The 49,079-nt window shown below is 71.3% G+C and carries 46 protein-coding genes; 17 read left to right on the top strand and 29 right to left on the bottom strand.

Going from position 1 to position 49,079, the window contains the following annotated elements; genetic code table 11:
- Positions 1-132 precede the first annotated feature (132 nt).
- Complete coding sequence (locus tag AB0D31_RS27180) at positions 133-2,658, bottom strand: ATP-dependent Clp protease ATP-binding subunit (protein ID WP_362727895.1); 2,526 nt, start codon at positions 2,656-2,658, stop codon at positions 133-135.
- Positions 2,659-3,087: 429 nt separating this feature from the next.
- On the opposite strand from AB0D31_RS27180, the gene AB0D31_RS27185 reads away from it, so the two are divergent.
- The gene (locus tag AB0D31_RS27185) at positions 3,088-3,723 is read left to right on the top strand and encodes an SCO3374 family protein (RefSeq protein ID WP_362727897.1); all 636 of its coding nucleotides are present in this window, start codon (positions 3,088-3,090) and stop codon (positions 3,721-3,723) included.
- On the opposite strand, the gene AB0D31_RS27190 is transcribed toward AB0D31_RS27185, so the two are convergent.
- The 10 genes from AB0D31_RS27190 to AB0D31_RS27235 form a co-directional block, all read right to left on the bottom strand.
- Positions 3,702-4,043, bottom strand: coding sequence for an Lsr2 family protein (locus AB0D31_RS27190; protein ID WP_328311302.1), 342 nt, complete (start codon positions 4,041-4,043; stop codon positions 3,702-3,704). The two genes, AB0D31_RS27185 and AB0D31_RS27190, sit on opposite strands and share 22 nt — an antisense overlap.
- Before the next feature lie 153 nt (positions 4,044-4,196).
- Positions 4,197-4,727: an amino-acid N-acetyltransferase gene (locus AB0D31_RS27195; protein ID WP_362727899.1), complete on the bottom strand. Its 531-nt coding sequence runs from the start codon at positions 4,725-4,727 to the stop codon at positions 4,197-4,199.
- A 9-nt stretch (positions 4,728-4,736) separates the two neighbouring features.
- Entirely contained in the window at positions 4,737-5,267 is a 531-nt protein-coding gene (locus tag AB0D31_RS27200) for a BlaI/MecI/CopY family transcriptional regulator (protein WP_362727901.1), read from the bottom strand.
- 133 nt (positions 5,268-5,400) lie between these two features.
- On the bottom strand, positions 5,401-5,574 hold the full coding sequence (locus tag AB0D31_RS27205; RefSeq protein WP_362727903.1) for a hypothetical protein: 174 nt from the start codon (positions 5,572-5,574) through the stop codon (positions 5,401-5,403).
- Positions 5,575-5,765: 191 nt separating this feature from the next.
- Positions 5,766-6,368 (bottom strand): hypothetical protein, encoded by a 603-nt coding sequence (locus AB0D31_RS27210; protein ID WP_362727969.1) that lies wholly within the window; start codon positions 6,366-6,368, stop codon positions 5,766-5,768.
- A gap of 256 nt (positions 6,369-6,624) precedes the next feature.
- Entirely contained in the window at positions 6,625-7,431 is an 807-nt protein-coding gene (locus AB0D31_RS27215; protein WP_362727905.1) for a type III pantothenate kinase, read from the bottom strand.
- Positions 7,431-8,453, bottom strand: coding sequence for a carboxylating nicotinate-nucleotide diphosphorylase (gene nadC, locus AB0D31_RS27220; protein WP_362727907.1), 1,023 nt, complete (start codon positions 8,451-8,453; stop codon positions 7,431-7,433). The genes AB0D31_RS27215 and nadC overlap by 1 nt, the downstream gene beginning before the upstream one ends.
- A gap of 2 nt (positions 8,454-8,455) precedes the next feature.
- Positions 8,456-10,225 carry an L-aspartate oxidase gene (locus AB0D31_RS27225; RefSeq protein ID WP_362727909.1) on the bottom strand — a complete coding sequence of 590 codons (1,770 nt, stop codon included), beginning with the start codon at positions 10,223-10,225 and terminating at the stop codon, positions 8,456-8,458.
- The gene (panC, locus tag AB0D31_RS27230; RefSeq protein WP_362727911.1) at positions 10,222-11,346 is read right to left on the bottom strand and encodes a pantoate--beta-alanine ligase; all 1,125 of its coding nucleotides are present in this window, start codon (positions 11,344-11,346) and stop codon (positions 10,222-10,224) included. Before panC ends, AB0D31_RS27225 begins: the two co-directional genes overlap by 4 nt.
- Positions 11,343-12,266: a DUF2520 domain-containing protein gene (locus AB0D31_RS27235; protein ID WP_362727913.1), complete on the bottom strand. Its 924-nt coding sequence runs from the start codon at positions 12,264-12,266 to the stop codon at positions 11,343-11,345. Before AB0D31_RS27235 ends, panC begins: the two co-directional genes overlap by 4 nt.
- A 131-nt stretch (positions 12,267-12,397) precedes the next feature.
- On the opposite strand from AB0D31_RS27235, the gene AB0D31_RS27240 reads away from it, so the two are divergent.
- Complete coding sequence (locus AB0D31_RS27240) at positions 12,398-13,588, top strand: beta-eliminating lyase-related protein (RefSeq protein WP_362727915.1); 1,191 nt, start codon at positions 12,398-12,400, stop codon at positions 13,586-13,588.
- Positions 13,589-13,705: 117 nt separating this feature from the next.
- Here AB0D31_RS27240 and AB0D31_RS27245 read toward each other — a convergent pair whose 3' ends face one another.
- Positions 13,706-13,948, bottom strand: coding sequence for a hypothetical protein (locus AB0D31_RS27245; protein WP_362727917.1), 243 nt, complete (start codon positions 13,946-13,948; stop codon positions 13,706-13,708).
- A gap of 243 nt (positions 13,949-14,191) precedes the next feature.
- Here AB0D31_RS27245 and AB0D31_RS27250 point away from each other — a divergent pair, with 243 nt between their 5' ends.
- Positions 14,192-15,301, top strand: coding sequence for a DUF5937 family protein (locus AB0D31_RS27250; RefSeq protein WP_362727971.1), 1,110 nt, complete (start codon positions 14,192-14,194; stop codon positions 15,299-15,301).
- A gap of 85 nt (positions 15,302-15,386) precedes the next feature.
- On the opposite strand, the gene AB0D31_RS27255 is transcribed toward AB0D31_RS27250, so the two are convergent.
- From AB0D31_RS27255 to AB0D31_RS27265, 3 genes are all read right to left on the bottom strand, one after another.
- The gene (locus tag AB0D31_RS27255; protein WP_362727919.1) at positions 15,387-16,361 is read right to left on the bottom strand and encodes a zinc-binding dehydrogenase; all 975 of its coding nucleotides are present in this window, start codon (positions 16,359-16,361) and stop codon (positions 15,387-15,389) included.
- A 113-nt stretch (positions 16,362-16,474) separates the two neighbouring features.
- The gene (locus tag AB0D31_RS27260; protein ID WP_362727921.1) at positions 16,475-17,152 is read right to left on the bottom strand and encodes a response regulator transcription factor; all 678 of its coding nucleotides are present in this window, start codon (positions 17,150-17,152) and stop codon (positions 16,475-16,477) included.
- Between the two features lie 123 nt (positions 17,153-17,275).
- Entirely contained in the window at positions 17,276-18,484 is a 1,209-nt protein-coding gene (locus AB0D31_RS27265) for a sensor histidine kinase (protein WP_362727923.1), read from the bottom strand.
- Between the two features lie 96 nt (positions 18,485-18,580).
- Between AB0D31_RS27265 and AB0D31_RS27270 the strand changes: the two genes are divergently transcribed.
- Positions 18,581-19,582 carry an SAM-dependent methyltransferase gene (locus AB0D31_RS27270; protein WP_362727924.1) on the top strand — a complete coding sequence of 334 codons (1,002 nt, stop codon included), beginning with the start codon at positions 18,581-18,583 and terminating at the stop codon, positions 19,580-19,582.
- Positions 19,583-20,065: 483 nt separating this feature from the next.
- A complete protein-coding gene (locus AB0D31_RS27275; protein WP_362727926.1) occupies positions 20,066-21,208 on the top strand; it encodes an NADH-quinone oxidoreductase subunit D in 1,143 nt (380 codons plus the stop codon).
- A gap of 377 nt (positions 21,209-21,585) precedes the next feature.
- On the opposite strand, the gene AB0D31_RS27280 is transcribed toward AB0D31_RS27275, so the two are convergent.
- The 4 genes from AB0D31_RS27280 to AB0D31_RS27295 form a co-directional block, all read right to left on the bottom strand.
- Positions 21,586-22,674: a hypothetical protein gene (locus AB0D31_RS27280; protein WP_362727928.1), complete on the bottom strand. Its 1,089-nt coding sequence runs from the start codon at positions 22,672-22,674 to the stop codon at positions 21,586-21,588.
- 86 nt (positions 22,675-22,760) lie between these two features.
- The gene (locus AB0D31_RS27285; RefSeq protein WP_362727930.1) at positions 22,761-23,756 is read right to left on the bottom strand and encodes an ABC transporter substrate-binding protein; all 996 of its coding nucleotides are present in this window, start codon (positions 23,754-23,756) and stop codon (positions 22,761-22,763) included.
- A gap of 121 nt (positions 23,757-23,877) precedes the next feature.
- Positions 23,878-24,546 carry an ABC transporter permease gene (locus AB0D31_RS27290; RefSeq protein ID WP_362727932.1) on the bottom strand — a complete coding sequence of 223 codons (669 nt, stop codon included), beginning with the start codon at positions 24,544-24,546 and terminating at the stop codon, positions 23,878-23,880.
- A 3-nt stretch (positions 24,547-24,549) separates the two neighbouring features.
- On the bottom strand, positions 24,550-25,230 hold the full coding sequence (locus AB0D31_RS27295) for an ABC transporter permease (RefSeq protein WP_362727933.1): 681 nt from the start codon (positions 25,228-25,230) through the stop codon (positions 24,550-24,552).
- Between the two features lie 150 nt (positions 25,231-25,380).
- Here AB0D31_RS27295 and AB0D31_RS27300 point away from each other — a divergent pair, with 150 nt between their 5' ends.
- On the top strand, positions 25,381-26,535 hold the full coding sequence (locus AB0D31_RS27300) for a betaine/proline/choline family ABC transporter ATP-binding protein (protein ID WP_362727935.1): 1,155 nt from the start codon (positions 25,381-25,383) through the stop codon (positions 26,533-26,535).
- On the opposite strand, the gene AB0D31_RS27305 is transcribed toward AB0D31_RS27300, so the two are convergent.
- Positions 26,522-27,634 carry an alpha/beta hydrolase-fold protein gene (locus AB0D31_RS27305; RefSeq protein ID WP_362727937.1) on the bottom strand — a complete coding sequence of 371 codons (1,113 nt, stop codon included), beginning with the start codon at positions 27,632-27,634 and terminating at the stop codon, positions 26,522-26,524. The two genes, AB0D31_RS27300 and AB0D31_RS27305, sit on opposite strands and share 14 nt — an antisense overlap.
- A gap of 150 nt (positions 27,635-27,784) precedes the next feature.
- Here AB0D31_RS27305 and AB0D31_RS27310 point away from each other — a divergent pair, with 150 nt between their 5' ends.
- Entirely contained in the window at positions 27,785-29,626 is a 1,842-nt protein-coding gene (locus tag AB0D31_RS27310; RefSeq protein WP_362727939.1) for a phosphatidylglycerol lysyltransferase domain-containing protein, read from the top strand.
- Positions 29,627-29,761: 135 nt separating this feature from the next.
- Here AB0D31_RS27310 and AB0D31_RS27315 read toward each other — a convergent pair whose 3' ends face one another.
- Positions 29,762-31,243: an MFS transporter gene (locus tag AB0D31_RS27315; protein ID WP_362727941.1), complete on the bottom strand. Its 1,482-nt coding sequence runs from the start codon at positions 31,241-31,243 to the stop codon at positions 29,762-29,764.
- A 142-nt stretch (positions 31,244-31,385) separates the two neighbouring features.
- Between AB0D31_RS27315 and AB0D31_RS27320 the strand changes: the two genes are divergently transcribed.
- The 6 genes from AB0D31_RS27320 to AB0D31_RS27345 all read left to right on the top strand — a co-directional run bounded on the left by AB0D31_RS27320 (position 31,386) and on the right by AB0D31_RS27345 (position 35,003).
- Positions 31,386-31,841: a MarR family transcriptional regulator gene (locus tag AB0D31_RS27320; protein ID WP_362727943.1), complete on the top strand. Its 456-nt coding sequence runs from the start codon at positions 31,386-31,388 to the stop codon at positions 31,839-31,841.
- 16 nt (positions 31,842-31,857) lie between these two features.
- Entirely contained in the window at positions 31,858-32,730 is an 873-nt protein-coding gene (gene folP, locus AB0D31_RS27325; RefSeq protein WP_362727945.1) for a dihydropteroate synthase, read from the top strand.
- Positions 32,727-33,188 (top strand): nuclear transport factor 2 family protein, encoded by a 462-nt coding sequence (locus tag AB0D31_RS27330; RefSeq protein ID WP_362727947.1) that lies wholly within the window; start codon positions 32,727-32,729, stop codon positions 33,186-33,188. The genes folP and AB0D31_RS27330 overlap by 4 nt, the downstream gene beginning before the upstream one ends.
- A 238-nt stretch (positions 33,189-33,426) precedes the next feature.
- Positions 33,427-33,786 (top strand): dihydroneopterin aldolase, encoded by a 360-nt coding sequence (gene folB / locus AB0D31_RS27335; RefSeq protein ID WP_053731208.1) that lies wholly within the window; start codon positions 33,427-33,429, stop codon positions 33,784-33,786.
- Entirely contained in the window at positions 33,783-34,397 is a 615-nt protein-coding gene (folK, locus tag AB0D31_RS27340; protein WP_362727949.1) for a 2-amino-4-hydroxy-6-hydroxymethyldihydropteridine diphosphokinase, read from the top strand. Before folB ends, folK begins: the two co-directional genes overlap by 4 nt.
- Before the next feature lie 126 nt (positions 34,398-34,523).
- The gene (locus tag AB0D31_RS27345; RefSeq protein WP_362727973.1) at positions 34,524-35,003 is read left to right on the top strand and encodes a DUF3180 domain-containing protein; all 480 of its coding nucleotides are present in this window, start codon (positions 34,524-34,526) and stop codon (positions 35,001-35,003) included.
- 27 nt (positions 35,004-35,030) lie between these two features.
- Here the strand turns inward: AB0D31_RS27345 and AB0D31_RS27350 are convergent, their stop codons facing one another.
- The 7 genes from AB0D31_RS27350 to dacB form a co-directional block, all read right to left on the bottom strand.
- On the bottom strand, positions 35,031-36,029 hold the full coding sequence (locus tag AB0D31_RS27350; RefSeq protein WP_362727951.1) for an aldo/keto reductase: 999 nt from the start codon (positions 36,027-36,029) through the stop codon (positions 35,031-35,033).
- A gap of 90 nt (positions 36,030-36,119) precedes the next feature.
- Positions 36,120-36,725 (bottom strand): GTP cyclohydrolase I FolE, encoded by a 606-nt coding sequence (gene folE / locus AB0D31_RS27355; protein ID WP_362727953.1) that lies wholly within the window; start codon positions 36,723-36,725, stop codon positions 36,120-36,122.
- A 118-nt stretch (positions 36,726-36,843) separates the two neighbouring features.
- Complete coding sequence (gene ftsH / locus AB0D31_RS27360) at positions 36,844-38,871, bottom strand: ATP-dependent zinc metalloprotease FtsH (protein ID WP_362727955.1); 2,028 nt, start codon at positions 38,869-38,871, stop codon at positions 36,844-36,846.
- A gap of 212 nt (positions 38,872-39,083) precedes the next feature.
- On the bottom strand, positions 39,084-39,623 hold the full coding sequence (hpt, locus tag AB0D31_RS27365; RefSeq protein ID WP_120727895.1) for a hypoxanthine phosphoribosyltransferase: 540 nt from the start codon (positions 39,621-39,623) through the stop codon (positions 39,084-39,086).
- Positions 39,624-39,698: 75 nt separating this feature from the next.
- Positions 39,699-40,778: a tRNA lysidine(34) synthetase TilS gene (gene tilS, locus AB0D31_RS27370; protein WP_362727957.1), complete on the bottom strand. Its 1,080-nt coding sequence runs from the start codon at positions 40,776-40,778 to the stop codon at positions 39,699-39,701.
- 209 nt (positions 40,779-40,987) lie between these two features.
- Positions 40,988-42,127, bottom strand: coding sequence for a zinc-dependent metalloprotease (locus tag AB0D31_RS27375; protein ID WP_362727959.1), 1,140 nt, complete (start codon positions 42,125-42,127; stop codon positions 40,988-40,990).
- Positions 42,128-42,176: 49 nt separating this feature from the next.
- The gene (gene dacB, locus AB0D31_RS27380; RefSeq protein WP_362727961.1) at positions 42,177-43,643 is read right to left on the bottom strand and encodes a D-alanyl-D-alanine carboxypeptidase/D-alanyl-D-alanine-endopeptidase; all 1,467 of its coding nucleotides are present in this window, start codon (positions 43,641-43,643) and stop codon (positions 42,177-42,179) included.
- Positions 43,644-43,776: 133 nt separating this feature from the next.
- Here dacB and AB0D31_RS27385 point away from each other — a divergent pair, with 133 nt between their 5' ends.
- Together AB0D31_RS27385 and AB0D31_RS27390 are read left to right on the top strand one after the other, a co-directional pair.
- The gene (locus tag AB0D31_RS27385; protein WP_100577700.1) at positions 43,777-44,271 is read left to right on the top strand and encodes an inorganic diphosphatase; all 495 of its coding nucleotides are present in this window, start codon (positions 43,777-43,779) and stop codon (positions 44,269-44,271) included.
- 210 nt (positions 44,272-44,481) lie between these two features.
- Positions 44,482-46,131 carry a threonine/serine exporter family protein gene (locus AB0D31_RS27390; RefSeq protein WP_362727963.1) on the top strand — a complete coding sequence of 550 codons (1,650 nt, stop codon included), beginning with the start codon at positions 44,482-44,484 and terminating at the stop codon, positions 46,129-46,131.
- A gap of 65 nt (positions 46,132-46,196) precedes the next feature.
- Here the strand turns inward: AB0D31_RS27390 and AB0D31_RS27395 are convergent, their stop codons facing one another.
- On the bottom strand, positions 46,197-46,892 hold the full coding sequence (locus AB0D31_RS27395) for a VTT domain-containing protein (protein WP_362727965.1): 696 nt from the start codon (positions 46,890-46,892) through the stop codon (positions 46,197-46,199).
- Positions 46,893-47,045: 153 nt separating this feature from the next.
- Here AB0D31_RS27395 and AB0D31_RS27400 point away from each other — a divergent pair, with 153 nt between their 5' ends.
- Together AB0D31_RS27400 and AB0D31_RS27405 are read left to right on the top strand one after the other, a co-directional pair.
- The gene (locus tag AB0D31_RS27400; RefSeq protein WP_267058746.1) at positions 47,046-47,411 is read left to right on the top strand and encodes a YbjQ family protein; all 366 of its coding nucleotides are present in this window, start codon (positions 47,046-47,048) and stop codon (positions 47,409-47,411) included.
- Positions 47,412-47,478: 67 nt separating this feature from the next.
- Positions 47,479-48,918, top strand: coding sequence for a glutamate decarboxylase (locus AB0D31_RS27405; RefSeq protein ID WP_362727967.1), 1,440 nt, complete (start codon positions 47,479-47,481; stop codon positions 48,916-48,918).
- The last annotated feature ends 161 nt before the right edge of the window (positions 48,919-49,079 follow it).

Raw genomic sequence — 49,079 nt, forward strand, 5'->3', positions numbered from 1 at the left:
GACCGGTCACGGTGCGCGCGGTGAAGCGGTCGCAGCCGATCGGGTCGGCGACCTTGACCTGGTAGCCGTAGGAGTTGGGCGCGGGCACGTCGAGGCCGGGCCGGCCCCTTCAGGCGAGACCTCCGAAGAGGGCTACGCCTCCTTGCTCAGGTTCGGGCCGCCGCCGGCGGCCGCGTCCTCGATCGGGGGGACGTCGGGCAGCGCCGACTTCTCCTCGCCGCGGAAGGTGAACTTCTTCGCCTCACCCTCGCCCTCGGTGCCGATGACCACGATGTGACCGGGGCGCAGCTCACCGAAGAGGATCTTCTCGGAGAGGATGTCCTCGATCTCCCGCTGGATCGTCCGGCGCAGCGGCCGGGCGCCCATGATCGGGTCGTAGCCCTTCTTGGCGAGCAGCGACTTGGCCTCGGCATTGAGCTCGATGCCCATGTCGCGGTCCTTGAGGCGCTCATCCACCTTGGCGACCATGAGGTCGACGATCTGGATGATGTCTTCCTCGGTCAGCTGGTGGAAGACGACCGTGTCGTCGACACGGTTGAGGAACTCGGGGCGGAAGTGCTGCTTCAGCTCCTCGTTGACCTTCGCCTTCATGCGGTCGTAGTTGGTCTTGACATCGCCCTGGGCGGCGAAGCCCAGGTTGAAGCCCTTGGAGATGTCCCGGGTCCCGAGGTTGGTCGTCATGATGATGACCGTGTTCTTGAAGTCCACGACCCGGCCCTGGGAGTCGGTCAGCCGACCGTCTTCCAGAATCTGGAGCAGGGAATTGAAGATATCGGGGTGGGCCTTCTCGACCTCGTCGAACAGGACGACGGAGAACGGCTTGCGGCGCACCTTCTCGGTGAGCTGGCCGCCCTCTTCGTAACCCACGTAACCGGGGGGCGAACCGAAGAGACGGGAAACCGTGTGCTTCTCGCTGAACTCCGACATGTCGAGGGCGATCAGCGCGTCCTCGTCACCGAAGAGGAATTCCGCCAGCGTCTTCGACAGCTCGGTCTTACCGACACCGGACGGGCCGGCGAAGATGAACGAACCACCGGGACGCTTCGGGTCCTTCAGACCGGCACGCGTACGACGGATGGCCTGCGAGAGCGCCTTGATGGCGTCCTTCTGGCCGATGACGCGCTTGTGCAGCTCGTCTTCCATGCGGAGCAGCCGCGAGGACTCCTCCTCGGTGAGCTTGAAGACCGGGATGCCCGTGGCCGTGGCCAGCACCTCGGCGATCAGCTCGCCGTCGACCTCGGCGACGACGTCCATGTCGCCGGCCTTCCACTCCTTCTCGCGCTTGGCCTTCGCGGCGAGCAGCTGCTTCTCCTTGTCGCGGAGAGAGGCCGCCTTCTCGAAGTCCTGGGAGTCGATGGCCGACTCCTTGTCGCGGCGCACGCCCGCGATCTTCTCGTCGAACTCGCGGAGGTCCGGCGGCGCGGTCATCCGGCGGATGCGCATCCGGGAGCCGGCCTCGTCGATCAGGTCGATCGCCTTGTCCGGCAGGAAGCGGTCCGAGATGTACCGGTCGGCCAGCGTCGCGGCCTGGACGAGGGCCTCGTCCGTGATCGAGACGCGGTGGTGGGCCTCGTAGCGGTCGCGCAGACCCTTGAGGATCTCGATGGTGTGCGGCAGCGACGGCTCGGCGACCTGGATGGGCTGGAAGCGGCGCTCAAGAGCGGCGTCCTTCTCCAGGTGCTTGCGGTACTCATCCAGCGTGGTGGCACCGATGGTCTGGAGCTCACCGCGGGCCAGCATGGGCTTCAGGATGCTCGCCGCGTCGATCGCGCCCTCGGCGGCGCCCGCACCCACCAGGGTGTGGAGCTCGTCGATGAACAGGATGATGTCGCCGCGGGTGCGGATCTCCTTGAGGACCTTCTTCAGGCGCTCCTCGAAGTCACCGCGGTAGCGGGAGCCGGCGACCAGGGCGCCGAGGTCCAGCGTGTAGAGGTGCTTGTCCTTGAGCGTCTCGGGCACCTCGCCCTTGACGATCGCCTGGGCCAGGCCCTCGACGACGGCCGTCTTGCCGACGCCGGGCTCGCCGATGAGGACCGGGTTGTTCTTGGTACGGCGCGACAGGACCTGCATGACGCGCTCGATCTCCTTCTCGCGCCCGATGACCGGGTCGAGCTTGGATTCGCGAGCGGCCTGCGTCAGGTTGCGGCCGAACTGGTCGAGCACCAGGGACGTGGAGGGGGTGCCCTCCGCAGGGCCGCCGGCAGTGGCGGCTTCCTTGCCCTGGTAGCCGGAGAGCAGCTGGATGACCTGCTGCCGCACCCGGTTGAGATCGGCGCCCAGCTTCACGAGGACCTGGGCGGCGACGCCCTCGCCCTCGCGGATCAGGCCGAGCAGGATGTGCTCGGTGCCGATGTAGTTGTGGCCGAGCTGGAGGGCCTCGCGGAGCGACAGCTCCAGGACCTTCTTGGCGCGAGGGGTGAAGGGAATGTGCCCGGACGGGGCCTGCTGGCCCTGACCGATGATCTCCTCCACCTGCTGGCGGACCGCCTCGAGCGAAATCCCGAGGCTCTCCAGGGCCTTAGCGGCGACACCCTCACCCTCGTGGATCAGGCCCAGGAGGATGTGCTCGGTGCCGATGTAGTTGTGGTTGAGCATCCGGGCTTCTTCCTGAGCCAGGACGACAACCCGCCGCGCGCGGTCGGTGAACCTCTCGAACATCGTTAATCGCTCCTCAGAGCGGTCGGGCAGTAAGGGGGCGGTCCCCTCCCTGTCCTTCCGCATGCTAGTCCCGCAGGGCGGGACAGCTCATTCCAACTGCCGACACCCGTTCATGCCTCCCGGCCCGAACAGCCGACAACTGCTCCAACCCGATGGTGCGAGACGATGTTCCCGCAGGCCAGACAGATAGCCCTGTCTCCAGTACGCCGATGGCGAACGTGAGACCGCCTGACGAGCGTGTCGCCCCTCCCCACTAGGAATGTCTTACCCGCCCGGACCGACACTCCATGCGAAAGACCCCGGTTCCGTAAGCTACGGGCGAACAGCCTTGCGCCTGCCCGACCCCCCGAGCGCCTCGGATTCCGCGACGGAACGCATTGGTACGGGAACCCAGCGTAACTTGGCGCCGTTTCACCAGTTGCTCCGGGCATGGCCTTCACCGTGCCGGCACCCCGCGCTCCCCTGGATGGCCCGCTCGCGCACTGGTACGAGCGCGAGCTCGGCTGGGCCGTTTCGGCCGGGCCCCCCGTCCATCTGCTCACGGGGCTCCGCTTCGACGTCCTCGAACTCCCGGCGACCGCCGGGTTCGCCCTCCTGGCGCGGTACGAGAACACCGGCCCGGTCGCCCTGATGGGACACCGGATGCGGCTGCTCGTCGCCGCCGGAAGCGCGGACGAGCTGCCGGGGCTGCTCGACTGGCTCGAATGGGGCGGGGTCGGCCTCGACCTGACGGCGATCGGCGCCGGGGGCCGGATCACCGCCCCCCTGCCGCCCGGCTGGGCCGGTTCGCGAGGGGCCGCCGTGTGGCTGCGGCCCCCCGAACCGGGGTGCGAGGTGGAGGCGGGGCTCCCCTCCTTCACCGGAATCACGCAGTGCGGTGGCGCCGGTGAGAGGGATGCTTGCGAGAGCCCGGGGAACGCCCTGCGGGGCGGCCGCGCCGCGGGTCTCAGCCTCGTGCGGCTGGTGGCCGCGGCGGCGACGGAATGCCACCGGGCGCGGTTGTTTCACGCTCAATCCCCAGGTGGTGCGGGGAACGCGGGAACTCAGCCGTTCTGCTTCTCGTAGGCCTCACGGATTTCGGCCGGGACGCGTCCGCGGTCGTTCACGTTGTAACCCTGCTCCTTGGCCCACTTGCGGATCTCCGCCGTGTTCTGGTTGCCGGTGCCGAGCAGTGCGCCACGCGCCTTGCCACGACCGCCCGCCGCACGGCCACCGGTACGCCGGCCGCTCTTGAGGTAGGGCTCAAGGAGGCCACGGAGCTTGTCCGCGTTGGCGGTGGTGAGGTCGATCTCGAAGCTCTTGCCGTCAAGAGCGAACGTCACGGTCTCGTCAGCCTCGCCACCGTCGAGGTCATCGACAAGAAGGACCTGAACCTTCTGTGCCACCGGATTTCCTTTCATCGAAATTGCAGTACGCGGAAAGGAAACCGCTTTTGACTGGAAAACACAAACCCCCAGGAGAGGTTCAGGATCCTTGCTCCGCGGGAAACGTGCGCGATTCGGACATAGGGTTCCGACAGCTTCCCGCCGCTTCCCCGATCACAGGTGCAGAAGCATCCGGGTGTTGCCCAAGGTGTTCGGCTTCACTCGTTCGAGACCGAGGAACTCCGCGACGCCCTCGTCATAGGAGCGCAGCAGCTCGCTGTAGACATCTGTGTCGACGGTATCGACGGGAGTCTCCTCGATCTCCGTGAAGCCGTGCTTCGCGAAGAAGGCGACTTCGAAGGTGAGGCAGAAAACCCGGCGCACTCCGAGCCAACGGGCGGTCTGGAGCAGCTTGCCGAGCACCAGATGCCCGATGCCCGAGCCCTGGAACTGGGGATCCACCGCGAGAGTACGCACCTCGGCGAGGTCTTCCCACATGACATGCAGCGCGCCGCAGCCCACCACCCGTGCGTCCGAGTCCCGTTCGGCCACCCAGAACTCCTGGATGGACTCGTAAAGGGTGACGGTCGCTTTGTCGAGCAGGATCCCGTCGTCGACGTATGCGTCGAGAAGACCCCGCACGGCCCGTACATCGCCGGTCCTGGCGCGGCGGACGGTGACCGCATTAGCGGCGGGATAAGACATGCCTGGACGCTATCGCCCCGCGCCGGCCCCGGGCACATCGCCCTCTTCGGATCCCTGTTCGGGTTCGGCTTCGCGGGTCTGTTCGGCTTCGCCGGCGTCTTCGGGTTCACGGTCCCGTTCGGGTTCACGGTCCCGTTCGGGTTCACGGTCCCGTTCGGGTTCACGGTCCCGTTCGGGTTCCGGCTCCTGCACCATGCGTACGGCATCGCGCAGTGCTTCGCGCTCCTCGGGGGACATCATGCCGAAGAAGGCGACGAGAGCGGCCGCCCGGTTGTCGCTCTGGGACCAGGCTTCGTTCATCAGGGCGGCGGCGTAGGCGGCGCGCGTCGAGACCGACGTATATCGATAGGCCCGCCCGTCGACTTCCCTGCGCACCCAGCCCTTCTGATGGAGATTGTCCATTACGGTCATGACCGTGGTGTACGCGATCGACCGTTCCTGCTGAAGGTCTTCGAGGACTTCCCGGACGGTCACCGGACGGTTCCACTGCCAGACCCGGGTCATCACGGCGTCTTCCAGCTCTCCCAATTGACGGGGCACATCTGCACCATAGTGGGAGATGTCGCGAATGGCTGGTTATTTGCGATGCGGACGCAGCAAAAAGGGCGCACGAAGGGAAATACCCCGTGCACCCCTGCTGTCCGTGTGCCGTACCTGCCCGTCCTGACCGGAGTCAGGAGGCGGTGGGCTTCTGCTGTGCGGCCTCGGCGCGCGCGAGCGCGCTGTCCACCGCCGCGTCCTCCTTGCCCTTGTTGGGGCCGCCCTGGCTCTTCACGATCGTCACGACGAGCGCGGTGAAGAAGATGGCCATCACCACGGGGGGCAGAAGCGCGGAAACGTAGTCCATAGGGACAGAGTAGCGAGGGGCGCCCGGCGGGCCAGGGCCGGGTGGGGCGCGTGGGTGGGGCGCGGCGGCCGGTGCGGTGCATCGCAAAGCGGCGAAGCGCCCCGACAGCGGAGCCATCGGGACGCTTCGACAAAGCGGCGAGGTGCCGTGCCGGCCGTCGCGACCCCGGCCATGGCCCGCCGGGTGCCCCTCTAGCCCGCTCGTCGTTCCTCCGGCGGGGGCACGGGACGGCGGCGTGGCGGGAACGCCTCGGACGGCTTCGGTACGGGCCGCTCCGGCGCGGGATGTCCGGGAGCCGGGCGTGCCGGGGCGGCCGGGCGCGGCTCGGCGGACTTGTCCTTGCCGCCGCTCTCGTCCCGGTCGGCCGCGCTGCCGCCGACGAGGGTGAGGAGCCGGGTGCGCGGACCCGGCGTGGTGGCCGCGCGGCCGGCGAGACGGGCCCGCACCGAGCGTTCCGCGATCCGCCGGCAGCGCTCCAGGAGGGCGGCGCAGACCGGGTCGGAGCGCAGTGCGCGCAGGGCGGCCAGGTCGTCGGGCCCGGGCTCGTAGCCGGCCGCCAGGGCGTCCTGGAGCAGCTCGGTGTAGCCGGGCAGCGAGCCGGGGAGCGCGTCACGGTAGCGGACGAGGTCGGCGAGGAGGAAGGCGCGCAGCCGCTCCCCCTCGCGGACGGCCTCGTCCACGGAGTCGGCCAGGCGCAGGCAGTCCTTGACGTCGTCGTCCTGGGCGGCGCTGGGGTGGAGGGCGATGGCGAGGGCGCGTCGGAGCACACGCAGCTCGTCCGCACCGAACGCCATGCCACCGCGGGATCCGTAGGGCGTGGGCATGCGGCGACGATACGACCTAAAGGGACAAAATCCTCTTAACAGGCCGATGCCGGGCGCGTTGACAGGAGAGGTTCCCCGTCCGCGCCCGGCAGCGGCCCACATCCGCACCCGGCACCGGCACCGGCACCGGCACGCGTATACGCCCGGAGCGCCGGCCCGCGAAGGCCCGCCGGCTCAGGGCCCGCGAAGGCCCGCGCCCGGCACCGCCCCGCGAAAGGGCGCTCCCTCAGGAGCGCGCCACGTTGCGTTCGTACACGAGGCGGAGGCCGATCAGGGTCAGCCACGGCTCGTGCTCGTCGATCTCCTCGGCCTCGCCGAGCACCATCGGCGCGAGGCCGCCGGTGGCGATGACCGTGACGTCGTCGGGGTCGCCGTCGGGGCCGACCAGCTCGCGCTTCATGCGCCGTACGACCCCGTCGACCTGGCCGGCGAATCCGTACACGATGCCGGACTGCATGGCCTCGACGGTGTTCTTGCCGATCACCGCGCGCGGCCGAGCCACCTCGATCTTGCGGAGCTGGGCGCCCCGGATGCCGAGCGCGTCGACGGAGATCTCGATGCCGGGCGCGATGACGCCGCCGGTGTACTCGCCGCGCGCGGTGACCGCGTCGAACGTCGTGCCCGTGCCGAAGTCGACGACGATCGCCGGGCCGCCGTACAGCTCGACGGCGGCCACCGAGTTGACGATGCGGTCGGCGCCGACCTCCTTCGGGTTGTCGGTGAGGACCGGCACTCCCGTCTTGATGCCGGGCTCCACCAGGATCGCCGGGACGTCGCCGTAGTAGCGCCGGGTCACCTCGCGCAGCTCGTGCAGGACGGAGGGGACGGTCGCGCAGATCGCGATGCCCTCGATGCCGTCGCCGAGTTCGGCGCCCAGCATCGGGTGGGTGCCCATCAGGCCGTTGAGCAGGACCGCCAGCTCGTCCGCGGTGCGGCGGGCGTCGGTGGAGATCCGCCAGTGCTCGACGACCTCCTCGCCGTCGAACAGGCCGAGGACGGTGTGGGTGTTGCCGACGTCGATGGTGAGCAGCATCAGGCCCGGCCCTCTCCGGCCTCGCGCAGGTCCAGGCCGATGTCCAGGATCGGCGAGGAGTGGGTGAGGGCGCCCACCGCCAGATAGTCGACGCCCGTCTCGGCGTACGCGGCGGCGGTGGCCAGGGTGAGGCGGCCGGAGGACTCCAGCATCGCGCGGCCCGCGACCAGGGCGACGGCCTCGGCGGTCTGCTCGGGGGTGAAGTTGTCGAGCAGGATCAAGTCGGCGCCGGCGTCGAGGACTTCGGTGACCTGGGCCAGGGTGTCGACCTCGACCTCGATGGCGAGGTCCGGGAAGCGGTCGCGTACGGCCTTGAACGCCTCGGCCACACCGCCCGCCGCCACCACGTGGTTGTCCTTGACCAGCGCCGCGTCCGACAGCGACATGCGGTGGTTGACGCCGCCGCCGCAGCGCACCGCGTACTTCTCCAGGGCGCGCAGGCCCGGGGTGGTCTTGCGGGTGTCGCGGACCTTGGCGCCGGTGCCTTCGAGGGCGTCGGCCCAGGCGCGGGTGGCGGTCGCGATGCCGGAGAGGCGGCACAGCAGGTTGAGCGCGCTGCGCTCGCCGGTCAGCAGGTCGCGGGTGCGGGTGGTGACGCTGAGCAGCTTCTGGCCGGCCTCGACGCGGTCGCCGTCGGCGACGTGCCGCTCGACCTCGAACTCCTCGGTGCAGACGATCGACAGGATCGCCTCGGCGACGCGCAGTCCGGCGATCGTGCCGGCCTCGCGCGCGGTGAAGTCGCCGGTGGCGACGGCGTCCTGGGGGACGGTCGCGGCGGACGTCACGTCGACGCCGCCGTCCAGGTCCTCCTCGATGGCGAGGTGCGCGATGTCCTCGACCTGGACGGGGTCCAGGCCCGACTCGGCGAGCAGTGCGGCGAGCGCGGGGTCGAGCCCGCACTCGTACACCTCCTCGCCGCCGCAGCCGCAGTCGTCGCCGCAGCCGCCGCCCTGGGCGGGCGCACCGATCTGGATCAGGGGGACGTCCACCGGCTGGGGACGGAGTTCCTCGGGCGTGCTCACGGTTACGGCTCCAGGGGGGTGGCGGCGACGGTCGGGGGGAAGGTGGCGGTGCCGGTGGGACGGATGTCCAGGGACCGCTCGGGGGTGAGGCGGACGACGAGGTGGCGCTGCCAGGCCGCGTCGTCGCGGTCGGGCCGGTCCTCGCGCCAGTGGCAGCCGCGGGTCTCGGGGCGGGCGGCGGCCGCGGCGACCAGGACGCGGGCGACGAGCAGCAGGTTGGTGGTCTCCCACGCCTCGACGCCGGGCACGGCCGCCTTGCGCTCGTCCGCGCGGATCGCCTCCAGACGGCGTGCGGCCTCGGCGAGGCTGTCGGCGGAGCGCAGGACACCGGCGCCGTTGGTCATGATGCGCTGGATCTGGATGCGGGTGGCGGGGTCGAGCAGCGGCACGGGGCCTTCGAGCGCGGGGCGCTCGGCGTCAACAGCCGTACCCGGCACGGGAGTTGAGGAGGCATCCGCGGCCGGGCTCCCGATGGCCGGACTGCCCGTGGCCGGGCCGCCCACGATGTCCGCCGCGATGTTCTCCGCGAAGACCAGGCCTTCGAGCAGGGAGTTGGAGGCGAGCCGGTTGGCTCCGTGTACGCCGGTGCAGGCGACCTCACCGCAGGCGTAGAGGCCCGGCACCGTGGTGCGGCCGCGCAGGTCGGTGCGGATGCCGCCGGAGGCGTAGTGCGCGGCGGGGGCGACCGGAATGGGCTCGGTCACCGGGTCGATGCCGTGCGAGCGGCAGGCGGCCAGGATGGTGGGGAAGCGCTGCTCCCACATCGCGGCGCCGAAGTGCCGGGCGTCCAGGTACATGTGCTCGGCGCCCTGGGCCTGCATCTGGCGGGTGATGGCTTTGGCGACGATGTCGCGCGGGGCAAGCTCGGCCAGCTCGTGCTGCCCGAGCATGAAGCGGGTGCCGGCCGCGTCCACGAGGTGGGCGCCCTCGCCGCGTACGGCCTCCGAGACCAGTGGCTGCTGGCCCTCGGAGTCGGCGCCGAGGAAGAGCACGGTGGGGTGGAACTGGACGAATTCGATGTCGGAGATCTCGGCGCCGGCGCGCAGCGCGAGGGCCACGCCGTCGCCGGTGGACACCGACGGGTTGGTGGTCGCGGAGAACACCTGGCCCATGCCGCCGGTGGCGAGCACCACCGCGGGCGCGCGGACCGCGCCGACGCCGTCGTGCTGGCCCTCGCCCATGACGTGCAGGGTGATGCCGGCGGTGCGGCCGTCCGCGTCCTTGAGGAGGTCGAGGACGAGCGCGTTCTCGATGAAGCGCACCGCCTGGGTGCGGACCGCCTCGACGAGCGCGCGGGAGATCTCCGCGCCCGTCGCGTCGCCGCCCGCGTGCGCGATGCGGCGGCGGTGGTGGCCGCCCTCGCGGGTCAGCGAGATGGTGCCCGACGTGTCGGTGTCGAAGTGGGCGCCGGTGTCGATCAACCGCCGTACGGCGCCGGGGCCTTCGGTGACCAGGAGGCGTACCGCGTCTCCGTCGCACAGGCCCGCGCCGGCCACCAGGGTGTCGTCCAGGTGCTGCTCGGGGGTGTCGCCCTCGCCGAGCGCGGCCGCGATGCCGCCCTGGGCCCAGCGCGTGGACCCGTCGTCCAGGCGGGCCTTGGTGACGACGACGGTGGCGAGGCCTGCCGCGGTGCAGCGCAGTGCGGCGGTGAGGCCCGCGACGCCGGAGCCGACGATCACGACGTCCGCGTCGATGGCCCAGCCGGGGGCGGGGGCGTCCAGGCGTATGCCGGTGTCGGGCACCGCGGTGCCTGCCGTGCCGGTGCTTGTCATTCCGGTGCTCCGAACGTGAGCGGGATGTTGTCGATGAGGCGTGTGGTCCCGACGCGGGCGGCGACCGCGAGGATCGCCTCGCCGCCGAACCCCTCGGGTGCCTCCCGGAAGGTCGCGGGATCGACCAGGGCCACATAGTCGGCCACGACCGGGGGTTCGGCCTTGGCGGCCTCGTCGAGCACGCCCTGGGCCACGGCTTTGATCGAGGCGGGGGACGGCGCGGCGGCGGCGACCGCGTGGGCGTCGGCCGCGGCGCGGGCCTCGCCGATCGCGGTGAGCGCGCCGGCCCGGCCCAGGACCGCTCCCCCGGCGGCGGCGCGCGCGTGCAGGGCGTGTTCGGCGGCGAGCCGGTCGCGGGCTGCGAACAGGGCGCGCGAGAGCGCGAGGGCGGCGGTGCGCTCGGCCGGCGCGAGGTAGCGGTTGCGGCTGGACAGGGCGAGCCCGTCGTCCTCGCGGACCGTCGGCACACCGACGATCTCCACGGGGAAGTTCAGATCGCGCACCATGCGCCGGATCAGCGCCAGTTGCTGCGCGTCCTTCTGTCCGTACAGGGCGACGTCGGGCGCGGTCAGGTGGAGCAGCTTGGCGACGACGGTCAGCATGCCGTCGAAGTGGCCGGGGCGCGTGGCGCCTTCGAGGAGCTCGCCCATGGGGCCGGCGGTGATGCGCACCTGGGGCTCGCCGCCGGGGTAGACCTCGTCGGTGGCGGGCGCGAACACGGCGTCGGCGCCCTCCCGTTCGGCGATCGCGCGGTCCGCGTCGAGGGTGCGCGGGTAGCGGTCGAGGTCCTCACCCGCGCCGAACTGCAACGGGTTGACGAAGACCGTGACCACGACCTGCCCCTCGGGGCCGGCCAGCTCGCGCGCGGTACGGATCAGGGTGGCGTGGCCCTCGTGCAGGGCGCCCATGGTCATCACGACGGCGCGGCGGCCGCCGGTCCGGTCGAGCGCGGCGAGCTCAGCGGCCGTACGGACGAGGGTGGCCGGGGCGGGATGGTTCTGCGGGGTGGCCGGGGTTTGGGGGGTCGCCGGGGCCGGGCCGTTCTGCGGGGCGCCCGGAGCCCGATCGGCACCCGGGGCCCGATCGGCACCCGGAGCCTGAGCGGCGGTCTGTTCCGTCATCGGGACTCTCCTTCGGCGAGCACCCCGAGCAGGTCCTGGGCGAGCTCCGGCTTGAGCAGGCCGTGGGCGAGCGCCCGGTCGGCGGTCGTACGGGCCATCGCGAGGTAGCCGGCGACCGTGCCCGGCGCGTGCTTGCGCAACTCGGCGACGTGCGCGGCGACCGTACCCGCGTCGCCGCGCGCGACCGGCCCGGTCAGGGCGGCGTCGCCGGAGCGCAGGGCGTTGTCGAGGGCCGCGCCCAGCAGCGGGCCGAGCATGCGGTCGGGCGCGGCGACGCCGGCCTGGCTCAGCAGCTCCATCGACTGGGCGACCAGCGTGACCAGGTGGTTCGCGCCGAGCGCGAGCGCCGCGTGGTAGAGCGGGCGGGCCGCCTCCTCGATCCACTCGGGCTCGCCGCCCATCTCGATGACCAGCGCCTCGGCGGCCAGGCGCAGCTCCTCGGGTGCGGTCACGCCGAACGAGCAGCCCGCGAGGCGCTGTACGTCGACTGCCGTACCGGTGAACGTCATGGCCGGGTGCAGGGCGAGCGGCAGCGCGCCGGCCCGCCGCGCGGGGTCGAGGACTGCCGTGCCATACCGCCCCGAGGTGTGCACGAGGAGCTGGCCCGGCCGGATCGCGCCGGTCTCCGCGAGGCCCTCGACCAGGCCCGGCAGGGCGTCGTCGGGGACGGTGAGCAGGACCAGGTCGGCGCGCTCCAGGACCTGGGCGGGCGGGACCAGGGGCACATCGGGCAGGAGCGCCGCGGCCCGGCGCACGGACGCGTCGGAGACGCCGGAGACGGCGACGGGACGGTGACCGGCGAGCTGGAGCGCGGCGGCGAGCGCGGGTCCGACCCGGCCGGCGCCGACGACGCCCACGGCGAGGCGGGCGGGGCGGTCCGCCGGGCTGTTCTCGTGGCGGTGCTCAGATGATGCGTTCACGCGGTGGGGCCTTCCGTTCCAGTCCGCGAGGGGTACCGGACGCCAAACCAAAATCAAACGGCCCGCTCATGCTACGCCCCGGTCACGGAAACCCCTTTGGTTGTCCACAGGCTGTGGGCGATCATCGCGCCATGGCAGACACCGAGAGCGGTCCCGTGAACGAATCCGACCCGACCACCGCGAACGAGGCCCCCGAGCAGGGCAGGGAGCACCGTATCGCCGTCTTCCGCGGCGCGAAGCGCAGGCTGGCGGACCAGTCGGTCGACCGTACGCTCGGGGAGCGCCTCGCGGCGCTCGTGGCGGACGGCGGCGGGGCCTTCGACCTGGACGCGACCACCGACGTCTACGGCGACGGCGTGGTGGCCGAGCTGGAGCGACGCACCGCCGATGTGCTCGGCTTCCCGGCCGCCGCGTTCTTCCCGAGCGGCACGATGGCCCAGCAGGTCGCGCTGCGCTGCTGGGCGGCCCGTACCGGCGACCCCACCGTCGCCCTGCACCCGCTGGCCCACCCCGAGGTCCATGAGCGCGGCGCGTTCCACCAGCTCAGCGGGTTGCGCACGGTCCATCCGACCACGGAGCCGAGGCTGCCGTACGCGGATGAGGTACGCGACTTCGAGGAGCCCTTCGGCACCCTGATGCTGGAGCTCCCGCTGCGCGACGCGGGGTATGTCCTGCCGACCTGGGACGAGCTGGTCGACGTGGTGGACGCGGCCCGCGAACGGGACGCGGTGGTGCACTTCGACGGGGCAAGGCTCTGGGAGACCACCGCCCGCTTCGGCCGCCCCCTGTCGGAGATCGCGGGCCTCGCGGACAGCGTGTACGTGTCGTTCTACAAGTCGCTCGGCGGGCTCTCGGGCGCCGTACTCGCCGGCCCGGAGACGCTGATCACCGAGGCCCGCACCTGGCGCCACCGCTACGGCGGCCAGGTCTTCCAGCAGTTCCCCGCGGCGCTCGCGGGCCTGATCGGCCTGGACCGGGTGCTGCCCGAACTGCCGTCGTACGTGGCCCACGCCAAGACCGTGGCCCGGGCGCTCGCGGAAGGGTTCACCGAGGCGGGTGTGGCGTGGTTCCGGGTGCACCCCGAGGAGCCGCACACCCACGAGTTCCAGGTGTGGCTGCCGTACGACGCCGAGGTGCTCTCCGCCGCCGCGCTGCGCCAGGCCGAGGAGAGCGGGGTGTGCCTGTTCCGCCGCTGGTTCCCGAGCCCGTCGGGCCCGCCCGGGCTCGCGCACACGGAGGTTACGGTCGCCGCGCCCGGCCTGGCGTGGAGCGCCGACGACGTACGGGCCGCGGTGGCCGACTTCGTACGCCGGCTGCCGTAGCCGGGGGCCGGTGAGCGGAGGCCGGGGGCGGCTGCGGCCCGCAGACGGGGGCCGGGGGCGGCCTGCGGCCCGCAGACGGGGGCCGGGGGCGGGCGGACGGGACCGGGGCGGCGCGGGTCAGCGGCAGGCCGGCGGGTGGGGGTGGGGGTGGGGGTGGGGGTGCCGGGGGGCGATCAGGTGGGCCAGGGCCGCCCGCAGCCGGCCGGTGGCGAGGCGGCCGTCGAGGACCGCCTCGAAGCGGCGGTAGTCCCGCAGTTCTTTCAGGACCGCCACGTCGTGGGTGCCGGGGAGCGGCGGGGCGGGCGTGCCGAGCCGGGCCGCGCGGTAGTTGTCGATCATGTGCTGCTGCATCGCGTCCATGTCTCCACGGTGAGCCCGTCCGGGCCCCACGTCGCGTCGATTGACGAGCAACGTCAAACGGGGCCCGCCCGCCACGCGCGCCGAGCGCCGCGCCCGCGGCGACCGCCTCCGACGGAACGTGGCCGGCGCGCGACCGTCGGTGCTTGACCATGGCCGTGGCCGTCACGCGCCGCCATCGATTGACCATGGCCGTCAATCGTCGGCGGCACTGTCAGTGCCCCGGTGCACCATGGGGCCATGAGCGTGACCATCGACATCACGGGCCTCGCGCCCGAACGCATCGGCTTCGCGATCTCGCCGCTGGCCGAGCTGGGCCTGGCCCTGCACGCGCTCTCCGAGCCGGGGCACCACCCGGGCCTGCACGGCTGGGCGACCGCGACCGCGGCGCGCCTCAAGCCCGACCTCGCGGACCGGCTGCACGAGGCGGAGTTCCTGTGGCGGCACACCTTCTCCGATGTGTTCATGCCGTTCGCGGGCATACCGGGCCGGGCCGGCGAGACCGGCTCGACCCTGGCCGAGGACCTCGACCTGCTCGATCTGCTTCCCGACGAGCGGTTCGCCTCCGCCGCCCTGGAGATCACCTGCAATCTGTACGCGGTCAAGACACCGTCCCCGCTGCACGATCCGGCGATGCGGGCGCGGGCGCTGGAGATGGCGGCCAACCGCGGCCCGCGCCAAGTGGACTTCACGCGGCGCCTGTTGGAGGACCCGGCGTGCGTACGGGCCTGGCTGCGGCGTCTCCTGGAAGACTGCGACCAGGCGTTCTTCGCCGACACCTGGCAACGGGTCCGGGTCCAGCTGGCCGCCGACGCACGGCACAAGGCGGAGCTGCTGCGCCGCAAGGGGCTCGGTGAGGCCGTCAACGCGGTGTCGGCCGCCCTCAGCCTCGACGAGGGCGGTACGCGGATCGCTGTGGACAAGCTGTCCGAGGGCCACACCACCGCCACGGACCCCGAGCCAGGCGCGGGGCTCACCTTCGTGCCCACCTCGTTCGGCTGGCCGCATCTGACGGTGCTGCACGCGCCGGGCTGGCGTCCGGTGATCCAGTATCCGGTGCACGGGCCCGAACTGCCGTCGCCCGCCTCGGTCGAGCTGCTGAAGCTGCGGATGGAGGCCCTCGCCCACCCGATGCGGATGCGTCTGTGCCGCAACCTGGCCCGCTCCCCGTACACGACGGGCGAACTCGCCGAGCAGCACGGCATATCGGCGCCGGAGGTCTCCCGTCATCTGGCCGTCCTGAAGCGGGCGGGCCTGCTCACCACGCGGCGGCGCGGCCGCTATGTGCTGCACCAGCTGGACTTGACGGTGGTGGCCCGCCTGGGCAGCGACTTCCTGGAGGGGGTGCTGCGCTAGCGCTCCCGCCGGGGCAGCCACCGTCAACTCGCCCTCCAGGGTGCGGCCCACCGTGCGCAGCAGCGCACCTCCAGGTGACTCGCAGCTAGGCCACCTTCAGAAGGAGCTTGCCCGTCGAGGTGCGGCTCTCCATCAACCGGTGGGCGGAGGCGGCCTCTTCGAGGGCGAACTCGGCGGTGACCGGGAGTTCCACCTTCCCGCTGGTGGCGAGGGCGAGCGCCCGGTCCGCGATCGCGCGCAGGGCACCGGGATCGTCGGCCGCCAGGCCCAGGATGGAGAAGCCCGAGACGGTACGCCCCCGCGGATACAGCTCGCCCTGCCCGACCTGCCAGGCCTCCTCGCCACTCGCGTTGCCGTACGAGACGAGTCGGCCGAACAGCGCGAGCGACCCGAGGCCGCGGCGCAGGGTCTCGCCGCCGACGGGGTCGAGCACCAGGTCCACGCCACGACCTGCGGTGGCGCGCAGCACGTCCGCGTCGAAGGTGCCGGTCTGGAAGGCGTCGTCGTAGCCGTGCGCGCGGGCGTACGCGGCCTTGGCCTCGCTGGAGACCACCCCGTACACGGCGCCCGCGCCGGCGAGTTGGGCGAGCTGACCTGCGACGGTGCCGACGCCACCCGCGGCGCCCTGCACCAGGACGCTCTCGCCCGGTTGCAGCCGGCCCACCTCGTGGATCAGGGCGTGCGCGGTGGGCAGCACCGTGGGCAGGGTCGCGGCGGTGCGCGGGCTCACGCCGGCGGGGAGCGGGAAGACGGTGGCGGCGGGCGCCACGGCCACGTCCGCGTAGGCGCCGCCCTCGGTCATCGCGGCGACCTCCTGGCCGACCGCGAGCCCCGTCACGCCGTCGCCGAGCTCCCGGACGCGGCCGGAGAGTTCGAGGCCGGGTACGAAGGGGAGCGAGGCGACCCGGTACCCCACCGAACGCGCCTTGAGATCCGCGAAGTTGACGCCGACGTACGCGACGTCGATGCTCACCTCACCCGGCCCGGGGCGCGGCACCTCGGCCTCCACCAGCCGGAGCACCTCGGGACCGCCGAACTCGTCGAACCTGATCGCACGCATGACGCCACTTCCCCGTACATCGACCGCACCGGAGTTCCGAACACGGAGATAGTACGATGGTCATCGTACTAACGCCACCGGGCGACGGACCTAGGCCGTAGGCCGACGGCGGTTCACCCCGCGCCGCCGCCCCCTGCGCGGACCAGCCCGGTCTCGTACGCCAGGACCACGACCTGGACGCGGTCGCGCAGCCCCAGCTTGGTCAGGATGCGGCCCACATGCGTCTTGACGGTGGCCTCCGACAGGACCAGCCGCGCGGCGATCTCGCCGTTGGACAGCCCCTGTGCGACGAGGAGCATGACCTCGCGCTCCCGCTCGGTCAGCTTCTTCAACTGCTTGTGCTCCGGCTCCTTGCCCCCGCTGGGCAGCAGCGGTGCGAACCGGTCGAGCAGGCGCCGGGTGGTCGACGGCGCGACCACCGCGTCCCCGCTGTGCACCGAGCGGATGGCGCCGAGCAGTTCGGCCGGCGGGACATCCTTCAGCATGAAGCCGCTGGCACCCGCCTTCAGCCCGGAGAAGGCGTACTCGTCGAGGTCGAAGGTGGTCAGGATCAGCACCTTCGGCGGGTCCGGCGCCTCGCAGATGCGCCGGGTGGCCTCGACGCCGTCGAGACGCGGCATGCGCACATCCATCAGGACCACGTCGACGGCGGTCGCGCGCAGGATGTCGATCGCTTCCGCGCCGTCACCCGCCTCCGCGACGACCTCCATGTCCGGCTGGGCGGCAAGCACCATCCGGAACCCGGTGCGCAGCAGCACCTGATCGTCGACGAGCATCACGCGGATCGTCATCGTTTCCTCTCCATCACGCAGAACACAGGCAGGCGGAACGTCGGCGAGCACAACACCGGCAGCCAGACACCGGCAAGCAGGACACCAGCAGGCGGAGCAAGCACAACAGACCCGCGCGGGACGTCAATGGGCCGGCTTCAGCGGGAGCAGGGCGCTGATGCGGAAGCCGCCGCCGGGGCGGGGGCCCGCGTCCAGGGTGCCGCCGACCATGCCGATGCGCTCGCGCATCCCGATCATGCCGTGGCCCCGGCCGTCCGCGCCGCCGTCCTCGTACATCTCGTGGGCCGCGCCCCGGCCGTCGTCCTCGACGAGCAGGCCCAGCCCGTCGTCGAAGTACACGAGGCGCACGCTGGCCCCCGCGTCGGGGCCGCCGTGCTTACGGGTGTTGGTGAGGGCCTCCTGCACGATGCGGTACGCCGTCAGCTCGACGCCGCTCGGGAGCGGGCGCGGGGTGCCCTCGATCTTGAAGTCGACGGTGAGGCCCGCCTTCCTGACCGACTCGACCAGCTCCTCGATCTGCTCGACGTCCGGCTGCGGCACATACTCCCCCGCCTCCTGGTGCTCGCCCGTGCGCAGCACACCGAGCAGCCGGCGCATCTCGGCGAGCGCCTGGCGCCCGGTCGTCGAGATCGTCTCCAGGGCGGTCCTCGCCTGGTCGGGCGAGCTGTCCATCACGTACGCCGCGCCGTCGGCCTGCACGACCATCACCGACACGTTGTGCGCCACCACGTCGTGGAGCTCGCGGGCGATCCGGGCCCGCTCGGCCGCGACCGCCACCTTCGCCTGCGCCTCGCGCTCCCGTTCGAGCCGCGAGGCCCGCTCCTCCAGCTGCGCGAAGTACGCCCTGCGGGTACGCACCGAGTCGCCGAGCACCCAGGCGAGCACGAAGGGGACCGTCATGATGACGACAAAGAACACCTTCTCCGCCGGGCTGTTCGCGCCCCCGGTCTGCAACCAGCGCACATGGGCGAGGGGCGCCGCGCACACCCCGCCGATGAGCGCGACCCGCGAGGCCCACCTCCGGCCCGCCGAGGCCACCGTGTAGACGACGACCAGCATCGCGAAGTCCTGGACCTGGGGCTGCACGTCGAGCACGAGCTGGACCAGGCCCATCGCGATGACGAGGAGCAGCATCCGCTCGGGGGCGCGGCGGCGCAGCGCCACGGCGGTGGCCATCCCGAGCGCCACCAGGACGTGGACCGGCCAGCTCGCCTGCTTCGGGTCGTCCGCCACCGCCGCGATCTGCAGGCAGGAGAAACCGAAGAGGATGACGGCCCAGAAGGTGTCGACCCCGGTCGGGTGTCTGCGGATGAAATCGTAGAGGCGCTGCACGTAACCCAGCGTAGGGAAGCCGGATAGGTGCAGGGGTCAACCGGCGGGGCGATCCTGTCCCCGACGGCGTACTCCGCAAGGTGGAGACTTGACCCCGTGACGGATGAGACGTGTCAGCACTTTCCTCGGCGCTCCGGGCTCCTCGGGTGGCGCGAGGCCACCGAGCGGGCGCTCTACGGTGACGGCGGGTTCTATCTGCGCCCCGAGGGACCCGCCGGGCATTTCCGCACGTCGGTGCATGCCTCGCCGCTCTTCGCGGGCGCTGTCGCCCGCCTCCTTACGGAGGTCGCGGACCGGCTCGGCCCCGGGCCCGTCGACCTCGTCGACGTCGGCGCGGGCCGCGGGGAGCTGCTGACCGGGGTGCTGGCCGCGCTGCCGCCCGGCTTCCCGGTCCGTGCGTACGCCGTCGAACGCGCGGCCCGCCCCGCCGGGCTCCCCGAGCGGATCGAATGGCGCCCCGACGTGCCCTCGGGCATCCGTGGCCTCCTCTTCGCCAACGAGTGGCTCGACAACGTACCGGTGGACGTGGCCGAGGCCGACGCGGACGGCGTGGCCAGGCTCGTTCTCGTACGCCCCGACGGTACGGAGGTGCTCGGCGAGCCGGTATCGGGCGCGGACGCCGCTTGGCTGGCCCGCTGGTGGCCGCTGACCGAGCCGGGTACGCGTGCCGAGATCGGGTGGCCGCGGGATGTGGCCTGGGCGGAGGCGGTGGGCGCGCTCGACGCGGGGATGGCGGTGGCCGTCGACTACGCGCACACGCGGGAGGACCGGCCGCCGTTCGGGACACTGAGCGGGTTCCGGGGCGGGCGGGAGGTGGCGCCCGTGCCGGACGGGTCGTGCGACATCACGGCGCATGTCGCACTCGACGCGTGCGGGGTGGCCGGGGCGGCTGGGGCGGCCGGGGTGGAGCTGGTGTCCCAGCGGGACGCGCTGGCCCGGCTCGGCGTCTCGGGCGGGCGGCCCCCGCTGGCCCTCGCGGGGTCGGATCCGGCGGGGTACGTTCGCCGGCTGGCCGCGGCGGGGGAGGCGGCGGAGCTGACCTCGCGGGGCGGGCTTGGTGACTTCACGTGGCTGCTGCAGCGGGTCAGCCGGGGCTGAGCCCCTGGGTGGTTCGCCCACCCCCCATGCGGGCCCGCACCGAGTAGTCAGGGGCGCGGGGAACTGCGCGAGAAGCGAGCACGGTCCGCAGACGAAGGCGGGTTCAGGGGCGCGGGGAACTGCGCGAGAAGTGAGCACGGTCCGCACACGAAGGCGGGTTCAGGGGCGCGGGGAACTGCGCGACCAGCCGTCCACGCCCCGCGGACGAAGGTGGGTTCAGGGGCGCGGGGAACTGCGCGAGAAGCGAGCACGGTCCGCAGACGAAGGCGGGTTCAGGGGCGCGGGGAACTGCGCGACCAGCCGTCCACGCCCCGCGGACGAAAGCAGGGTTTCCGGGGCGCGGGGGACGGCGCGACCAGCCGCCCAACGCGTGCGGACGAGGCGCGGGGTCGGGGGCGCGGCCCCGGGGTGCGTGGGGGCGCGGCCCCGTGGTGCGTGGGGGCTGGGGCCCGGGGCACGGGGCCCCAGGGGATACTGACCACCATGACGGAGACGACGGTCGGCATCGGCGGCGGAGCGGAAAGCACCGACATGGTGCTCAACATCGGCCCCCAGCACCCCTCCACCCACGGAGTGCTCCGCCTCAAGCTCGTGCTGGACGGCGAACGCATCCAGCAGGCCGAGCCGGTCATCGGCTACATGCATCGCGGTGCGGAGAAGCTCTTCGAGGCCCGCGACTACCGCCAGATCGTGATGCTGGCCAACCGCCACGACTGGCTCTCCGCGTTCTCCAACGAGCTCGGCGTCGTCATGGCCGTGGAGCGGATGCTCGGCATGGAGGTCCCCGAGCGCGCCGTCTGGACCCGCACCCTGCTCGCCGAGCTGAACCGCGTCCTCAACCACCTGATGTTCCTCGGCTCGTACCCGCTGGAGCTCGGCGGCATCACCCCCGTCTTCCACGCGTTCCGCGAGCGCGAGGAGCTCCAGGCCGTGATGGAGGAGATCTCCGGCGGCCGCATGCACTACATGTTCAACCGTGTCGGCGGCCTCAAGGAGGACCTGCCGCTCGGCTGGCTCGGCCGGGTCCGGCACGCCATCGCGTCGGTCCGTTCACGCATGGACGTCTACGACCGGCTCGTCCTCGGCAACGAGATCTTCCGCGGCCGCACCAGGAACGTCGGCGTGCTCTCCGCCGAGGCCGTCCACGCGTACGGCGTCAGCGGGCCCATCGCCCGTGCCTCCGGCGTCGACTTCGACCTGCGCCGCGACGAGCCGTACCTCGCGTACGGGGAGCTCCAGGACACCCTCAAGGTCGTCACCCGCACCGAGGGCGACTGCCTCGCCCGTTTCGAGTGCCTTCTGGACCAGACCCACAACGCGCTCGACCTCGCCGACGCCTGCCTGGACCGCATGGACGGCCTCGCGCCCGGGCCGATCAACCAGCGGCTGCCCAAGGTGCTCAAGGCGCCCGAAGGCCAGACGTACGCCTGGACCGAGAACCCGCTCGGCATCAACGGCTACTACCTCGTCAGCAAGGGCGAGAAGACCCCGTACCGGCTGAAGCTGCGCTCCGCCTCGTACAACAACATCCAGGCCCTCGCCGTCCTGCTGCCGGGGACGCTCGTCGCCGACATGGTGGCGATCCTGGGGTCGCTCTTCTTCGTCGTCGGCGACATCGACAAGTAGCCCCTACAGCCGCTATTGCCCTATACACCTGGTCCCCTTCGGCGTGAGGGGAGCGTGCCCGTCGCGGGGGCGGTCGGCGGGGGCGGCCGTGGCGCGCGGAACGGGCTGCGCGGCGGTGCTCTGCTCCCGTGCCCCCTGGTAAGTCGCCGGCGCTCCGATCACCATGGTTCCCGCGGGCCCGCTCGGGGGGAGGGAGCCCGCCCGGATGCCGGTCGCTCCGCGCATCCGGACTCTGCGTCCGGTACCGACACTCGCCACGATGCGGCGGCCTCGGTACCGGACGCAGATCCCCCAGGCGAAGGCCTCCGTACCCGGACGCACAACCCCGCCGGGCGAAGGCCGCGGATGGTCCCGGGTGCGCGCCTCGCCCGCGGCGGCTACGAGATCGCGGTGCGCAGCTCCACCAGGTCCAGTTGTTCGGTCTCGTCGTGGGCGGTCAGGTCGATGACCTCGCCGACGACCTTCTCCGGGCCCTGCTGAGCCCGGTCCGCCAGGACCTCCTCGCCCACGACGTCGGCGAGGTCCTCGTCCTGTACGGCCTCGATGGCGGCCTGCACCGTCCGTCGGGCTTCCGGGGCTTCCGGGGCTTCCGGGGCTTCCGGGGCGACGGTTGCAGCGGCGTCCGTGCCCTCCGCGCCCCCCGCGCCCCCCGTGCCGAAGAAGTCGAAGCTGCCTTCGGGGCGTACCGCGCGACGGGCGAGGTAGGGCACGACGGCCGAGGCCACCGGGGCGGGCGCCGCGGGGAGTTCGGCCTGGCGGGGCTTGGGGGTGAGGGCGGCCGACGGGCGGGTGTGCTCCCCGCTGCCGCGGACCGCCGCGAGCTTCCCCTGCGGCTCCTCCGCCCCCGGGACGCCGGGTTCGGCCCCGGCACGCGACGCCCCAACCCGCGCCTCCGCCCGCGCCTTCGCCTGGCGTTCCGCGCTGAGCGAGAGGGATTCGAGGGCGCGGGCCGCCGCGCGGTAGGACGCCGGTGTCGGCGTACTGCCCGACCGCAGAAGGGCTTTGGGTGCGCCCGCCTCCAGGGCGAGCTGACGCCGGCCCTCAAGGGCGCTGGCCCGCTCGGTCTCGGCGTTGGCGTACCGCCGCAGCAGCGCCGCGTGTTCGCCGCGCAGTCCGGCCAGCTCCTTGCGCTTGGCGCGCAGCTTGGCGTCGATGCGGCCGCGCAGCTCGCGCGACTCCTCCAACTCGGTCTCCAGCTCGGCGATCCGCTCCTCGGTGCGCCACTGGTCGGCCGCGCGCGAGCGGGTCAGCTCGGCGACACGGCGTCCCGCGGCCCGGTCCCAGGAGCGCATGAGCACCGAGCCGGTGACGCAGGCCGCCGCGGCCGCGGCGGCCAACGCCCGCAGCGCGGCGGGCTGATCGAAGAGCCAGGCGCCACCGGCGCAGATGACCGAGACGCCGGCGACGGCCGACGGCTGGAGGAGCCGGTGCAGCGGAGGGGAATGACGGTGGCGTCCACGTGGCATGGCCTGAAATTTACCGTGCGTAGACCTCATATGGACCCTCGCCCGCCAATCTGTTCCCCTGTAGTTACTCCGATCGCCAAATTCGGCTACTTCTTGATCAGTCCCTTCGACTGGAGATACTGCTTCGCGACATCGGCCGGCTTGGCCCGCTCGGCATCGACCTTGCGGTTGAGGCCGACGAGATCGTCGGTCGTCAGGGCCTTGGTCAGCTTGCCGAGCGCGTCGGCTATCCCGGGCGCGCCCGCGTCCTTCGCATTGACGACCGGCAGCACGTTGTCCGCGTTCTGCAGCTTCTTGTCGTCCTGGAGCAGGACGAGGCCGTAGGTGTCCAGGGTCGCGTCGGTCGTGGTGGTCAGCACCAGCTGGTCCACCCCGTCCTTGACGGCCTGCTTGGCGCCGGGAGTTCCGACGCCCTTGGGGTCGATGCCGCTGACGTCGATCCCGTACTTCGACGTCAGACCCGGGGCGCAGAATGGCCGGATCTTGCACTCGTCGCCTGCGGCGATCTTCACCTTGACCTTCGACGCACCCAGGTCGGAAAGGGACGTGAGCTTGTTCTTCGCGGCGAATTCCTTGGTCACCGCGAACGCGTTCTGGTCGACGGCCCCGCCGGCCGGCAGAACCTTCAGGCCGCGCGGCCCGGCGAGCTTGGTCAGTTCGGCCAGGGTGGCGGTGACATCGCTGGACGCGAGCGGCTTGTCCTTCGCCTTGTCGCCGTTGACCTTGGCATTGAGGAATTCGGTGAGCGTGGCCGCGTATTCCGGTACGACGTCGATCTCGCCCTTCTCCAGGGCGGGTTCGTACAGTTCCCGGTTCTTCACGGTGGTCACCGACGTCGAGTACCCCGCGTCGGAGAGAACCTGCGCGTACAGCTCCGCCAGGACCGCCGACTCGGTGAAGCCGGCCGCGCCGATCACCAGCGAGCCCTTCTTGCCGCCGCCCGTACTGCTCGAACCGCCGGTCGTGCTTGAACTGCTCTTGTCCTTGTTCTTCTCCAGGCTGTCGCCGCCGCACGCGGCCAGCGTGCCGGCCAGCGCCAGCGTGCCCAGGACCGCACCGGTCGTACGCAGGATCTTGCTCATGGATGGTCACCAATCCGGTAGGTATCGAGGGGACTTGAGAGGTACATCAGGGGCAGCGGGGCGGGGGCCATGGGCCCTCCGGGGTCAGGACGGCGGGCCGGGATCCATGAACGCCGCGGGGTCACGAACGCTTGCGCAGCGGGCTGAAGAGTCGGTCGATCGCCACCAGAGCGCCCTCCACGAGCAGGGCGAGCGCCGCCACGAGCATCGCTCCCGCCACCACCTGCGGCGTGTCGTACACCGCGAACCCCTCCGTGACGATGCGCCCGAGCCCGCCGAGCCCGGCCATCGCGGCGATCGTCGCCGTGGCGATGATCTGCACCGCCGCCGAGCGGAGCCCCGTCATGATCAGCGGGTAGGCGAGCGGCAGCTCGACCTGGAGGAAGAGCTGGCGTCCCGACATCCCCATGCCGCGCGCCGCCTCCACCGCCGCCCGGTCCACCTCGCGCATGCCGACGTAGGCGTTGGTCAGCAGCGGCGGCACCGCGAAGAGCACCAGGGCGATCACGGTGGGCAGATACCCCGCGTTGCGCAGCGGCGTCACCATGAACAGGGCGAGCACCGCGAAGACGGGTATCGCCCGGCCCACGTTGGAGATGTTGACGGCCAGCGCGCCGCCCTTGCCGATGTGGCCGAGCCAGAGCGCGAGCGGCAGGGCGACCAGGCAGGAGACGACGAGGGCGAGCGCGCTGACGTACACATGCTCGCCGAGCCGGTGCCAGGCCCCCTCATCGCCGGACCAGTTGGCGCCCGTGGTCAGCCAGGTCCAGGCCTGTGTGAAGACTCCCATCGCTCAGACCGCCTTCGCCGTACGGATCCGGGTCCACGGCGTGAGCAGCCGCTGGACGCCGAGGAGCAGCAGGTCGGCGGTGATGGCGAGCACCACGCACAGCACGGACGCGGTGAGGATCTGCGCCTTGAAGAAGGTGGGCAGGCCCTGCTCGATGAGGTTGCCGAGGCCGCCGTGGTCGACGAGCGAGCCGATCGTGGTCAGCGCGACGGTGGCGACCGTGGCGATCCGGAGGCCGGCCATCAGGGCGGGCAGCGCGAGCGGCAGCTCGACCTCGAAGAGCAGCCGTACGCGCCCGTATCCCATCCCGCGGGCCGCCTCCAGGGCGTCGGGCGGCACCGATTCGAGCCCGGCCAGGATGTTGCGTATGAGGATCGTCAGTGAGTACAGCACCAGGCCCGTGATCACCAGGCCGGCCGAGAGGCCGAACACCGGGAGCAGCAGGGCGAACATGGCGAGCGAGGGCACGGTATAGAGCACGGTGGTGAAGCCGAGGACGGTGGCCGCGACTCCCTTGCGGCCGCGCGCGAGCAGCGCGAGGGGGAAGGCGACGAGGAGGCCTATGAGCACCGACACCGCGGTGATCCAGATGTGCTGGACCGTCGCGTCGGTCAGTTCCTGACTGCGGGAACTGACGTATTCCCAGCAGATCCAGTCGTTCGCCGCCAGACAGTTCTGCGCCACTTCCCCACCTCCCCCGGGCATCCCGTTACCTCTGCCCCGAACGTACGTACCAAACCCTATCCCCGGCCACTGACAATCGCCGTGGGCCTTTGCGGTACAGCAACATGGGATTCACACAAGCGCGCACGCCAGCCTTCACAATGGGGACCCATGATCCGGTTCGAGCACGTCACCAAGCGGTACGACGACGGCACCATCGCCGTGGACGATCTCTCCTTCGAGGTGGCCGAGGGGGAACTGGTCACCCTGGTCGGCCCGTCGGGGTGCGGCAAGACCACGACGATGAAGATGGTCAACCGTCTCATCGAGCCGTCCGGCGGACGGATATTCGTGGACGGAGAGGACATAGCGACCGTCGATCCGGTCCAACTGCGGCGCCGCATCGGCTATGTGATCCAGCAGGTCGGGCTCTTCCCGCACAAGACGGTCCTGGAGAACACCGCGACCGTGCCGCATCTGCTCGGCGTCAAGAAGGCGAAGGCGCACGAGCGCGCGGCCGAGCTGCTCGACCTGGTGGGGCTCGACCCGAAGACGTACGGCTCGCGCTACCCGGAGCAGCTCTCCGGCGGCCAGCGTCAACGAGTGGGTGTGGCAAGGGCATTGGCGGCCGACCCGCCCGTCCTGCTGATGGACGAGCCGTTCGGCGCGGTCGACCCGGTGGTGCGCGAGCGGTTGCAGAACGAGTTCCTCAAGCTCCAGTCGCAGGTGCGCAAGACCGTCCTGTTCGTCACCCACGACATCGAGGAGGCGGTCCGGCTCGGCGACCGCATCGCCGTCTACGGGCAGGGCTCCATCGAGCAGTTCGACGCTCCTGCCGCCGTGCTCGGCGCCCCCGCCACCGACTATGTCGCGGACTTCGTCGGCGCCGACCGCGGCCTCAAGCGGCTTTCGGTCACCCCCATTGAGGAGAGCGACCTCGACCAGCCGCCCGTGGTCCACCTCGATGACCCGCTCCCTGCCGACATCGCGCGCTGGGCGGTCGTCCTGGACGGCGAGGACAATCTGCACGGCTGGATCTCCGGCGAGCAGGCCCGGCTCGGCACGGGCACGGTCCGCGAGCACGCCCGGCGCATGGAGGCCTGGCTGCCGGTCGGCGCCTCCCTCAAGCAGGCCTTCGCCACGATGCTCCAGCACGACGCGGGCTGGATCGCGGTGATCGACCGCGAGGAGCGGGGCCGTTTCCTCGGCGTGCTCACCCCGGCCCGGCTCCACGAGGCGCTGCGCCGCTCCATCGACGCGGACGCCCACGCGGTGCCGCGGACCGAGGTGACGGTCGACTCGGTCGCGTCGGTCAGCTCGCGCTGAGCCGGCCGCCGATCCACTCCAGGGTCGGCGGGATCTCGCGGCGCCAGGTGTTGAAGTTGTGGCCGCCGCTGTCCAGCGTGATGGACGACACGCGGCCGGGCGCCTTCACCTTCTTGATGAAGGCCTGGGTCGGCTTGTAGTTGTCCTCACCCGACAGGGAGCTGGTCACCAAGAAGGACGACGTGCCCGCCGGCAGGTGGTCCAGGCTCCACAGCAGGTTGGCACGGTTCTGCTGGTGCTTGTCGCCGTGGAAGAGGTCGCCGGTCGTCGGGTCGTCGGCCGCCTTGTAGTACGCGGAGAGGCCGGCGCTCGCGGCGAACTGCTCCGGGTGGTGCATGCCGATCTTCAGGGCGCAGTAGCCGCCGGTGGAATTGCCGATGAATCCCCAGTTCCGGGCCTTGGTGCCGACGCGGTACGTGGCGGAGATCGCCCTCGGCACGTCCTTCGCGAAGAACGTCTCGGTCTGCGGGCCGCGCGGTATGTCGACGCACTCCGTGTCGCGCTGGCCGGCCACCGTGGGGCGCATCATGACCAGGATCATGGGCTGCATCTTCTTCTGCTTGGCCTGCGCCCAGGCCGTCTTCGGATAGCGCAGCCCCTTGAGCAGGTTCTCCGCGGTGCCCGGGTAGCCCGTCAGCACGATCGAGGCCGGGAAGGTCTTCTTCTCGTACGCCTTCTGGAAATACTCCGGCGGCAGATACACATACGCGGGGCTCGTTATCCCCGACTTCCGACCGGACAGCACGATCTTCTGGATCTCGCCCCCGATCTGCGGCTTTCCCGCACCCGGGGTGTCGGGCTTCTGCTTGGCGACGATCTTGACGCCCCCGCCGCCCGCCGAATGGTCGACGACCTTGCCCATGTCCTGTTCCTGGCCGAACAGGTCGGCCCAGGATCCGTAGAACAGGAACGAGTTGTTGGCGGCGAGACCGACCGACGCGAAGATCGCCAGCTGGGTCGCGAGCAGCAGCCCGATCCGGCCCGTCACGGCCTTCCAGCTGCGACGGGCCAGGCGCGGCCACAGCCAGACGGTGACCGCGAACAGCACTACCGCCAGGAAAACGGCGAGTGCCAGGACCTTGTTGCTCGTGAGACCCATGAGTCGATGAAACTTTCTGGCTGAGATTTTCCTGAGGGCGAGGGAACCCACCCCCCACAAGTCCCGTCCTAGAGGGCGCAAATTGTCCGGCTGGACGGTGCGGACGCCGTCCCCCGGCCAACTGAATCTCTCGCGGAGTCACGGGAAGCGATGTCTGTCAGGATAGATGGGGACAAAAACGGATCGGTTCCGACTCGTGTACGAAAGGTCCTCCGCGGGCCGCGCCCCGAGTCGGTTCCCAAGCTGGTCGGTACGGCCTGCACGATCGTGGGCCTCCTGGACGTCGCGGCCGGAGTCTTCGATCGCGTCCGGCACAGTCGGTTCCACAGCGTCAGCGAAGTGCTGCCGGGCACCTTCGGCCCCTTCGCGGCGGCCGTGGCGCTCTGCGCCGGCATCCTCCTGCTGCTCCTCGCGCACGGCCTGAAGCGCCGCAAGCGCCGAGCGTGGCGGGCCGCCGTGGTGCTGCTGCCGATCGGGGCGGTGGCCCAGTTCTGGTACCGGCACTCCGTCGTCGGGGTGCTGATCTCATTGGTACTTCTCACACTGCTCGTTCGCCACCGGAGCGAGTTCACCGCGCTGCCCGACCCGCGCAGCCGCTGGAAGGCCGTGGCGAACTTCTTCCTGATGGGAGCGGGGTCGCTGGGCCTCGGCCTGGTCATCGTGAGCGTCCATCCCAACCGGACGCTGGGCAATCCGTCCATCGTGGACCGCATCCAGCACGTGATGTTCGGCCTGGTCGGCTTCGAGGGACCCGTGGAGTACCAGGGCCGCACCAGCTGGACGGTCGGCTACTCGCTCGGCGCGCTCGGCCTGCTGACCGCCGTCACCACGATCTACCTGGCGTTCCGCCCCGAGCACCCGGCGGCCCGCCTCACCGAGGACGACGAACACAAGCTGCGCGAGCTGCTCGCCAAGCACGGCGCCCGCGACTCGCTCGGCCACTTCGCGCTCCGCCGCGACAAGGCCGTCGTCTTCTCGCCCAGCGGCAAGGCGGCGGTCACCTACCGGGTGGTCTCCGGTGTGATGCTCGCGTCGGGCGACCCGATCGGTGACGTCGAGGCGTGGCCCGGCGCCATCGAGCGGTTCATGGACGAGGCGAAGGCGCACTCCTGGACCCCGGCGGTCGTCGGCTGCTCCGAGACCGGCGGCGAGGTGTGGACCCGCGAGACAGGGCTCGACGCGCTGGAGCTGGGTGACGAGGCGGTGGTGGACGTCGCGGATTTCTCCCTCGCCGGACGCGCCATGCGGAACGTACGCCAGATGGTCAAGCGCATCGAGCGCAATGGCTACGAAACCCGCGTGCGGCGCGTTCGTGACCTCTCCGCCGGTGAGCTGGAGCGCATCCGCCGGGCCGCCGAGGACTGGCGCGGCACCGACACCGAGCGCGGCTTCTCGATGGCGCTGGGCCGCATCGGCGACCCGAACGACGGCGACTGCGTGATCGCGACGGCCCACAAGGCCGACGACGAGGGCGCGGCGCCCGGTGCGTACGGCGACCTGAAGGCCATCCTCCACTTCGTCCCCTGGGGCAAGGACGGCATGTCCCTGGAGATGATGCGCCGCGACCGCTCGGCCGACCCCGGCATGAACGAGCTCCTCATCGTGGCCTCCCTCCAGGCCTGCGAGAAGATCGGCGTACGTCAGGTCTCCCTGAACTTCGCGATGTTCCGCTCGGCGCTGGCGCGCGGCGAGAAGATCGGGGCGGGGCCGGTGCTGCGGATGTGGCGCGGCCTGCTGGTCTTCCTCTCCCGCTGGTTCCAGATCGAGTCCCTCTACAAGTTCAACGCGAAGTTCCAGCCGCGCTGGGAACCGCGCTTCATGGTGTACCGGGCCCATGCGGACCTTCCTCGCATCGGGTTCGCCGTGATGCAGGCGGAGGGCTTCGTGAACCTGGGCCTCCCGGGCCCGCTGGCCCGCCTCACGCGGGCGGCCCGCCGCGAGCGGGTGTGCGCGCACGTCCCCCCGAAGGAACACGGGGCCCACGCGGCGTAACCCCCGGCCCCGGCCCACTCGGCCGGGGCCGGGGTTTCGCCTTCACGGCGCCTTACCCGTTGGTTCCCCGCGCCCCTGAGCGACGCTGGGGCCGAGCGGCATGCAACCGGTCGCGCCCGCCCCGGTGGAACCGGATCAGGCTCGCTCCAGCTCCGGCTCTGCCGGAACCGGCTCGGGCGCAGACGACACCACACGCCGCCCAGCCACCCGGTCGGACGACAGCCCCACCAACGCCACCCCGATCACCAGCACGAACGCGACCCCGGCCAGCGCGAACGACAGCGTGAACTGGCTCTCCGCCGGCAGCGGCGGCACCCCGGCCGGCAACCCGGAGATGACCTTCGACGCGAGCAGCGACGTGATCACCGCACTGGCGATCGCGGAACCCACCGACCGCGAGATCGAGTTGATCCCGTTCGCGATCCCCGTCTGGTGGTGCGGGACGCTCGCCACGATGAGCGCCGGCATCGCCGCGTACCCGAAGCTGATCGCGGCACCGATCAGCATGCCCGCGAGGATGACGGACGACGTCGAGTCGTGCGCCCCGGTCAGCCAGGCGAAGCCGAGCACACCGAAGGCGGCACCCGCGGCGAGCGTGAAGCGCGCCCCGATCCGCCCCACGAGCTGCCCGCCGAGCGGCGCGGCGATCAGCGAGACGAGGGTGGTGGGCAACAGGTACTCGACGGAGGCGCGGAGTACGGACGCCGTGAAGCCGTACCCGGTCAGCGCGTCCGGCATCTGCACCAGGTACGAGACGCCGATGAACTGGGAGAACATCGCGAAGCCGAGGAGCAGTCCGGCCAGGTTGGTGAAGAGCACCGGCCGGTGCGCGAACATCCGCATGTCGACCATGGGCTCGGCGACCTTGCGCTCGACCAGGACCCAGACCCCGGCCATCACCACGGCGCCGACGAAGAGCCCGACCGTACGGCCCGAGGACCAGCCCCACTCATGCCCCTGCGAGATGGGCAGCAGGAGCATCACGAGGAAGGCGGCCAGGGTGGCCGCGCCGAGCCAGTCGGTGCGTCCGCCCGTCTTCGTACGGGAGGCGGGCACGACCGCGATGACCGCGATGAGGGCGAGGACCGCGAGGATCACGGCGAGCCAGAACACCCGGTGGTAGTCGGGGTGCGAGCCCTGCGTGAGCAGACCCGCGCCGACGAGCGCGAGCCCGCTGCCGAACGCGAGCGTGCCGCTGACCAGCGCCATCGCGCCGTGCAGCTTCTGCGCCGGAATCTCCTCGCGGAGTACGGACAGAGCCAGCGGGAAGATCGCGGTGGCCGCGCCCTGGAGCACCCGGCCGACGATCAGCAGCACCAGCGAGCTGGTGGTGGCGGCGAGCACGGAGCCCGCGACCATGACCACGAGCACACCGATCAGGGTCGGCTTCTTACCGTGCATGTCGCCGAAGCGGCCGAGCAGCGGGGTGAAGACCGCGGCGGAGAGCAGGGTCGCGGTGGTGACCCAGCTGACGCCGGACGTGGTGGTGCCGAGGTCGCTCTGGATCGTCCCGAGGATCGGCACGACCAGGGTCTGCATCATCGAGACGACCATGGCCGCGAGGCCGAGGACCAGGACGAGTCCGGTACCGCCGCTGGGGCGTTGGTTAGTGGTCACTTTTTCTTCCGTACGGCAGGAGCGGCCGGGAGCGGCCGCGTGAGCAAAAGGGAAGCTTGATTACCTCAAGCAACTTAATGAAGGTAAACATCAAAGGTTGAGGTAGTCAAGTTTCGCTCGAACCGCGGGTACAGTGGGCCGCATGCCTGGAACCCGCCCCACCGCCGTCAGCAACCTCACGCTCGTGGACGCCATCTGGGACGCCCTGGCCGGCTTCTACGGCGACTTCACGTCGGCCGCCGCCGACGAGGGCCTCACCTCCAGCCAGGCCAAGACCCTGACCGTGCTGCGCCGGGGCCCCGCCTCCATGCGCTCGCTCGCCACCACGCTGCACTGCGACGCGTCCAATGTGACGGGGATCATCGACCGTCTCGAAGCGCGCGCCCTGGTGCGCCGCGAGCCGAGCCCCACCGACCGCCGCGTCAAGAACGTCGTCCTCACCGACGAAGGGACGCGCACGGTGGAGACGGTGCGCACGGGCATGCTTGCCACCCACACCGCCCTCGACTCGCTCCCCGACGCCGACCGCGTCGCCCTGCACGACCTCCTGGAGCGCCTCTTCCCGGCCCCCGGCCATGGTCCGGGAACCTCCGCCTGACGCCTACGCTTGACGTATGAGTACGTTGAACGGGCGGCCGAACGGGCGGGGGACCGTCGCCGGTCTGCCCGCGTGGGACCGCTGCGCGGTCATGGGCGTGGTCAATGTGACACCCGACTCCTTCTCCGACGGCGGCCGCTGGTTCGACACCTCGATCGCCGTCAAGCGCGGCCTCGACCTCGTCACCGAGGGCGCCGACCTCGTCGACGTCGGCGGCGAGTCGACCCGCCCCGGCGCCACCCGCGTGGACGAGGCCGAGGAGCTGCGCCGCGTCATCCCCGTCGTGCGGGGCCTGGCCGCCGAGGGCGTCACCGTCTCCGTCGACACCATGCGCGCTCGCGTCGCCGAACAGGCGATCGCCGCCGGCGCGGTCCTGGTGAACGACGTCAGCGGGGGCCTCGCCGACCCCGCGATGATCCCCGCCGTCGCCGCCACCGGCGCCCCCTTCGTCGTCATGCACTGGCGCGGCTTCAGCCAGGACATGAACAGCCGCGCCGTCTACACCGACGTGGTCGGCGAGGTCGTCGCCGAACTCCGCGTCCGTATCGACGCCGTCATCGAGGGCGGCATCGCCCCCGAGCGCCTCCTCATCGACCCCGGCCTCGGCTTCGCCAAGCAGGCCGAGCACGACCTCGCCCTCGTCGCCCACCTCGCCGCACTGCGCGCGCTCGGCCGGCCCGTCCTGGTCGCCGCCTCCCGCAAGCGGTTCCTCGGCCACGTCCTGGCCGGCGACGAAGGCGCCCCGCCGCCGGCCCGCGAACGCGACGCGGCCACCGCCGCCGTCTCCGCCATAGCCGCCCACGAGGGCGCCTGGGCCGTACGCGTCCACGAGGTGCGCGCCACCGCCGACGCCGTCCGCGTGGCCCGCGCCGTCGAGGGAGCCCGGTGAGCCCCCGTTCGGACATCGAGGCGGTCGAGCGCGCCAACACCGCGTTCTACGAAACCCTGGAGCGGGGCGACTTCGAGGAGCTGTCCGAGCTCTGGCTGAGCGCGACCGTGGCCGGCGACACCGGGATCTCCTGCGTCCACCCGGGCTGGCCGGTCCTCTCCGGGCGCGGCGAGGTGCTCCGCTCGTACGCGCTGATCATGGCGAACACCGAGTACATCCAGTTCTTCCTGACCGATGTGAAGGCCGTCGTGCTCGGCGACACCGCCCTGGTCACCTGCACCGAGAACATTCTCAGCGGCGGCCCCGCCGAGGAGAGCGGCGAGCTGGGGCCCCTCGTCGGCCAGCTCGTCGTCGCCACCAATGTGTTCCGCCGCACATCCGAAGGGTGGCGGCTCTGGTCCCACCACGGCTCTCCGGTGCTCACCGAATCGGGCGACGAGGAGCCGGACGCGGCCTGAAGAAGCCTCAAGAGGCGTGAACGGGGCCCGAAGAGGACTGAATCCGGGCACGATCGGAAGCTTTCGAGGGTTGAACCCGGAGCCATCGGGTAGGGGCGGCTACCAGGCCTGTCAGGATCTGTCCATAGCCCCCATGGGCGAGCACTGTCAGTGCCCGCAGGTAGATTCGATTGTGGGCACCGTGCCGCCCGCACGCGGCCGCATGTCCGTCTGACCAACGACAGCAGGAGTGATTCGCGTGGATCGTGTCGCGCTGCGCGGCCTCAAGGCCCGTGGACACCATGGCGTCTTCCCCCGGGAACGCGAGGAAGGCCAGACCTTCATCGTCGACCTGGTGCTCGGCCTCGACACCCGCCTCGCGGCGGCCGACGACGACCTGGCGAAGACCGTGCACTACGGCGTGGTGGCCGAGGAAGTCGTGGACGTCGTCCAGGGCGAGCCCGTCGACCTGATCGAGACGCTCGCCGAGCGGATCGCCCAGCAGTGCCTCAAGCACGAAGGCGTCCAGGAGGTGGAGGTGGTCGTCCACAAGCCCGACGCGCCGATCACCGTCCCGTTCGACGACGTGACCATCACCATCACCCGGAGCCGAGTATGAGCCTGTATTCGCAGGGGGCCGCGCAGAGCGACCCGACCGTACAGCCGGTGCCCGCCTCCGTGGTCGAGCAGGTCGACGCGGCCGACGTGACGCTCAACAACCCGCGCCGCGCGGTCATCGCCCTCGGCTCCAACCTCGGCAACCGCCTGGAGACGCTCCAAGGCGCCATCGACGCCCTGGAGGACACCCCGGGCCTGCGCGTCAAAGCCGTCTCGCCGGTCTACGAGACCGAGCCCTGGGGCGTCGACCCCGACTCCCAGCCCTCGTACTTCAACGCGGTCGTCGTCGTGAAGACCACCCTGCCGCCGGCCTCGCTCCTGGAGCGCGGCCACGCCATCGAAGAGGCCTTCGACCGGGTCCGCGAAGAGCGCTGGGGCCCGCGCACCATTGACGTGGACATCGTCGCCTACGCCGATGTCGTCTCCGACGACCCGGTCCTGACGCTCCCTCACCCCCGCGCCCACCAGCGTGCCTTCGTGCTCGCCCCCTGGCACGACGTGGATCCCGCAGCCCAGCTGCCCGGCCACGGCGCGGTCGCCGACCTGCTGAGCGGCGTCGGCCACGAAGGCGTGCTCGCCCGCGCCGATCTGGAACTCCGGCTGCCCGAGTAGTCGTTACGCTTCTGAGGGTGGCCACCGGGTGCGCCGCGGAAGGTGCCGCACGACCCGCGCCCCCTCGGTGCGCCGCGGCGCACCGGCTTCGACCTGACCACCGAGAGACGCGAAGGGCACTACTCCGTGAAGCAACTGCGGCTTGGCGTACTGGCCGGACTGTTCGTCATCGCCGGAGTGCTCTCCTGGGCGGGCGCCCGGCTGTGGGACGCGGTGGCCACGCTGCCCAGCGTGCCGATCGCGGCGCCCATCGTGCTCGCGGTGATCGCCGTGATCCTGCTCGCCACCGCCCTGTCCATCCGCTCCCGGCTGCGCGCCCAGCGCGAGCGCCGGCCGGGCGCCAAGGGCGTGGAGCCCCTGATGGCGGCGCGCGCGGTGGTCTTCGGCCAGGCCAGTGCCCTGGTCGCGGCCCTGGTCTGCGGGATGTACGGCGGGACCGGCGTCTATCTGCTGAGCTACCTCGACGTGCCGTCCCGCCGCGACCAGGCGATCTACGCCGGCTTCTCGGTCCTGGCCGGCATCGCCGTGGTGGCCGCCGCGTTCTTCCTGGAGCGCGTCTGCAAGCTCCCCGACGACGAGGACGACACCACGGCGCCGGTCACCTGAGACCCCGCACGCCGGTTTCGGCCACGGCTACAGCAGCGTGCCGCCCTCGATCCGGGTGCGCGCCAGGATCTCTTCGAGGCGCGCGAGAACGGCCGCCGACAGCTCGATCCGCCCGGCCGCGAGGTTCTCCTCGATGTGGGCCGGGGTGCGGCTGCCCGGGATCGGCACCGTGTGCTCGTCCTGGTGCAGCAGCCAGGCGAGCGCCAGCTGCGCCGCGGTGATGCCCAGCTCGTCGGCGACCCCGCGCACCGGCGCGAACCGGTCGGTGTTCGCCTTGAGGTTGGCCGCGTCGAACCGGCCCATGTGGCGACGGAAGTCGCCCTCCCCGACCGTCTCCACCGCGCCGCCGAGGAAGCCCTGCCCCAGCGGCGACCACGGCACGATGCCGACGCCCAACTCCCGTGCGGTGGCGAGCAGTTCGGGAGGGATCGGCCGCCACATCGACCATTCGACCTGCACCGCGGCCACCGGGTGCACGGCGTGCGCCGCCCGCAGCTGGTCGGACGTCACATTGGACAGGCCGAGATGGCGCACGAGGCCGGCCTCGACCAGTTCGGCGACCGCGCCCACCGTGTCGGCCAACGGCACCTGCGGGTCGGGGAAGTGCGGGTAGTACAGGTCGATGTACTCCGTGCCGAGCGCCCGAAGGCTGGCCTCCGCATAGCCCCGTACGTGCTCGGGGGCGGCGTTGACCGCGAGCTCGCCGAAGGCGTAGCCGACCGGGAGGGGGTGCGGCTCGGCGCCCTCGGGGATCCGGAAGCCGAACTTGGTGGCCACGACGGCCTGCTCGCGGCGGCGCCCCGTGAGCACCCTGCCGACGAGCCGCTCGTTGTGGCCGTCCGCGCCGTAGCCGTCGGAGGTGTCGATGAAGGTCGCGCCCGCGTCCAGCGCCGCCCGCAGTGCGCGCTCGCCCCGGTCGTCGTCGATGTCGCCGTAGATCCCCGGCGACAGGACCATGGCACCGAAGCCGAGCGCGGAGACTTCCAGGTCACCGAGAGAGCGGACTGGCAAATTCTGTTCCGTCATCGCCCGAGCCTGTCACGGCCGGCGCCCAACCGGCAGGCCCCGTCCTGGAGTTGGACGGACCCTCAGCAGGCCGGCCTCAGCGGGACGGCCTCAGCGGGCCATGATCAGGCTCATCGCCTCGCTGCGCGTCGCCGGGGCGCGCAGCTGCCCGCGCACCGCCGACGTCATGGTCTTGGCGCCGGGCTTGCGTATGCCGCGCACCGACATGCACATGTGCTCGGCCTCGATCACGACGATGGCGCCGCGCGCGTCGAGGATCCGCATCAGCGAGTCGGCGATCTGCGTGGTCAGTCGCTCCTGCACCTGCGGCCTGCGGGCGAACACGTCCACCAGACGGGCCAGCTTCGACAGACCGGTGATCTTGCCGGACTCGGCGGGGATGTAGCCGACGTGGGCCACCCCGTGGAACGGCAGCAGATGGTGTTCACAGACGGAAACGATCTCGATGTCCTTCACCAGGACCATCTCGTCGTGCCCCAGGTCGAACGTGGTCGTCAGAACGTCCTCCGGCTCCTGGCGCAGACCCGCCAGGATCTCCCGGTACGCCCGCGCCACCCGCGCCGGTGTCTCCTTGAGCCCCTCGCGGTCCGGGTTCTCGCCGACCGCTATGAGGAGCTCGCGCACGGCGTTCTCGGCTCGCTTCTCGTCGAACTCGCCGATCTTGGCCTCGCCGTCCAGCGTCACCGGGTCGGTCATCTGTGCCTCGTTCCTCGACTGACATTCATGGCGCATGGCCGGAAAACACCCGCGCCCCCACAGGCTAGAACCTGGGGGGCGCGGCATGCATTCCGGGGCCGGTGCGGGCCCCGGGGGCTCAGGCCTCGGGACGGTCCTCGGGGGCCGGCAGGGCCTCCGTGGGCGTCTCCAGCGGCGCGGAGCCGTTGGCGCTCGTGGTGGCGCCGTTGGTCAGCGCCAGCTCCTTGGGCGAGAGCACCGGAGGCCTCGTCGACGGCGTACGCCGCGAGGAGCCGGTCCAGGCCGGGCGGGCCGGGCGCTTGACGATGCCGGAGAAGACCTCGGCGATCTGCTCCTTGCTGAGGGTCTCCTTCTCCAGGAGTTCCAGGACCAGCTTGTCGAGGATGTCGCGGTTCTCGACCAGGATTTCCCAGGCCTCGTTGTGCGCCGTCTCGATGAGCTTCTTGACCTCTTCGTCGACGAGCGCCGCGACCTCTTCCGAGTAGTCGCGCTGGTGCCCCATCTCGCGGCCCAGGAACGGCTCGGTGTTGTCGCCGCCGAACTTGATCGCGCCCAGACGTTCGGTCATGCCGTACTGCGTGACCATCGCGCGAGCGGTGGCCGTGGCCTTCTCGATGTCGTTGGCCGCGCCCGTCGTCGGGTCGTGGAAGACGAGCTCCTCGGCCGCGCGCCCGCCCAGCATGTACGCCAGCTGGTCGAGCATCTCGTTGCGCGTGGTCGAGTACTTGTCCTCGTCCGGCAGGACCATGGTGTAACCCAGGGCCCGGCCGCGCGACAGGATCGTGATCTTGTGGACCGGGTCCGAGTTGGGGGAAGCCGCGGCGACCAGGGCGTGACCGCCCTCGTGGTACGCGGTGATCTTCTTTTCCTTCTCGGACATGATCCGCGTGCGCTTCTGCGGACCCGCCACCACACGGTCGATCGCCTCGTCGAGCGCGTGGTTGTCGACCAGCTTCTTGTTGCTGCGCGCCGTGAGGAGCGCCGCTTCGTTCAGCACGTTCGCCAAGTCGGCGCCGGTGAAGCCGGGGGTGCGCCGCGCGACGGCCGACAGGTCGACGTCCGGGGCGACGGGCTTGCCCTTCTGGTGAACCTTGAGGATCTCCAGACGGCCCTGCATGTCCGGGCGGTCGACCGCGATCTGGCGGTCGAAGCGGCCGGGGCGCAGCAGCGCCGGGTCGAGGATGTCGGGCCGGTTGGTGGCGGCGATCAGGATGACGCCGCCCTTCACGTCGAAGCCGTCCATCTCGACGAGCAGCTGGTTGAGGGTCTGCTCGCGCTCGTCGTGACCGCCGCCGAGGCCCGCGCCGCGGTGACGTCCCACGGCGTCGATCTCGTCGACGAAGACGATCGCCGGGGCGTTCGCCTTGGCCTGCTCGAAGAGGTCGCGGACACGCGAGGCGCCCACACCCACGAACATCTCGACGAAGTCGGAGCCGGAGATCGAGTAGAAGGGAACACCGGCCTCTCCCGCGACGGCGCGGGCGAGCAGGGTCTTGCCGGTGCCGGGCGGGCCGTAGAGCAGCACGCCCTTGGGGATCTTGGCGCCGACGGCCTGGAACTTCGCCGGCTCCTGGAGGAACTCCTTGATCTCGTGGAGCTCCTCGACCGCCTCGTCGGACCCCGCCACATCGGCGAAGGTCGTCTTCGGGGTGTCCTTGGTGATGAGCTTGGCCTTGGACTTCCCGAAGTTCATGACTCGGGAGCCGCCGCCCTGCATCTGGTTCATCAGGAACAGGAAGACCACGACGATGAGGACGAAGGGGAGCAGCGAGAGCAGGATCCCGAGGAACGGGTTCTGCTTGTCGGGCGAGACGGTGTAGCCCTTGGGGATGTCACCGGCCTTGACGCTGCCCTGCAGCTGGTCGGCGAGCGAGCTCGCCTGGATGTCCCCGATGTAGTTCGCCTGGACCTTGCTGCTGCCCTTGACCTTCTGGCCGTCCTTCAGGTCGATCTTGATGACCTGGCTGTCACCTGTGGTGATCTTGGCCTGTTCGACCTGCTTGTTGCTGATCGCCTGAACGACATCGGATGTGTCGACCGTCTTGTAGCCGCCACCCGAGCCGACGACCTGCATCAGCACGACCACGGCGAGGACGGCCAGCACGATCCACATGACCGGCCCACGGAAGTATCGCTTCACGTCCATCCATACGGAGCGAGAACGCCCCGTCCCTCCTGCCCGTAGTAAATGCTGCTGTGACTGTGACTAAGACTGACTAAGTCTCTGCGTAAAGACTGTTCTTCGGACGGTACCCCAGCATTGTCACCCGTGGTCGCACGGTACGGCTGACAAAGGGCCCTTCCCATGCTCCAACGGCGCGGGGCGGGCTGTGGTTCCCCGATTCGGAACGGGTTGCCTCAGCCGCCGTACACGTGCGGGGCGAGCGTCCCGACAAAGGGGAGATTGCGGTACTTCTCGGCATAGTCGAGGCCGTAGCCCACGACGAATTCATTCGGAATGTCGAAGCCGATCCACTTCACGTCGATGGCGACCTTTGCGGCATCCGGCTTACGGAGCAGCGTGCACACCTCCAGGGAGGCGGGCTCGCGCGATCCGAGGTTGGACAGGAGCCACGACAGGGTGAGACCCGAATCGATGATGTCCTCGACGATCAGGACGTGCTTGCCCTTGATGTCGGTGTCGAGGTCCTTGAGGATCCGCACGACGCCGGAGGACTGGGTGCCCGCACCGTACGAGGAGACGGCCATCCAGTCCATGGTGACCGGGGTGGACAGCGCGCGGGCCAGATCCGCCATGACCATGACGGCGCCCTTGAGGACACCGACGAGGAGCAGGTCCTTGCCCGCGTACTCCGCGTCGATCTTCCCGGCCAGCTCCGCCAGCTTCGCGTCGATCTCTTCCTTGGTGATGAGCACCGACTGGAGGTCGGTGCCCATGTCCTTCTCGTTCACCCGGGCCGCTTTCTTGGGGGTTTCTGTTGTCCGTAAGCGAGCCGAGTTACGTGCGTGAGCTCAGCCCTGCCGAATGACCAGTCTGCCACCCTGCCGACGCGCGACGACGCGGCCCGGGAGATTGATGGCCCGCTGACCACGCCAGCTGGTGATCAGCTTGTCGACCTCCTCGACATGGCGGGCGAAGAGCGAGCCGGCGGGTGAGCCCGCCTCGATCACCGCGCGGCGTACGATCCGGCGCCGTACGGCGGGCGGCAGCGCGAAGAGCTTCGCGCACTCAAGGAGCCCCGCCTCGTCCCGTACGGAGGCGTCGGCCTGCTGGGCCCAGGCGTCCAGGGCGTCGGCGTCGTCGCGGGAGAGCTGGGCGGTGCGCGCGAGCGCCTCGACGACGCCCTTGCCGAGCGCCTTCTCCAGGGCGGGCAGGCCCTCCTGGCGCAGCCGGGAGCGGGTGTAGGCGGGGTCGGCGTTGTGCGGGTCGTCCCAGACGGGCAGCGACTGGACCATGCAGGCCTTGCGCGCGGTCTGGCGGTCGAGCTCCAGGAAGGGACGCCGGTAGCGGCCCGCCGCCCCCGAGACGGCGGCCATGCCGGACAGGGAGCGGGTGCCGGAGCCGCGGGCGAGGCCGAGCAGCACCGTTTCGGCCTGGTCGTCGCGGGTGTGGCCGAGCAGGATCGCGGCGGCGCCGTGGCGCTCGGCGGCGGCGTCGAGGGCGGCGTAGCGGGCGTCCCGGGCGGCGGCCTCGGGACCTCCCTCGCGGCCCACGCGCACGGCGACGGACTCGGCGGGGTCCAGACCCAGGGCGGTCATGCGGGAGACGACCTCGGCGGCGCGCAGGTCCGAGCCGTGCTGGAGGCCGTGGTCGACGGTGATCCCGCCGGCGCGCAGCGAGAGCTTGCGGGACTCGAAGGCGAGGGCGGAGGCGAGCGCCATGGAGTCGGCGCCGCCCGAGCAGGCCACGAGCACGAGGGGCTCGGGCGCGGTGCGAACGCCCGTGCCCCGACCGGCGGGGGCCCCCGCGGTCACGGGCGTCTCGGCGCTGTGGTGGTCGCGGGAGTGGTCGCGGGAGTGTTCGTTCAGTACGTCGTGGAGTACGCGGCGAACCGCCAGGCGTATCGCTGCGACCGCAGGATGGGGACCCATGTCCGGTGCCCTTCGGTGAAGTTGGGGGTGCCTCTTGCGCGGAGAGGATGCGGGGGGAACAGGGGGAGCAGGAGGGTCGTCAAGTCACACAGAGTGCGTAGATGGTGACAGAACAGAGCCGTTACCCGAGCATTGCACGCCTACCCATGCCCCACGGTCCCTCGGATGGGTGATTCCCGCGTTGACACCCGCCACCGGCGGCGGTCAGGTCAGGACTCCGCCTTGCGGTGCACCCGCGCGACCCACTCCGCCGGCTTGGCGATCTCGGACTTCGTAGGAAGGGTGTTCGGAGAGGTCCACACGCGGTTGAAGCCGTCCATGCCGACCTCTTCCACCACGGCCCGCACGAAACGTTCGCCGTCGCGGTACTGGCGCAGCTTGGCGTCGAGGCCCAGGAGCTTGCGCAGCGCCATGTCGAGCCGGGAGGCGCCCTTGGCCCTGCGCTCCTTGAACTTCTCGCGGATCTCGGCCACCGAGGGCACGACCTGCGGCCCGACCCCGTCCATCACGTAGTCGGCGTGGCCCTCCAGGAGGGACATCACGGCGGTGAGCCGGCCGAGGATCTCGCGCTGCGCCGGCGTCTGCACCAGCTCGACCAGGGAGCGGCCCCCGTCGTCCTCCTCGCCCTCGGGACGGCCCCCCGCCAGGGACTGCGCCGCGTCGCGCAGCCGCTCAAGGACGGTCATGGGGTCGACCTCGGTGGCGGCGAGGAACGCCTGGATCTCGCTCTCCAGGTGGTCGCGGAGCCAGGGCACGGCCGTGAACTGGGTGCGGTGGGTCTCCTCGTGGAGGCAGACCCAGAGCCTGAAGTCGTGCGGGGGCACGTCGAGTTCGCGCTCCACGTGCACGATGTTGGGCGCCACGAGCAGCAGCCGGCCGCCGCCGCCCGGCCCCGCCGGAAGGTCCCGGCTCGCGGGCGCGAAGGTCTCGTACTGCCCGAGGACGCGCGAGGACAGGAAGCTCAGGAGCATGCCGAGCTCGACGCCGGTGACCTTGCCGCCGACCGCGCCGAACACCGCACCCGCCGGGCTGTTGCCGCGGCGCTCCTGCATCTTGTCGAGCAGGGGCCGCAGGATCTCGCGGAAGCCGGCCACGTTGGCCTTCACCCATCCGGCCCGGTCCACGACCAGGACGGGGGTGTCCTCCGGTTCGACGCCCTCCGGGATCATCCGGGTGAACGCCCGTACGTGTTCCTCGGCGGCCTTGGCGTGCCGACGGAGCTCGGCGACGATCTCTCGCGCCTCGTCACGGCTCACGTCGGGGCCCGGCCGCACCAGTCGGGTCGCGGTCGCGACCGCGAGGTTCCAGTCGACCATCCCAGAGGTACCTGCACCGCCGATGCCAGTCATGCGTCAACCGTACGTTGTCGTCCCCGCAAGGGAACCCGGTCGGCGAAGCTCAGTGCGCCGCGAGCCGGGTGGCGAGCCGGTCCAGGGCGCGCTGCGCGGGCGCCGGGTCGGCGCCCGGCGTGCCCGCCGTGAGGAACGCGAACGCCAGCAGATGGCCGCTCGCGTCCACGACGGTGCCCGCCAGGGTGTTGACCCCGGCGCCGCCGAGCGTGCCGGTCTTCGCCCTGACGAGGCCGGTCGCGGCCGAGGTCGTGCCGTAGCGGGTGCTGAGGGTGCCGGTGAACCCGGCGACGGGCAGGCCGGTGAGGATCGGCCGCAGTTCGGGGTGGGCCGGGTCGGCGGCGTGCGCGAGCAGCCGGGTGAGCAGGTCCGCGGTGAGCCTGTCGGCGCGGTTGAGCCCACTGCCGTCCGTGAACACGCTCCCGTTCAGCGGGAGTTGGGCCTTGGCGAGCTGGGCGGCCACGGCCGCGGCGCCGCCCTCGAAGCTCGCGGGCTTCCCGGTGGCGATCGCGGTCTGCCGGCCGAGGGCCTCCGCGATGTCGTTGTCGCTCTCGGTCAGCATCCGCTCGACGATCTCGGTCAGCGGCGCGGAACGCGTACTCGCCACCGTGGTCGCGCCCGCGGGTCTGCCGCCCGCCACCGGGTCGTCCGCCCGCACCCCGCGGTCCCGCAGCAGCCGGGCGAAGGCCCGCGCGGTGTCGCCCGCCGGGTCGGCGGTACGCGCGCCGGGCCCGCTCTCCTCCGCGCCGGACAGACCGGCCGAACCGGCGGAACCGGCGGAACCAGCGGAATCGGCTGAACCGGCGGGGAGCTGCGTACGCCCCTCGTCCGTCATCAGGGCCACGACCGGTGCGAGGTTCTCGTTCGGCCCGATCGGATGCACCGCGGTGCCGGTGAACAGCGAGGCGTCGTACGTGAGTCGGACGTGGTCGAGGGAGCGGGCGAGCAGCGCGCGGGCGGTGTCGTCGGCGAGCGCGGCCAGGCGCGCCCGGTCCAGGGTCGGATCGCCGCCGCCTACGAGGGTGAGCGCCGAGCCGTCGGCCGGGGCCACCACGGCGGTGGTGAAGCGGTGATCGGCGGGGAGCGCGGTGAGGACCGCGGTCGCCGTCGCGATCTTGGTGGTGGAGGCCGGCGTCATCGCGACGTCCGCGCGGGAGGCGTACACCACCTGTCCGGTGGCGGTGTCGAGGACCGAGCCCGCCGGGTGCGGGCCGAGCGCGGGGTCGGCGAGCAGCGGGGCGAGCGCCGCGGGCAGGGCGGCCGGGACGGGCGCGCCCCCGACAGCGCCGAGCGCCGCGAGCACGCTGGGCGCGCTCGGGGCCGGAGCCGGAGCATCCGCATCCGCGGGGCGCTGGTGATGTGCGCCACCCCTGGCGTCCCACGATGCGGCCCGTGCGCGCTCGGCCGTACGCTGACCTGAGTCCCACGGTCCCGCCAGGGCCGCGGCCCCGGTCGCAAGGGCCAGGCCGATCGCCGCCGCACCCGCTGTGAGCTGCCATGTCTTGGGTCCCGACACCGAGGACCAGCCCCTTTCGCGATCACACACCTGCGTGAGGGACACTTAATCACCAGAACTGCGTCCCGCCGCGAACATGACGGTCGACGCAGCCCCGTCCGATGCATGTGCTGATCATGGAGGAGAGCCACCCGTGGAGTTCGACGTCACCATCGAGATCCCGAAGGGATCGCGGAACAAGTACGAGGTCGACCACGAGACCGGCCGGATCCGCCTGGACCGTCGACTCTTCACCTCGACCAGCTACCCGGCCGACTACGGCTTCGTCGAGAACACCCTCGGCGAGGACGGCGACCCGCTGGACGCCCTGGTCCTGCTCGACGAGCCGACCTTCCCGGGCTGCGTCATCAAGTGCCGCGCGATCGGCATGTTCCGGATGACCGACGAGGCCGGCGGCGACGACAAGCTGCTGTGCGTCCCGGCGTCCGACCCGCGCGTCGAGCACCTGCGCGACATCCACCACGTCTCCGAGTTCGACCGCCTGGAGATCCAGCACTTCTTCGAGGTCTACAAGGACCTGGAGCCCGGCAAGTCCGTCGAGGGCGCCGACTGGGTCGGCCGCGTCGAGGCCGAGGCCGAGGTCGAGGCCTCCTACAAGCGCCTTGAGGCGCAGGGCGGCGCGCACTGACGCGCGCACTTCCGTAGCGAACGGGCGGTGCACCCTCGGGTGTGCCGCCCGTCGTCGTAGGACCCGCGCACGAAGACCGCACACGAAGATCACGCATGAAGATCACGCACGAAGATCACCTCCCCGCCTCCCCTTGTCGTGCCACGTGATGGTGCCCCACATACTGGGCACACGGACCCGAAGTGGCTGGAGGGAGGCACGGGACCAGTGATGGCCGAGCAGCACGACACGGTCGAGGACCGCAAACCGCAGTCCGACGAGGCGCGCAGTGCCTTCGCACCCCCCGAGGGCGTGGAGCAGCCGCAGGTGCCCGAGGAAGACTCGCCGACCTCCGAGTTCGCGCTTCCGGCCGGTCTCGCCACCCCGGTCGTGGAGTCGCCCGCCGAGCAGCCCGCGTCCGCGTTCACCACGCCGAGCGCGTACACCGCCCGGGACACGCCGAACCCGATGACCACCACCGGCGCCATGCCGTTGGTGCGGCTCTCCAAGGACGCGCCCTGGCAGGACCGGATGCGCACCATGCTGCGGATGCCGGTCGGCGACCGGCCGGTGGCCGAGCCGGTGCAGAAGCACGACGACACCGGCCCCGCCGTGCCCCGCGTACTCGACCTGACGCTGCGTATCGGCGAGCTGCTGCTCGCAGGTGGCGAGGGCGCCGAGGACGTCGAGGCCGCGATGTTCGCGATCTGCCGCAGCTACGGCCTCGACCGCAGCGAACCCACGGTCACCTTCACCATGCTCGGCATCACCTACCAGCCGTCCCTTGTGGACGACCCGGTGACGGCCAACCGCACGGTGCGCCGGCGCGGCACCGACTACACCCGTCTGGCGGCCGTGCACCGGCTCGTCACGGACATGACCAGCGAGGACCACGAGGTCTCCCTCGAAGAGGCCTACCGGCGCCTCGCGGAGATCCGCCGAAACCGCCACCCCTACCCCGGCTGGGTCCTCACCACCGCCTGCGGAATCCTGGCGGGAGCCGCCTCGGTGCTGCTCGGCGGCGGCGTCACGGTCTTCCTGGTGGCGGCGGTCGGCGCGGTCCTCGGCGACCGGCTCGCCTGGCTGTGCGCGGCCCGCGGACTGCCGGAGTTCTACCAGTTCGTGGTGGCCGCGATGCCGCCCGCCGCGATGGGCGTGGCGCTCAGTCTGCTCTCCTGGAACCTCCGGCCGTCCGCCGTGATCACCGGTGGGCTCTTCGCACTGATCCCGGGGCGGGCCCTGGTCGCGGCCGTCCAGGACGGCCTCACAGGGTTCTACGTGACCGCGTCCGCGAGGCTGCTCGAAGTCGGGTACTTCTTCGTCGCGATCGTCGTCGGTGTCCTGTCCGTCCTGTACGGCGGACTCCAGATCCACGCCGAGCTCAACCCTGAAGGCACCTTCCAGCCCACCAACCGGCCGATCGTGCAGATCCTCGCGTCGATGGTGCTCTGCCTGACCTTCGCGATCCTGCTGCAACAGGACCGCTCCACCGTCCTGATCGTCTCCGCCAACGGCGGCGTCGCCTGGGTGGTGTACGCCGCGATCGCGGTCACCGCGAAAGGCTCGCCGATCATGGCGACGGCGGTCGCGGCCGGCCTGGTCGGCCTCTTCGGCCAGCTGCTCTCGCGGTACTGGAACACCTCGGCGCTGCTGTACGTGACCGCCGCGATCGGGCCGCTGCTGCCCGGTAGCGCCACGTACTTCGGGGTCCTCTCGATCGCCCAGAACCACCTGAACACGGGCGTCGCCTCCCTCGCCAAGGCCATCGCGCTCGCCCTGGCCATCGCGATCGGCGTGAACCTCGGCAACGAGGTCGCCCGCCTGTTCCTGCGCTCCCCGGGCGCGGGCCGCGCCGCGGCGAAGCGGACCCGGGGCTTCTGACCCGGGCTCGGCACACCGCAGCCGCGGGGGCCGGGGTCAGCGCCCCGGGGCCGCGCTGGGCGGGGTCAGCGCTTGGCGTGCCGGCCGCCGCCGCGCGGCGGGGCCTGGCCGGGACCCTCGGGGGCCGTCTGCGGGTTCTCCTTCGCCTTGGAGCGGGCCCGCAGGAACTCGATCGCGATCGGGACCACGGAAATCAGCACGATCGCGACGAGGATCAGCTCGATGTGTTGGTGCACGAACTGCACATTGCCGAGCGCCGCGCCCAGCAGCGTCACGCCCGCGCCCCACAGGCTGCCGCCGATGACGTTGAAGGTGACGAACGAGCGGTAGTTCATCCCGGAGACGCCCGCGATGATCGGCGTGAAGGTGCGCACGATCGGCACGAAGCGGGCCAGGACCAGCGACTTCGGACCGTACTTCTCGAAGAATTCGTGGGCCTTCTCGACGTTCTCCTGCTTGAAGAGCTTGGAGTCGGGCCGGCTGAAGAGGGACGGGCCCACCTTCTTGCCGAAGAGATAGCCCACCTGGTCGCCGAGGACCGCCGCGAACACGACCAGGAGGCAGACCAGCCACAGCGGGGTGTCCAGCTTGCCCGTGGTGACGAGCAGGCCCGTGGTGAACAGGAGCGAGTCACCCGGCAGGAAGAAGCCGATGAGCAGGCCGGACTCGGCGAAGATGATGATCAGCAGCCCGACGAGGCCGAAGGTCTGGAGCAGATAGTCGGGGTCCAGCCAGCTCGGTCCGAGGGCAAGGGAAGTCACGGGTACCGGGCTCCTGGGTGTGGGTGTCGGTCGGGCTGTCTGCCGTCGGCAGCCAAAGTTATCAACGTAACGCGCGAAAGCGTGGTTCCAGGGGCAGGCTTGAGATGGCCGACACTGACACGGGCCGACAAGGGCTACCGGAAGGCGGACTGCATGGGCATCGAGGAGTACGGCGGCGGACAGGGCCCGCAGTCGGACGTGCTGGTAGTGACCACGAACGACGTGCCCGGGTACACCGTGCAGCAGGTCATCGGGGAGGTCTTCGGCCTCACCGTGCGCTCCCGTCACCTGGGCAGCCAGATCGGCGCCGGCCTCAAGTCGATGATCGGCGGCGAGCTCAAGGGGCTCACCAAGACGCTGGTCGAGACGCGGAACCAGGCGATGGAACGCCTGGTGGCCCAGGCGAAGGCGCGGGGCGCCAACGCGGTCCTGATGATGCGGTTCGACGTCACAGAGGCGGCGGACGTGGGCACGGAGGTGTGCGCGTACGGGACCGCGGTGATCATCGCCCGCGCCTGACCCGGGACCACCACCGGCGGATGTCACATCCTCGAACTCCCCTCCCCCGAAAGGAACTTGGCTCTCCATGGCACTGCACCGCGGCGGCAGCAAGAAGGAGCACGACGCAGGAGGAGGGGATACGGAGTTCGGGCGGCTCGCGCTCAACCCCTTCTTCGGGGCGGCGGACCCGGTCGGCTCGATGACCTCGGCGCCGCCCCGGCACCGGCTGCCCGACCGGCCGCTGCCCCCGGACACCGCGCACCAGCTGGTCCATGACGAGCTGATGCTCGACGGCAACGCCCGGCTCAACCTGGCGACGTTCGTCACCACCTGGATGGAGCCGCAGGCCGGGGTGCTGATGGCGGAGTGCCGCGACAAGAACATGATCGACAAGGACGAGTATCCGCGCACCGCCGAGCTGGAGCGGCGTTGTGTGGCCATGCTCGCCGACCTCTGGCACGCGCCCGACCCGAGCACCACCGTCGGCTGCTCGACCACCGGGTCGAGCGAGGCGTGCATGCTCGCCGGGATGGCGCTCAAGCGGCGCTGGATGAAGCGCAACGCGGACCGCTACCCCTCGCGCGAGGCCCGCCCCAACCTCGTCATGGGCGTCAACGTGCAGGTGTGCTGGGAGAAGTTCTGTACGTTCTGGGAGGTCGAGGCGCGCCAGGTGCCCATGGAGGGCGACCGCTTCCACCTCGACCCGCAGGCCGCGGCGGCGCTCTGCGACGAGAACACGATCGGCGTCGTCGGGGTGCTCGGCTCGACCTTCGACGGGTCGTACGAGCCGATCGCCGAGCTGTGCGCGACGCTCGACGATTTGCAGGAGCGTACGGGTCTGGACATCCCGGTCCATGTCGACGGGGCGTCCGGGGCGATGATCGCGCCCTTCCTCGACGAGGACCTGGTGTGGGACTTCCGGCTCCCCCGGGTCTCCTCCATCAACACCTCGGGGCACAAGTACGGGCTCGTGTACCCGGGGGTGGGCTGGGCGCTGTGGCGCACGGCGGAGGAGCTGCCGGAGGAGCTGGTCTTCCGGGTGAACTACCTCGGCGGCGACATGCCGACCTTCGCGCTCAACTTCTCGCGCCCGGGGGCGCAGGTGGTGGCGCAGTACTACACGTTCCTGCGGCTCGGGCGGGAAGGGTACCGGGCGGTGCAGCAGACCACGCGGGACGTTGCGCGGGGGCTCGCGGAGCGGATCGACGCGTTCGGCGACTTCCAACTCCTTTCGCGCGGCGAGGAGTTGCCGGTGTTCGCCTTCACCACGGCGCCGGATGTCGACCGGTACGACGTGTTCGACGTCTCGCGGCGTCTGCGGGAGCGGGGCTGGCTGGTGCCGGCGTACACCTTCCCGGCGAACCGGGAGGACCTGTCGGTGCTGAGGGTGGTGTGCCGCAACGGCTTCTCCTCCGACCTGGCGGGGCTCCTCATCGAGGACCTGAGCCGTCTGCTTCCCGAACTCCGCCGGCAGGTCGCTCCGCTGGGGCGGGACGAATCGGAGGCGACGGCGTTCCACCACTAGCCTGCGGCGCGCTGCCCGTCTGTGCGGCTACTTGAGGGTGCAGCTCCCTGGGGCTCCGCCCCAGACCCCGACGGCGCTTGCCCACCCACCCGCCCGTGCGGCTACTTGAGAGTGCAGCCCCCTGGGGCTCCGCCCCAGACCCCGACGGCGCTTGCCCACCC

Origin of the sequence: Streptomyces sp. NPDC048361 (assembly GCF_040651795.1) — a bacterium.
Lineage (GTDB): Bacteria > Actinomycetota > Actinomycetes > Streptomycetales > Streptomycetaceae > Streptomyces.

What these genes read in the sequence shown, in the direction of transcription:
- AB0D31_RS27405 (WP_362727967.1), top strand. Translation starts at nt 47,479, where the DNA reads ATGGCACTGCACCGCGGCGGCAGCAAGAAGGAGCACGACGCAGGAGGA.
- AB0D31_RS27310 (WP_362727939.1), top strand. Translation starts at nt 27,785, where the DNA reads ATGTCTGTCAGGATAGATGGGGACAAAAACGGATCGGTTCCGACTCGT.
- ftsH (WP_362727955.1), bottom strand. Translation starts at nt 38,871, where the DNA reads ATGGACGTGAAGCGATACTTCCGTGGGCCGGTCATGTGGATCGTGCTG.
- AB0D31_RS27400 (WP_267058746.1), top strand. Translation starts at nt 47,046, where the DNA reads ATGGGCATCGAGGAGTACGGCGGCGGACAGGGCCCGCAGTCGGACGTG.
- AB0D31_RS27245 (WP_362727917.1), bottom strand. Translation starts at nt 13,948, where the DNA reads ATGGACGCGATGCAGCAGCACATGATCGACAACTACCGCGCGGCCCGG.
- AB0D31_RS27205 (WP_362727903.1), bottom strand. Translation starts at nt 5,574, where the DNA reads ATGGACTACGTTTCCGCGCTTCTGCCCCCCGTGGTGATGGCCATCTTC.
- hpt (WP_120727895.1), bottom strand. Translation starts at nt 39,623, where the DNA reads ATGGGCACCGACCTCCAGTCGGTGCTCATCACCAAGGAAGAGATCGAC.
- AB0D31_RS27240 (WP_362727915.1), top strand. Translation starts at nt 12,398, where the DNA reads ATGGCAGACACCGAGAGCGGTCCCGTGAACGAATCCGACCCGACCACC.
- AB0D31_RS27260 (WP_362727921.1), bottom strand. Translation starts at nt 17,152, where the DNA reads ATGACGATCCGCGTGATGCTCGTCGACGATCAGGTGCTGCTGCGCACC.
- AB0D31_RS27285 (WP_362727930.1), bottom strand. Translation starts at nt 23,756, where the DNA reads ATGAGCAAGATCCTGCGTACGACCGGTGCGGTCCTGGGCACGCTGGCG.
- AB0D31_RS27215 (WP_362727905.1), bottom strand. Translation starts at nt 7,431, where the DNA reads ATGCTGCTCACCATCGACGTCGGCAACACCCACACCGTCCTCGGCCTG.
- AB0D31_RS27375 (WP_362727959.1), bottom strand. Translation starts at nt 42,127, where the DNA reads ATGACTGGCATCGGCGGTGCAGGTACCTCTGGGATGGTCGACTGGAAC.
- folE (WP_362727953.1), bottom strand. Translation starts at nt 36,725, where the DNA reads ATGACCGACCCGGTGACGCTGGACGGCGAGGCCAAGATCGGCGAGTTC.
- AB0D31_RS27195 (WP_362727899.1), bottom strand. Translation starts at nt 4,727, where the DNA reads ATGTCTTATCCCGCCGCTAATGCGGTCACCGTCCGCCGCGCCAGGACC.
- AB0D31_RS27320 (WP_362727943.1), top strand. Translation starts at nt 31,386, where the DNA reads ATGCCTGGAACCCGCCCCACCGCCGTCAGCAACCTCACGCTCGTGGAC.
- folK (WP_362727949.1), top strand. Translation starts at nt 33,783, where the DNA reads ATGAGCCTGTATTCGCAGGGGGCCGCGCAGAGCGACCCGACCGTACAG.
- AB0D31_RS27210 (WP_362727969.1), bottom strand. Translation starts at nt 6,368, where the DNA reads ATGGCGTTCGGTGCGGACGAGCTGCGTGTGCTCCGACGCGCCCTCGCC.
- AB0D31_RS27350 (WP_362727951.1), bottom strand. Translation starts at nt 36,029, where the DNA reads ATGACGGAACAGAATTTGCCAGTCCGCTCTCTCGGTGACCTGGAAGTC.
- AB0D31_RS27185 (WP_362727897.1), top strand. Translation starts at nt 3,088, where the DNA reads ATGGCCTTCACCGTGCCGGCACCCCGCGCTCCCCTGGATGGCCCGCTC.
- AB0D31_RS27275 (WP_362727926.1), top strand. Translation starts at nt 20,066, where the DNA reads ATGACGGAGACGACGGTCGGCATCGGCGGCGGAGCGGAAAGCACCGAC.
- AB0D31_RS27255 (WP_362727919.1), bottom strand. Translation starts at nt 16,361, where the DNA reads ATGCGTGCGATCAGGTTCGACGAGTTCGGCGGTCCCGAGGTGCTCCGG.
- panC (WP_362727911.1), bottom strand. Translation starts at nt 11,346, where the DNA reads ATGACGGAACAGACCGCCGCTCAGGCTCCGGGTGCCGATCGGGCCCCG.
- AB0D31_RS27300 (WP_362727935.1), top strand. Translation starts at nt 25,381, where the DNA reads ATGATCCGGTTCGAGCACGTCACCAAGCGGTACGACGACGGCACCATC.
- AB0D31_RS27225 (WP_362727909.1), bottom strand. Translation starts at nt 10,225, where the DNA reads ATGACAAGCACCGGCACGGCAGGCACCGCGGTGCCCGACACCGGCATA.
- tilS (WP_362727957.1), bottom strand. Translation starts at nt 40,778, where the DNA reads ATGGGTCCCCATCCTGCGGTCGCAGCGATACGCCTGGCGGTTCGCCGC.
- AB0D31_RS27180 (WP_362727895.1), bottom strand. Translation starts at nt 2,658, where the DNA reads ATGTTCGAGAGGTTCACCGACCGCGCGCGGCGGGTTGTCGTCCTGGCT.
- AB0D31_RS27390 (WP_362727963.1), top strand. Translation starts at nt 44,482, where the DNA reads ATGGCCGAGCAGCACGACACGGTCGAGGACCGCAAACCGCAGTCCGAC.
- AB0D31_RS27280 (WP_362727928.1), bottom strand. Translation starts at nt 22,674, where the DNA reads ATGCCACGTGGACGCCACCGTCATTCCCCTCCGCTGCACCGGCTCCTC.
- AB0D31_RS27305 (WP_362727937.1), bottom strand. Translation starts at nt 27,634, where the DNA reads ATGGGTCTCACGAGCAACAAGGTCCTGGCACTCGCCGTTTTCCTGGCG.
- folP (WP_362727945.1), top strand. Translation starts at nt 31,858, where the DNA reads ATGAGTACGTTGAACGGGCGGCCGAACGGGCGGGGGACCGTCGCCGGT.
- AB0D31_RS27290 (WP_362727932.1), bottom strand. Translation starts at nt 24,546, where the DNA reads ATGGGAGTCTTCACACAGGCCTGGACCTGGCTGACCACGGGCGCCAAC.